49 protein-coding genes and 2 pseudogenes (1 of these 51 running past the window's edge) are annotated in these 57,671 nt (G+C 49.0%); 26 read left to right on the forward strand and 25 right to left on the reverse strand.

What is annotated here, in order from left to right:
* Positions 1-307 (reverse strand): annotated as a pseudogene (locus tag G459_RS26925) (transposase family protein); the annotation flags it as partial.
* 69 nt (positions 308-376) lie between these two features.
* Between G459_RS26925 and G459_RS0105885 the strand changes: the two are divergent.
* Positions 377-697, forward strand: coding sequence for a hypothetical protein (locus G459_RS0105885; RefSeq protein WP_051315089.1), 321 nt, complete (start codon positions 377-379; stop codon positions 695-697).
* Between the two features lie 120 nt (positions 698-817).
* Here G459_RS0105885 and lepB read toward each other — a convergent pair whose 3' ends face one another.
* The gene (gene lepB, locus G459_RS0105890) at positions 818-1,915 is read right to left on the reverse strand and encodes a signal peptidase I (RefSeq protein WP_026966811.1); all 1,098 of its coding nucleotides are present in this window, start codon (positions 1,913-1,915) and stop codon (positions 818-820) included.
* Between the two features lie 300 nt (positions 1,916-2,215).
* On the opposite strand from lepB, the gene G459_RS0105895 reads away from it, so the two are divergent.
* A complete protein-coding gene (locus tag G459_RS0105895; RefSeq protein WP_026966812.1) occupies positions 2,216-2,443 on the forward strand; it encodes a hypothetical protein in 228 nt (75 codons plus the stop codon).
* 12 nt (positions 2,444-2,455) lie between these two features.
* Positions 2,456-2,803: a PKD domain-containing protein gene (locus G459_RS0105900; protein ID WP_026966813.1), complete on the forward strand. Its 348-nt coding sequence runs from the start codon at positions 2,456-2,458 to the stop codon at positions 2,801-2,803.
* A gap of 253 nt (positions 2,804-3,056) precedes the next feature.
* Here G459_RS0105900 and G459_RS0105905 read toward each other — a convergent pair whose 3' ends face one another.
* Both G459_RS0105905 and G459_RS28860 read right to left on the reverse strand, forming a co-directional pair.
* A complete protein-coding gene (locus G459_RS0105905; RefSeq protein WP_026966814.1) occupies positions 3,057-3,428 on the reverse strand; it encodes a DUF2784 domain-containing protein in 372 nt (123 codons plus the stop codon).
* 97 nt (positions 3,429-3,525) lie between these two features.
* Positions 3,526-5,343, reverse strand: a complete 1,818-nt coding sequence (locus G459_RS28860; RefSeq protein ID WP_051315091.1) for a serine hydrolase — start codon at positions 5,341-5,343, stop codon at positions 3,526-3,528.
* 108 nt (positions 5,344-5,451) lie between these two features.
* Between G459_RS28860 and G459_RS0105915 the strand changes: the two genes are divergently transcribed.
* From G459_RS0105915 to G459_RS0105940, 5 genes are all read left to right on the forward strand, one after another.
* Positions 5,452-7,230 (forward strand): purple acid phosphatase family protein, encoded by a 1,779-nt coding sequence (locus tag G459_RS0105915; RefSeq protein WP_026966815.1) that lies wholly within the window; start codon positions 5,452-5,454, stop codon positions 7,228-7,230.
* 596 nt (positions 7,231-7,826) lie between these two features.
* Positions 7,827-8,336 (forward strand): outer membrane beta-barrel protein, encoded by a 510-nt coding sequence (locus G459_RS0105925; protein ID WP_169725006.1) that lies wholly within the window; start codon positions 7,827-7,829, stop codon positions 8,334-8,336.
* A gap of 163 nt (positions 8,337-8,499) precedes the next feature.
* Positions 8,500-9,255: a hypothetical protein gene (locus tag G459_RS0105930; protein ID WP_051315092.1), complete on the forward strand. Its 756-nt coding sequence runs from the start codon at positions 8,500-8,502 to the stop codon at positions 9,253-9,255.
* Between the two features lie 113 nt (positions 9,256-9,368).
* Entirely contained in the window at positions 9,369-9,920 is a 552-nt protein-coding gene (locus tag G459_RS0105935) for a Crp/Fnr family transcriptional regulator (protein ID WP_035455302.1), read from the forward strand.
* A 56-nt stretch (positions 9,921-9,976) separates the two neighbouring features.
* The gene (locus tag G459_RS0105940; protein ID WP_026966819.1) at positions 9,977-10,420 is read left to right on the forward strand and encodes a methyltransferase family protein; all 444 of its coding nucleotides are present in this window, start codon (positions 9,977-9,979) and stop codon (positions 10,418-10,420) included.
* A gap of 116 nt (positions 10,421-10,536) precedes the next feature.
* Here G459_RS0105940 and G459_RS26935 read toward each other — a convergent pair whose 3' ends face one another.
* From G459_RS26935 to G459_RS0105955, 3 genes are all read right to left on the reverse strand, one after another.
* Complete coding sequence (locus G459_RS26935) at positions 10,537-11,745, reverse strand: glucuronyl esterase domain-containing protein (RefSeq protein ID WP_035455346.1); 1,209 nt, start codon at positions 11,743-11,745, stop codon at positions 10,537-10,539.
* Between the two features lie 155 nt (positions 11,746-11,900).
* Positions 11,901-12,998, reverse strand: a complete 1,098-nt coding sequence (locus G459_RS0105950) for a hypothetical protein (protein WP_157373284.1) — start codon at positions 12,996-12,998, stop codon at positions 11,901-11,903.
* A gap of 159 nt (positions 12,999-13,157) precedes the next feature.
* Positions 13,158-14,660, reverse strand: coding sequence for a calcineurin-like phosphoesterase C-terminal domain-containing protein (locus G459_RS0105955; RefSeq protein WP_026966821.1), 1,503 nt, complete (start codon positions 14,658-14,660; stop codon positions 13,158-13,160).
* A gap of 293 nt (positions 14,661-14,953) precedes the next feature.
* Between G459_RS0105955 and G459_RS0105960 the strand changes: the two genes are divergently transcribed.
* Both G459_RS0105960 and G459_RS26940 read left to right on the forward strand, forming a co-directional pair.
* Positions 14,954-16,564, forward strand: a complete 1,611-nt coding sequence (locus tag G459_RS0105960; protein WP_026966822.1) for an amidohydrolase family protein — start codon at positions 14,954-14,956, stop codon at positions 16,562-16,564.
* 150 nt (positions 16,565-16,714) lie between these two features.
* Positions 16,715-17,263: pseudogene (locus G459_RS26940) on the forward strand (DUF2911 domain-containing protein).
* 381 nt (positions 17,264-17,644) lie between these two features.
* Here G459_RS26940 and G459_RS0105970 read toward each other — a convergent pair.
* The 10 genes from G459_RS0105970 to tsaD all read right to left on the reverse strand — a co-directional run bounded on the left by G459_RS0105970 (position 17,645) and on the right by tsaD (position 25,843).
* A complete protein-coding gene (locus tag G459_RS0105970) occupies positions 17,645-18,211 on the reverse strand; it encodes a hypothetical protein (RefSeq protein ID WP_026966823.1) in 567 nt (188 codons plus the stop codon).
* Positions 18,212-18,471: 260 nt separating this feature from the next.
* Positions 18,472-19,893, reverse strand: a complete 1,422-nt coding sequence (locus G459_RS0105975; RefSeq protein WP_026966824.1) for a carbohydrate porin — start codon at positions 19,891-19,893, stop codon at positions 18,472-18,474.
* A 118-nt stretch (positions 19,894-20,011) separates the two neighbouring features.
* Positions 20,012-20,761: a YoaK family protein gene (locus G459_RS0105980; protein WP_026966825.1), complete on the reverse strand. Its 750-nt coding sequence runs from the start codon at positions 20,759-20,761 to the stop codon at positions 20,012-20,014.
* Between the two features lie 140 nt (positions 20,762-20,901).
* Complete coding sequence (locus G459_RS26945) at positions 20,902-21,552, reverse strand: hypothetical protein (protein ID WP_245588133.1); 651 nt, start codon at positions 21,550-21,552, stop codon at positions 20,902-20,904.
* 138 nt (positions 21,553-21,690) lie between these two features.
* On the reverse strand, positions 21,691-21,939 hold the full coding sequence (locus tag G459_RS0105990; protein WP_026966826.1) for a hypothetical protein: 249 nt from the start codon (positions 21,937-21,939) through the stop codon (positions 21,691-21,693).
* 134 nt (positions 21,940-22,073) lie between these two features.
* Positions 22,074-22,874, reverse strand: coding sequence for a tetratricopeptide repeat protein (locus tag G459_RS28865; RefSeq protein WP_084454371.1), 801 nt, complete (start codon positions 22,872-22,874; stop codon positions 22,074-22,076).
* Positions 22,875-23,087: 213 nt separating this feature from the next.
* On the reverse strand, positions 23,088-23,597 hold the full coding sequence (locus G459_RS0106000) for an HNH endonuclease (RefSeq protein ID WP_026966828.1): 510 nt from the start codon (positions 23,595-23,597) through the stop codon (positions 23,088-23,090).
* Between the two features lie 3 nt (positions 23,598-23,600).
* Entirely contained in the window at positions 23,601-24,398 is a 798-nt protein-coding gene (locus tag G459_RS0106005; protein ID WP_157373285.1) for a hypothetical protein, read from the reverse strand.
* On the reverse strand, positions 24,361-24,828 hold the full coding sequence (gene smpB / locus G459_RS0106010; RefSeq protein WP_026966830.1) for an SsrA-binding protein: 468 nt from the start codon (positions 24,826-24,828) through the stop codon (positions 24,361-24,363). The genes G459_RS0106005 and smpB overlap by 38 nt, the downstream gene beginning before the upstream one ends.
* Before the next feature lies 1 nt (position 24,829).
* Positions 24,830-25,843, reverse strand: a complete 1,014-nt coding sequence (gene tsaD / locus G459_RS0106015) for a tRNA (adenosine(37)-N6)-threonylcarbamoyltransferase complex transferase subunit TsaD (RefSeq protein ID WP_026966831.1) — start codon at positions 25,841-25,843, stop codon at positions 24,830-24,832.
* A 29-nt stretch (positions 25,844-25,872) separates the two neighbouring features.
* On the opposite strand from tsaD, the gene G459_RS26955 reads away from it, so the two are divergent.
* The 4 genes from G459_RS26955 to G459_RS0106035 are packed head-to-tail and all read left to right on the forward strand — an operon-like array spanning position 25,873 to position 33,569.
* Positions 25,873-30,444 (forward strand): translocation/assembly module TamB domain-containing protein, encoded by a 4,572-nt coding sequence (locus G459_RS26955; protein ID WP_245588134.1) that lies wholly within the window; start codon positions 25,873-25,875, stop codon positions 30,442-30,444.
* A gap of 41 nt (positions 30,445-30,485) precedes the next feature.
* Positions 30,486-31,784: a cryptochrome/photolyase family protein gene (locus G459_RS0106025; RefSeq protein WP_026966832.1), complete on the forward strand. Its 1,299-nt coding sequence runs from the start codon at positions 30,486-30,488 to the stop codon at positions 31,782-31,784.
* Positions 31,781-32,731, forward strand: coding sequence for a Smr/MutS family protein (locus G459_RS0106030; protein WP_026966833.1), 951 nt, complete (start codon positions 31,781-31,783; stop codon positions 32,729-32,731). The genes G459_RS0106025 and G459_RS0106030 overlap by 4 nt, the downstream gene beginning before the upstream one ends.
* Before the next feature lie 4 nt (positions 32,732-32,735).
* Entirely contained in the window at positions 32,736-33,569 is an 834-nt protein-coding gene (locus G459_RS0106035) for a hypothetical protein (RefSeq protein ID WP_026966834.1), read from the forward strand.
* Position 33,570: 1 nt separating this feature from the next.
* On the opposite strand, the gene G459_RS0106040 is transcribed toward G459_RS0106035, so the two are convergent.
* Positions 33,571-34,716 carry a cystathionine gamma-synthase gene (locus G459_RS0106040; protein ID WP_026966835.1) on the reverse strand — a complete coding sequence of 382 codons (1,146 nt, stop codon included), beginning with the start codon at positions 34,714-34,716 and terminating at the stop codon, positions 33,571-33,573.
* Between the two features lie 309 nt (positions 34,717-35,025).
* Here G459_RS0106040 and G459_RS0106045 point away from each other — a divergent pair, with 309 nt between their 5' ends.
* Complete coding sequence (locus G459_RS0106045; RefSeq protein ID WP_035455305.1) at positions 35,026-35,721, forward strand: VTT domain-containing protein; 696 nt, start codon at positions 35,026-35,028, stop codon at positions 35,719-35,721.
* Here G459_RS0106045 and porU2 read toward each other — a convergent pair.
* Positions 35,718-40,742, reverse strand: a complete 5,025-nt coding sequence (gene porU2, locus G459_RS0106050) for a putative type IX secretion system sortase PorU2 (protein WP_035455306.1) — start codon at positions 40,740-40,742, stop codon at positions 35,718-35,720. The two genes, G459_RS0106045 and porU2, sit on opposite strands and share 4 nt — an antisense overlap.
* Positions 40,739-41,863 carry a putative type IX sorting system protein PorV2 gene (locus G459_RS0106055; protein WP_051315096.1) on the reverse strand — a complete coding sequence of 375 codons (1,125 nt, stop codon included), beginning with the start codon at positions 41,861-41,863 and terminating at the stop codon, positions 40,739-40,741. The genes porU2 and G459_RS0106055 overlap by 4 nt, the downstream gene beginning before the upstream one ends.
* Before the next feature lie 362 nt (positions 41,864-42,225).
* Here G459_RS0106055 and G459_RS0106060 point away from each other — a divergent pair, with 362 nt between their 5' ends.
* From G459_RS0106060 to G459_RS0106090, 7 genes are all read left to right on the forward strand, one after another.
* Positions 42,226-42,555 carry a PadR family transcriptional regulator gene (locus G459_RS0106060; protein WP_026966839.1) on the forward strand — a complete coding sequence of 110 codons (330 nt, stop codon included), beginning with the start codon at positions 42,226-42,228 and terminating at the stop codon, positions 42,553-42,555.
* A gap of 28 nt (positions 42,556-42,583) precedes the next feature.
* Positions 42,584-44,557, forward strand: a complete 1,974-nt coding sequence (locus G459_RS0106065; RefSeq protein ID WP_026966840.1) for a PspC domain-containing protein — start codon at positions 42,584-42,586, stop codon at positions 44,555-44,557.
* Positions 44,558-44,673: 116 nt separating this feature from the next.
* Entirely contained in the window at positions 44,674-46,074 is a 1,401-nt protein-coding gene (locus G459_RS0106070; protein ID WP_026966841.1) for an MBL fold metallo-hydrolase RNA specificity domain-containing protein, read from the forward strand.
* A 103-nt stretch (positions 46,075-46,177) separates the two neighbouring features.
* Entirely contained in the window at positions 46,178-46,642 is a 465-nt protein-coding gene (locus G459_RS0106075; RefSeq protein ID WP_026966842.1) for a hypothetical protein, read from the forward strand.
* Between the two features lie 445 nt (positions 46,643-47,087).
* Positions 47,088-47,339, forward strand: a complete 252-nt coding sequence (locus G459_RS0106080; RefSeq protein WP_035455307.1) for a hypothetical protein — start codon at positions 47,088-47,090, stop codon at positions 47,337-47,339.
* 94 nt (positions 47,340-47,433) lie between these two features.
* Complete coding sequence (locus G459_RS0106085) at positions 47,434-47,784, forward strand: type II toxin-antitoxin system RelE/ParE family toxin (RefSeq protein ID WP_157373286.1); 351 nt, start codon at positions 47,434-47,436, stop codon at positions 47,782-47,784.
* Positions 47,768-48,073 carry a helix-turn-helix domain-containing protein gene (locus G459_RS0106090; protein WP_026966845.1) on the forward strand — a complete coding sequence of 102 codons (306 nt, stop codon included), beginning with the start codon at positions 47,768-47,770 and terminating at the stop codon, positions 48,071-48,073. The genes G459_RS0106085 and G459_RS0106090 overlap by 17 nt, the downstream gene beginning before the upstream one ends.
* An 89-nt stretch (positions 48,074-48,162) precedes the next feature.
* Here G459_RS0106090 and G459_RS0106095 read toward each other — a convergent pair whose 3' ends face one another.
* The 5 genes from G459_RS0106095 to G459_RS28870 form a co-directional block, all read right to left on the reverse strand.
* Positions 48,163-50,703 carry an ATP-dependent Clp protease ATP-binding subunit gene (locus tag G459_RS0106095; RefSeq protein ID WP_026966846.1) on the reverse strand — a complete coding sequence of 847 codons (2,541 nt, stop codon included), beginning with the start codon at positions 50,701-50,703 and terminating at the stop codon, positions 48,163-48,165.
* Between the two features lie 82 nt (positions 50,704-50,785).
* Complete coding sequence (locus tag G459_RS0106100; protein WP_026966847.1) at positions 50,786-51,409, reverse strand: WbqC family protein; 624 nt, start codon at positions 51,407-51,409, stop codon at positions 50,786-50,788.
* Positions 51,410-51,525: 116 nt separating this feature from the next.
* Positions 51,526-52,152: an L-threonylcarbamoyladenylate synthase gene (locus tag G459_RS0106105; RefSeq protein WP_035455308.1), complete on the reverse strand. Its 627-nt coding sequence runs from the start codon at positions 52,150-52,152 to the stop codon at positions 51,526-51,528.
* Complete coding sequence (locus tag G459_RS0106110; protein WP_026966849.1) at positions 52,145-52,573, reverse strand: (deoxy)nucleoside triphosphate pyrophosphohydrolase; 429 nt, start codon at positions 52,571-52,573, stop codon at positions 52,145-52,147. Before G459_RS0106110 ends, G459_RS0106105 begins: the two co-directional genes overlap by 8 nt.
* Before the next feature lie 34 nt (positions 52,574-52,607).
* On the reverse strand, positions 52,608-53,705 hold the full coding sequence (locus tag G459_RS28870) for a peroxiredoxin family protein (RefSeq protein ID WP_169725008.1): 1,098 nt from the start codon (positions 53,703-53,705) through the stop codon (positions 52,608-52,610).
* Between the two features lie 173 nt (positions 53,706-53,878).
* On the opposite strand from G459_RS28870, the gene mltG reads away from it, so the two are divergent.
* From mltG to G459_RS0106135, 4 genes are all read left to right on the forward strand, one after another.
* Positions 53,879-54,922, forward strand: a complete 1,044-nt coding sequence (gene mltG, locus G459_RS0106120) for an endolytic transglycosylase MltG (RefSeq protein WP_026966850.1) — start codon at positions 53,879-53,881, stop codon at positions 54,920-54,922.
* Positions 54,923-55,330: an acyl-CoA thioesterase gene (locus G459_RS0106125; protein WP_026966851.1), complete on the forward strand. Its 408-nt coding sequence runs from the start codon at positions 54,923-54,925 to the stop codon at positions 55,328-55,330. It begins immediately after the preceding gene.
* Positions 55,331-55,345: 15 nt separating this feature from the next.
* On the forward strand, positions 55,346-56,329 hold the full coding sequence (locus G459_RS26965; protein ID WP_035455360.1) for a YihY/virulence factor BrkB family protein: 984 nt from the start codon (positions 55,346-55,348) through the stop codon (positions 56,327-56,329).
* Positions 56,330-56,400: 71 nt separating this feature from the next.
* A protein-coding gene (locus G459_RS0106135) for a DUF885 domain-containing protein (RefSeq protein ID WP_026966852.1) crosses the window boundary here: on the forward strand, positions 56,401-57,671 show its 5' portion. 556 nt of this gene lie beyond the right edge of the window; the window shows 1,271 of its 1,827 coding nt (coding positions 1-1,271); it begins with the start codon at positions 56,401-56,403; its stop codon lies off the right edge, out of view.

Consider the following 57,671-nt stretch of genomic DNA (forward strand, 5'->3'; position numbering starts at 1 on the left):
TGGGCTGAACAGTCTTTACTTTTCCGTCGGAGGCTTTGATTCGAGGGAGCCGACACTTGATGTAAGTCCTATATTGCATCGTGTCCAAATGCCTCCAAGAACGCTCCGGCGCATAATCATAAACCTTGCAGAACTCTCCGGATCCAGCGTCTTCCAATTGATCCAACACACAAACAACCTGTATGTAGATCTCCTCCTTTGTTAAATCCGAATCTACAGATTCAACTATCCAACCGTCTTCCAGATCAAGCAGCTTTGTGAAAAAATTCTCTGTGAACATCTTTTTGCCTAAAGATACCATTTCCATTAAATTCGTGGTAGAACCAGAAAACTCTTCCTAATCGATTGTTTAGGCGCTTTACTGACTGCATTTCTTTTGTTTGCAGTCTTCAGAGCTTACCATGAATTCGTTGGTGTGGCGATTGGGACACTGACTTTGCTGGCGGGAATTGCGGCGGTATTCTGCATTTATTCGGCCTGCTGTTTCTTATTTCTGAAGGGGAATTGGGCACCATTTATCCAGGCCATCAGCATCGCCAACCTGCTTTATTGCATCGTTACCCTGGGACTTGTATTTATCCCCGGTTCCGAAATCAGCCTTGCCGGAAAGATTTACTTTTTGGGGGAAATACTGGTCGTGTGTGGGTTGGTTTATGTCGAACTGGCAGTTGCAAAGGCAATAAAAAAAACAATATGAAAATCCGCGTCGAAGCCAGTAACGGGTTCAAGAGCGTCAAATCAACCTCGAAAGTCCCTATTTACCAAGCAACGTTTTAAAATCAAATCTCGGATTGGGCTGTCTGTTCTGGAAACTACCCTACTCAACAGTTGAAAATATCCGCTCCCAGCGAACTTTGTCCAGCCCTTCTCCCTCCACATTTTTTGAAAACAAAACCATGATCGGTTTGCCGATAATATGGCTCTCAGGTACAAAACCCCAATAGCGAGAGTCGATCGAATTGTCCCTGCTATCTCCCATCATAAAGAAATAGTCTTGCTTGAACGTATAGGTTTCAAGCCTTTCCCCATCAATCTCCAATTGTCCGTTGGCAACATTCACCTGCTCATTCCCCTCGTATTTTTCAATCAATTCACCGTAGAAGTCCAAGGTCATTTCATTGACCTGAATCATCATTCCCTGCTGCGGCACAGTGAGTGGGCCGTAGTTGTGAAGATCCCAAGTATCGTTTTTCAGTGCCGGAAAAAGCGGAAAGCCGACTGGTGAACCGGAACTGGCCTCAACTGAAACTACATCCCGGGCTTTTTGTACTTTATCGATCTGTCCATTGGTCAACAGCATGCTGTACACTGTTTTGTTTTCCCCGACATATTTCGAGGCCCAATAATCCTCTTTGCCTATACCTAAATTTTCAAGCTGGAGAGGCTGAAGTGGGTATTTGGTAGTGACTTCATATTGGAATTTCGTCCCTGATGGATTGACCGTTTCTTTTCCATTAATGGAAATTTTCCTGTCCTTGATTTCCAAGACATCCCCCGAAACGGCGACACAGCGCTTCACAAGTAAAGTCATCAAATCATTAGGCCGATCTGTCGGCTCCAGCAAATCTTTCGGAGCATTGAAAACCACAATTTCACCCCTTTCCACATTTCTAAATCCAGGAAATCGGTAAGATGGGATTTGAACCCAATCCAGATAGGATGGGATTTCGGTTCCCCAAATTTTCTGATGAGTCAAAGGAAGCTGTAATAGAGTTTGTGGAGTCCTGGGACCAAAGTGAACTTTGCTAACCAGGATATAATCTCCAACCAATACCGAGTTTTCCATCGATCCAGTCGGAATGACATAGGCTTCGGCCAATGACCATCGAAAAAAGGTCGCAACTACTACTGCAAATACCAGTGCATTTCGCCACTCAATAAATTTTGATTTTTTAATAGTTGGGTTCGTTTTCATACCGGGGAATTTTAGAAACAATGGAGGAGTCAGGAAGCTTAAAAATAGAATTTAGGGTTAGAATAATAGCTTCTTTTCCATTGAATTAAAGGTATTTAACGTTTTCAACCTCCTCGAAAATCCGGATTTTCTAATTGAAAGGTTTTGTCAAAAAATTTAGAGGCCCAAAAAAACGGCCTTTTAGTAAAAATAGAACTTGGCCCACCAATGTATTTTTTTTGAGAGGGCAATTAAAAAACAAACTTATTCGCTCTGCTCAGGATTTCACACTATAAATTGCGTCAACTTTAAGCTCGACGCATGAAATATTTTCTGCTAGTTTTTTTCTTCGCTTCGCAATTTGCGATCGCTCAATCGCCACTCAGCTACGTCAATTCAAACGGAGACAAACACCTGGCAGGCCCCATTGAACTGGATGATCTCAGAACGGACACAACCTACAGCGGCTGGTTTGAAAGCAATTATGCCCGGTTTCAACTCAAGGGAGGAGATACTTCGGTCTGTATCTCTAACTTGCGTCCAAAATAAAATATCTGGAATATGAGGATTAAATTTTTCGCCGTCTTGTCTTTGATTTTGATTGCAATGACTTCCTGTAAAGACGTTCTTGAGGACATCACTGATTGCGTGGGTGAATCTGCCTTTACCACGATGAAGCACGAGGCTAGCGCGTCAAACGCACGGGAAGTGACATTTACGATAGCGTATATCGGCAGTCATACCGTGAGCTCCGTGGATTGGGATTTTGGCGATGGCTCCACACAAAATGTAAAGGGTCTCACTGTGACCCACACCTACTCCGCACCAGAAACCGCGAATGTATCGGCCAACGTCCACCTGGCAGATGTTTGCTCTTTCGAAATAAAAAAATCAGTCACGATTCCTTAGGCCAAAAAAACGGCAAATGGGGAGGCTGGCCAACACCCATCTTCAATTCCAGCCATTAATAGTTCGGATTGATTCGACTCTACTCACCAACCATGGATGAGCTAGACAATCGTTCATACCTGCCTACCGGACAGGCAGGCCTACGGCATTAATACGAAATAACCCTTTCCGCGCTACAGCTGGCGGCTCGCTGGATTTGTCTGGTGGACAAATTCTAAACGCTCGCCGCTCCCAAAGGGATGGACGATTTATTTCATCGCTTTCTCTTTTTCAGGATGTTGTAATAGATAGCCAGCAAGAATACAATGGCAAAGGCTATGGCTGTAATCACGTCGATTAAAACTGGGTCTGAGTCTATGCCGGCCACCTTATCTACCCAGTATTTAATGAACGAATTGGGCAAATCTGTTTCTCCCAGTTTCGATTTCACCTGCCACTGCCAATCGGTGAGAGGACAATAGCCGATCCCGAACCAGATTCCCAACCCGAGCCAGGATGCAGCAGTCAGCAATACACACCAGAGATGCAGCCGCCTCGTGGCAGGCCAGATCCAGCCCAAAAGATTAAACCCGACGATCAGTAGGTGAAGCGCGGTAAAAAAGTAATCGAGTAGGTTCAGCCACATATCCAATCGTATAAGTCCTTGGAACAAGGATGAGACTATCCACTCAAGTTGCGAGTCTGCGATTAAAGCGTCAATAAAAGCCTAAAGTTGGGTGTCTCTAAACTCCCTTTTTCTCCTGCAGTTCGACGATCATCTTTTCGGCATTGGGATTTTTGGGATCGAGGCTGAGGGACTTTTTATAGTTTTCGATGGCAAGGTCTGTGTCTCCCAATTTCATGCAGGCCTCGGCATAGCTGTCATACACATTGGCACTCTCGGGGTAGAGGAGCATATTGATCTTGAACAGGTCCCTGGACCACTTCAATTTGTCATCTTGCATAAATCGATAGCCCATAGAATTCAGATTTTCTTCTCGGATGGTAGGATCATCGGGATTCTGCTTTTTCACCGCTTGATACTCCCTCAGCGCTGCGTCAAATTCCCCTGCGATCAGCAATTCGATTGGGACTTTTTTCCCGTCCTCCATCCTAGCCATGTCCATTTCGGTGACTCCGGAATCAGGGTTGAGGGCAAGCAATTCACGTTTTCCGCTATTGGGATTCACTTTGAACTGGATATGCTGGGTATTGTCCCTTCGGATATAGAGGCTATCGGATATCTTGACCAATTCAACGGGTTCATCGAGCAGGCCTTTGCTGTACAGGTTGCCGTCTTTTTCAAAAATCTCGACGAACCAGTTCCCGTCGATCTGATACCTGCCCGTATTCTGGCTGGCTTCCTCGGCGGAAAGTGGCTTTCGCTCATATTTCGGCACGAAATCATCCCAGTCATAGGTCAGCGCAACGGAGCGAATCAGTTCGGAGATGAATTCAGGATGGTTGGAATTGGTCAAGACGACTACCCCGTATCCTTTGTCTTTGTGGGCGATCATCTCGCTGGAGAATCCCTCATCCCAACCGCCGTGACCAAAATAGACCTCGTCTTTCATCTTGGTAATGAAAAGACCCAGTCCGGTAAAATCCTCCACAAATGGAGTGAGCATCAGGGAAGTCATGTCCTTTGAAAGGACCGTTTCAGTACCGCTTTTCAAAGTCTGCTGGATATTCACCGCAAACTTGGCGAGGTCCTCTGCCGTGGTCCACAGTCCCGCGGCCGCCATCTCCGGATAGGTGTGTCTTTTACCCTTAGTCATGGTGCCGTCCGGCAAATATCCCGTGGCGGCCATCTTCAATTGTTCGCCTTGCAACGGCTGGTCATAGGTGCTGTGAGCCATCCCCAGAGCTAGGAGAACCGATTCCTTCATCAACTCCGGAAAGGGCTTTCCCGATACGTCGATCATCATCTGCTGCATCACGGTGTATCCTCCACCGGAATATCTAAAGCTTTCCTCCGGCATTTTGTTGACAAAGATTGCCGCTGAATTGGAGGGAGGCGTACCGTTTAATACTTCCACCAAAGTGGGAACGGGCAGGCCGGGGCTGTAACCCAAAAACCCGTGCACGGTGAGCCCCGCCGAGTGGTTGAGCATGTTCTTCAGCGTAACTTTCTTGTCGGCAGTAAACTCACTGTCGGGAAGTTTCCAGGTTGTCAGGTAGTTGTTGACGTCCTCTTCCAAACCAATTTTGCCCTGCTCGACGAGTTTGAGTGCGCCATACGCCGCTACCGGCTTGCTGATGGACCCAGCCTGGAAAAGCGTCTCTCCGGTCACCGGGGTTTTGTCCTCCTTATCCATGATGCCGTAGGTTTTGATCCAGGCAATCTTGCCGTCATAGATCACCGCGATACTTACTCCGGGCACGCCATAATGCGCCATCCGCTCCTCGATGGTCCAGGTAGAATCCCCTTCAATCACCACCTGATTGCTGAGACCGCGTTCTGTCTGGGCGATCTTATCGGAATCTGTTGTGGCAGCGTGATCTTCCTTACAGGATTGGAAAAGAATAAAAACCAAGATCAACGGGAGCAGATTTTTCATGGATTCTTGTGATTTTTTGGGGAGAAGGAAGATAAGAAAATAATGTGGTAGTCCCTTTTTCCAGCAATCGGGTACTTATAAAGACTAGTTACCATTTGATTTGTGTCGATGAATTACCGAAACAGCTACTTCAGGCTTCTCCTGGGCTTTTCCTTTGCCGGACTTACATTTTGCACATCCCCGCAAAAACCGCTTCCTGATCTCAAGTCAACTGTGGACGGGATTGTGACCCGACTTTACGATGAAATCCCGTCAGACAGCCTCAACCTGCTCGATGAGGAGTTTTTCTTGCACTACCTGTCTGCGGACGAAAAACAGGTTCTGAGCTCTCAATATTGGGTGATCGAAGTAAATCAGCCGGTTCGGGTTTCTCTGATGCGGGATGTAAGTCAAGGCACTGTTCCGTTTTGGTTGGAAAAATCAGGCTTTGTGAAAACCGCCCTTCAGGTAAAGAATGAACTCTCAACCTATGAGGTTTGGCAAAAAGAAGAACCTGCGGGCAAAATCTCTCTGGGCATCAATGGCCTCGACAAACACCGTCCGGTTTACTTTATCAGCTTGGCGCCTCTGGATCCGGAAAAGCGGCTGGAAATCAAGCCGATCTTCCCTTCACACCAGCATATCGAGAAGTTTCAGCCCGGAGCCTTTACCTACCACGATTGGGACGGTCTAAAGATCAGCGAGGTACCGGAGCAACTATTTGGTGAATCGATGCTTACCACCATCCGTGGGAGGGCGCGGGAAGCACACTTGGTCAATGCCTTCAGAAACACCGATTTTCCATCATCCGAATCTCCGGACTTGATTACGCTCCATTGGGTTCAGGACCCTAAAAACTCCATCTCCATTAATTGGCGAACTTCTCCCAATTCCTCAGAGTATTGGGTGGATTATTGGAAAAAAGAGACTCAGGACACACTCAAGCTTCGATCCAGCTCTCAGGAGATGGAGGACCGGCTTTTGCAAAATGACCGCTTTACGCTTCGGCATACCGCCCGGCTTGTCGATCTGAGTCCCGGTACGACCTACGAATACCGAATCCGAAGCCAACAACAAACCGGCAAGATCCACTCCTTCCAGACCGAGCCGGAGGCCCTAAAGGACTTTTCATTCATCTGGTTTGGCGACATGCATAACGATGCCAAGACAGGCCAACTTGCAAAAGATGCCACGGCGAGGTTCCCGGAAACCAAATTCTACATTTCCTCAGGGGATCTGGTGAATACCGGACTGCACCGTGATGACTGGGACAAGCTATTGGGATACACAGGCGACAGCTTTGCCAACCGGCCATTTATGCCAGTACCTGGAAACCACGATTCTCAGGATGGGCTGGGAGCATGGATGTATGAGGCGCAGTTCGACCTGCCCCGCAATGGTCCCGGTGATGGATACGCGGAACGATCCTATTTCTTCATCTATGGGGAAGCCCTGTTTCTGATGCTGGACGGTACGCTCTCCGTTCCCGATCAGGCGGCTTGGCTGGAAAAAACCCTGAGTGAAAACCCCGCCAAATGGAAGTTCTTGACCGTTCACTTCCCCGCCTACAATTCCGTGGAGCCCTATCCTGAAATCCAGGATTCTTGGATTCCCGTTCTCGAAAAACACGGGGTAGACCTCTATTTCAGCGGTCATTTCCACTATTACATGCGCTCCAAGCCTCTGAAGGAGTTCAAACCGGGATCAGATTCCAACCTGATCTTGGTTCACTCGGCTTCCGCCCACGGCAAGGGATTCGAAAGTGAAAAGCAAGACGGTTCGATTACCGTTTTGTCGTATCCTAACGACTACCTCTATCAAAACATTGAGATCAAAGGGAATACACTTACGCTGAGTTCCTACCTGGCCAACGGGGAATTGTTGGATCAGTTTTCGATCAAAAAATAAAGCAAATACCGCTCTTAGGCTCAGCAAAGTGGAGATAAGAGGAAGTTCAGAATTCCTTCCGCCTTCGCATCTCAAAATCCAAAACCCCGTTCCATTCCAGTGCTTTGGAGGAACGGGGTTAATTTGTTAAAATCCGGTCAGACGAGCCCAAAAAGCCCTGGAGCGTAGTCTTCTTTACTGGCTATGTCAGTTCTATTGAAATCAATCCCAAAAACACGGCCCACCAACGTAGGTACTTTCTCGCGGGCGAAGTATAAAGGCAACTGCATTCCTAAAATGATAGCCAACGGGCCTTTTGATCATACTATAGTGTGGAAGGGATTACTTTTTAATTCATTGTACACAGCAGCCAAAATGTTGCTGCTGTTTTAAATTATCAAATTGTCCTGGTATAACTGGATGTCGGTCGAGTCGCTCTCATATGTTGGGGCTTAGACTTTTTGGAACTGGGTGTAGTTAAAGTTCAGTTTGGGTGGCTGGACATAAGTCTTCTCCGGTGTATTACTGCTGCATTGGGAAAGAGCATAAAGATGATTTTGTTTAAAAATATCTTTAACTTAAAAGTTTAAACAACTTTTATCTAAACACTTATGACCATGAAAAAAATTGTTACGATTGTGGTATTAGCGCTAATGGCGACCGCCACTTATGCACAAAAAGGAAGCGCCTATATAGGAGGCGCGGTGGCTTTTGGAGGTGATCAATGGAAAGTAGGACCGGAAATTGGCACTTGGTTAAAAGACGACATTCAACTGGGGGCCGTCTTGTCCTTTGGTGGAAGTGATATGGAAGGCACCAAGACAACCGATATAGCCCCACATTTATACATTAGAAAGTGGTGGCCGGTAGGTGAGAAATTTTCTCTGTATGCAGGGCTTAATGCACGGTACGTAAGCAGTAAATACGAGACCGGCGGCACCAGTACCACAACGGATTACTTTGACGCTTTCTTAGACGCGGGATTTGCATATGCTGTCGCCGAGCGATGGGGTATTGTTGGTAGAGTAGGCTCGCTGGGATATATTCAAGAGGATTTTAAACTCGACTTCAATATGTCTCCTCAGTCTCTATTCAACGTCGGTATCTACTACACTTTCAAACAATAAAATATTCAATTACTGAAAAATAGCGCCTTTGTGTATCTGCTTGCCACATCAGTATAACTTTGCAAATTAAAATGCACCGATCTTAGACAAAGGGAGATCGGTGCGATCCCGCCGACGAGTGATTAGATGCCGATAGATTATATTTAGAAATACCTACCCATCAATGTATTTGAAGAATGTCTTGAATAGAAATATTGACCATTTACCTGTGAACGACGATTTCTGGTTTCCCGGCAGATGGATCGGCGGCATCTCAATGGTACTCGCCCCGATCCTTTTTCTAGTCGGAATGCTGCTTAGGATCCAGTTTCATTTCTTCTTTCCCCAGCAGCTTGAAGCCTTTCGAGACCACCCCACACTGATGGTGGCTTCTTACAATTTCTTCATCTTCGGCAATATTCTATTGTTTCCCGCCATTATCACCCTAGCTAGGATGATCGGGAAAAAGAAAAGTCAATTAGCCTTGTGGGGCGGGATGTTTGTCATGCTGGGGCTTTTTGCCCGGACCTTTCAGGGCGGCATCAACCATCTTGCTTTCCAGCTGGTGAATGTCCAGGGACTGGAATCTGCTACAAAGACGATTGCCGACTCATACGGAGCTTTTAACCTGATGGCGACTCTCAACGGTACCATCCTGTTTGGATGGCTGATCTTGGCGCTCGGGGCTTATCTCTCCGGCACGCTTGGCCTGATTCGATCTATTTGTCTTGGGCTGATGGCAGGACTGATGATGGGTGTGCTCAAAGGCACCACCTTGTTTTCTGTACTCGCGGCGGCCGGGTTGTGTGCTGCCCTTGTCCCTCTTGGTGTTAAGGTGCTAACCGATGGCCCCATGCCGGGTTGGAAAGTCACTCTGGGTTGGATGCTCGGAATTTGCCTGTTGATTGCACTGCTCTATTTCCTTGGGCAGGCAGGATAATCAGTTGGCTCTCTCCTTTCAGGAGGATTCTGTTTAAAAGAACATCTAAAGCTGGCCTTACCTCGTCTGTGTAACGATATATTCACAGCATCGAAACACTTTTCCCAACCAACATGGACAGTCTTCTTTCTCTCATGGCGTCTCTGGAGCTTCACGGTACGAAAAAAACGTATAAACCCGGAGAGAACTTTGTCAAAAAAGACCAGATCCCGCAGAAGATTGCTATCGTGAAAAAGGGGCTGTTCCGGTACTACTACCTGACTGGCGAGGGGAAAGAATTTACCAAGGTATTTATGCCGGAGGGATCGATCTTGAGTGCCTATTCGGCGATGGTCAGTGGGACGCGGTCCCATTTTTTTATCGAAGCAATAGAAGAAGCCACGACGGTGGAGATCACCTTTGACACCTGGAAGAAGCTCCGGGCACAGGATCCCAAATGGGACAGGTTGCTGATCGCATTCCTGGAGAAAGGATATGCGGTGAAAGAGAAACGTGAAAGGGAATTCCTGTTTTTGGATGCAGAAGCCCGTTACAGGCAGTTTTTGATTGACTATCCAGAGCTGGAAGCTCGCGTGACGCAACGGATCATCGCTTCCTATCTGGGCGTCACCCCCATTGCCTTGAGTAGAATCAGGAGAAAGATGGGGCTCATTAACCTATGTTAATGCAATAGGTCTGGTGGCGGGCTAATTTTCGTGCCTGATGTAAAATACAAAAAGGCATGAAAAAATTGATCCCGCCCGTGCTCCTGGTTCTCTCGGCAGTGACGATGGTTGCTCTACATTTCACTTTCCCCATCAAGTCTCTGATTTTCTTTCCTTTCAACCTGTTAGGACTCATTCCCATCCTGTTGGGTCTGAGCTTCGCCAAGAAAGCGAGCACGCAGTTCTCAAAGGTGGATACAGAGATCCACACCTTCAAGGATCCCAGACAATTGGTGACCCAAGGGCTGTTCCGGTACAGCAGAAATCCGATCTACGTGGGTTTCCTGTTGGTTTTGCTGGGGTTGACGATCCTGTTGGGCTCGGCGTCGCCGTTTTTGCCGGTCATGGTATTTTTTGGTGTGACTCAGTTTTGGTACATCCCCTTTGAAGAAAGGAAGATGAAAAAGCAATTCGGGCAGGCGTATGATGACTATAAGAAGGCTGTAAGAAGATGGCTTTGAGCGCATCTCGCAATGCTCACCTGCCACCGGAACGAGTGTGCCCCTTAGCCCGGCTCCCAAAAAACTAATTCAGCAAAAATCAGGATTACTACCGTCGGTAGCATAGGTTTCCGGCTTTACTTCAACTTAAACTGCATGTCCGCAAAATCCAGAACCTTTTCCCAGTCGTAGGCGGTCAGATCGTGCTCGCCTTCACGTAGGTGGTAGCCTACGTTTCGCTGGTGGATCGTCTGGACCTCCATCTTGAAGTCCTCCGGAAACTCCAACGGAACGCCATAGATCTCCGAATATACCCGACTTCCGATCTTGAGAGACAAAAACTCTCCTTTGGGATCAGCCCAAGTGTCGTCTTTGGAGCTCCCCACATACACCGCACGAGGCGCAATACTCGCTATAAGCTGATGCTGATCGAGGGGAAGCTGCTCTTCTCTGTCATTGTAGTTTTTGAAATTTTCACTAAACCAGTATGGAAAACCGGTATTGATCCGGTGTACCGTCTCTCCAATCATCCGCTTGGACAGGGCAGCTCCCCCACAGCCAGATTCATTGGAAACGGTAATCGCCCAGCGTGTGTCATTTGCTCCAGTCCATAGGGCAGCTTTGCCTCCACGGCTATGGCCGATCACCACGGCTCTGGATGCATCGACTTCGGGATCTTTCTCCAGGTAATCCATCACACGCATCGCTCCCCAAGCCCAGGCTGACAAGCCCTTCATTCCATTCGGCATCGACTTTTGCTCCGGGTAGAGTTCGTCCAAGATGCCTTCGGTGTATCGATCTGGATCATCAGGGGACACGAACTCCACGTCAAAGATCGCCGCGGCATACCCACGGTTCACAATTTGCTCTACCGGAAAAAAGCGGTTTTCGGTATCTGCTGTCAACTTCTCCACATCTCTGTGACTAATCAGGACAAACACCGGCATGGGTGCAGTGGCGTTCTTTGGCAGGTACAGCTTCAGATGCATGGTCTGTGTCTTGCCATTTCTGGAGACATCTATCGCCACTTGCTTCAGAGTGGAATACTCCGAGTGGGGATGATTCGGTTGAATTTGCACTCCGAAGCCAATCTTGTCAAAATCTTTGGGAAGTTGGCCATAGACTTGATCCGCGAACTTGGCCACAAGCTCAGGCCTTCTTTTGTTTTCCCAATCGCCAGGTGTGCGGACCAGGCTTCCGTCGTAGCCAACCAAGACATCCGGCAATATCAAATCCGGTACCTTGCTTTCATCATAATGTATCGGGCGCTGCGCCATCATTGGTTGCTGCGCACCTAAAAAACCAAGAAACGTCATCGCTGCCACGCACCTTTGAATTGCATTCATGGGTAGGTATCTTTTTTTGAATAGCAGTCCTCCTTCGCCGTCAATCCCGATGGATAAAAAAGTCTCCACTAGCAGCGAAAAAGAACTCCACTTTTAAAGTACTTAATTTTCCGGAATATGGGCCTCTTCGTTCGTGGATAGTCCAACTATATACGCTATCGCGGAGATTGCAACAGCGCTTCAATCCTCCCCCAGTCTCCCTCCAAAGCTTCATCGATCCAGCCGTTCCAGGTTTCCTGGCCTTCGGGGTCGAGGCCGTGGTCCACTCCCTTTTCGTACAGTTCCTGCAAGCGGTTCATTTCACGATAGGCGTCCAAATACGCTTCGTTGATCTGGGCTTGGTAGAAGTCCAGGCTCAGACCGGCATTTTCCAATCGGTAGATCAATCGATCCGCCACGATCCTGACGATGTCAAAATGCCGCTGTTCGTGATTCAGTCCATAGTCATTGGGCGTTCTGACCCAAGACTGCATGGGTAGCATGTAGACGTTGAGCTCCAGCGTCTGCACAACCGAACCCGAGTCCATCAGCGAAATCCCCTCCAGAGAGAAGCTGGTAAAGATGGTCGCGTTGTTGCGGCTACCCGGGCTGGGACGAGCCTTGAAGTCACTCCAAACCAAGGGGCGGTCTGGGTCATAGAACACCTTCTCTCCGGTAGAAATCTTGTCTTGCTCGATGATGTCCAAGCGGAAAGTCTTCGCCAAAGCCCGCGTATTCAGCGCCTGGCTTTTTATCCAAGAGTCAAAATAAACCAGGGAATTGGAAAACAACTTGTTGAGCACGGTCTCCACTCGATCCATCCTAAAACCCGATCGCTGGTATTGGATCGAACCCGCATAGTCCAGCAAATGAACCGGATCGAAGCTGCCGATCACATAGAATCCAAGCCCCAATTGAACGTCCCCTTCGTACAGTCCAGTCTCCGGATTCAATCTTTCTATCAGTTCCAACTCCAGAATCCGAACTTGGATTTCTTTCTCCGCCGAATCAATGGGAAGGATGCTCTCGCTGAAAAACCGACTTGCCGAGGGCACCATCCCGCCTTGGACAGTCACCGGAAGCTTATATCCCGCGCGCTCATACACTTCTCCGATGTCAGACTTCCTAATCCTGTGATCTAACACCTCGATAAATCGATAGTCTGTCACCAGGATCTGATTTTCGACAGGACTTAGATTCAACACGACTTTTTGTGCTGAAACCTCAAAAGCCAGAAGGATGGCGCAAAAACAGAAAGCTAACAGGGTCCTCACCAGAGGAATATAGGGCAAATTTACCTAAGAGAAAACAGGGGCAGTCACCAGTGATCAGTCGCAGTTTGCAGTTCAAAACATCAGTCATCGCGCATCGGACAGCAATCAATCTTCCGTCTCCGGTCTTCCTTATTCCGTCCCAAATCTCCCTTCCCCGCTTTAGATCCTTTTCGAATACACGTTCCCAAACCGGTCCTTTGCCTCCACGACGAGATTGTCGGTCGACTCCGGTTTGAAGAAGAACATGTGATCATTCAGCTGTGGCTCCACCCAACTTCTGCGGGAAGGCAGCGTAGGCCCTGAGTGCAGTTCCACGCTCCAGGGATCCAAAGCCACCTTCTTCTCCGGCGATCCTTTTTTGACCCCATTTTCGTACCAGCTGATCTCCCAGGCCGGATCGTAGTTCCAGCAGTTGAGGGACATTTGATCCGGGAAATCTTTGTGGTAGCCGGTCTTGTACACCCGGAATTGCTCGTTGATATCCAATCCCGTGCCTTTGTACTGCCATTTCAACTCCGAGCCCCTGGCTTCGTAGACCGCATAGCCGTTTGGCGTGCCGTCGTAGCAGATCGGCCCGGACCACCAGGCACCGCAGACAGTCCCGTGGCAATGTTCATACACGTGCCCGCTGATCATGTTGTCGTTGAAATGGGTGTGTCCAGACAGCAGGTGCGCATTGTAGCCTTCCAGCATCCGGTACAGATGCTCCCGGTTGCTGACCGTTCCGCCCAGTGTGTCGCGATCTGGATAGCGGGTCACTGCTCCTGTGTAGGACGGGATGTGCAGGGAAACGACGACGGTCTTGCCTTTTTCTACCAAAGCCAAATCCTGCTCCAGCCAGGCCATCTGCTCCTCAGGAATGTGGCCGATGTACTTTGTCCCCTCGCCAATCCTCCCCAAGTAAAACACGTCATCCAAGACCACATAGTGAACTTCTCCCCTATTCCAGGAATAGTACGTCGGGCCGAAATGCCCCTTAAAAGTCCCCGTCGTGGTGGAGTCAGACCGACCGCCAAAGTCCAGATCATGGTTGCCCATCACCTGAAAGAACGGCGTATTGTACATCTGCACGGACTGATTGTATTCTCTGAAAAGCTCCAGCTTATCGTACACCAAGTCCCCGCAACCGATCCCAAAGAGGTTTGGATCGTTGAGCGCGGCGATGGTCTTTTGGACGTCAGGAGCGGCCACGGTGAGCAGTTGACCCGCGTCGTACTCGTCTTGGATCTGTGTATCCGAAAGCAGGAGGAAATGATGGTTTTCATCCGAGTTGGCAGCTTTTTTCAAATCAAAAGTAAAACTCTGTTCTGCCTTAGAAGGGTCTAATTTCTTAAAAAAGGCGGCGGACCCGTTCGCTTGTCTTGCGATTTCAAAGCCAGCTGGCAAAGACACAAAAACCAAATCCCGATCGTTGCCGGAGATGAAATCAAACTCCCCGTTGGAATCGGTTTGGGCTACGATGCGGCCGTCAGAGACGGCTACTCCTGCCAGTCCTTTGCCTGCGGAACTCACTTTGCCTTTGATTCGGATCGGACTAAAGAATGTAGGGGCGCGATGAAGCGGCAGTTCTCTTTGGATCTCTGCCAGCACGGCGTCGCCCATTCCCAGCCAGGCGACCGAGGTCAGCCCGAGGCTTTTGATAAACTCTCTTCTCTTGAACATAGGTTGGTTATTGGTTATTGGTTACTAAAAGTCTCGCTTCGATGAGCATAGTCGGTAGACTTTGCTGCCCAAAGTTGTAAAGTCACCGGAAATCAAAAAGGCATTTCATCAAACTTCTCAATTTCTTAACCCAGGGCTAAAAGGAAAATTGATCTTCGGCTTTTGATATTAAGGAGATTTATTTAGAAATTATAATCCGCTTACAGCCTGAAGTTCAAGCGAAAGCGTTTGGCCTGTTACTTTTTTACACAGGCGTTTTTCAAAAGTTTCCTCACCGATTTTTAACCAAACCCATGAAAAGAAGATTTTCAGATCTGCACTGCCACAATCACATGCGGGCACATTTTCACATGCAGGAAAAGGCAAAAAAATTCAAGCGAAAGGGTGAATTCAGCCCTTGGACCGTCATCGCCTCCAACTCCAAGAACAAGGAAAAAGGAAAGATGGGCGCCAGCTACAGCCAGATTGACTTGGTCAAATGCTGGAATGGCAACCTCCGCCTCACCTTCAACTCCCTCTACCCACTAGAGCGGGAGTTTGTAAAAGGGATGGACCCCAAGATCAAGGAAGACAAATGGTACAATTTCGCCGCGAGAGGTATCTTGGGTCATTCCGGACTGAAAAGAGACCTCCTACAGACGGCATTTATGCGGATTCCGGACAAGGTCATCGATTTTTTCCAATCTGAAGAGTACGACTATTGGGAGGCACTGAACAAGGAGAAGGATTTTGTACTGCTCGACTCCGGCAAGCGCATCGCCCAAAATGAAATCCACGTGCCTTCGGCGCTTTTCGGAGATGAAAAAGAAGCTGCGAAACGGGCCAAGGAAGACCCCAATTCCTATGTCGCGGAGAATGCTTCCTATCGGGTGCCAAAGGACCGGGCCGAACTCCTCCGATCACTGGCCGACGACTCTGAGATCACCATGATCCTCACCATCGAGGGCGCTCACGCCTTGGGACGGGAGAGTTGCAAGAGCGTTCAGGACGCCTCCGACCGGATCAAATTCATCAAAGAGATGTGGGAGGCACCGGTATTTTTCATCACGTTCTCCCACCATTTCGACAACCAGTTCTGCGGCCATGCCCACTCGATTCCGGATATGGGGAAGATCCTGATGAAGCAGGGACAGCACACGAATACGGGTTTTCGGCGAAACGGACACCGGATTGTCCGCGAATTTCTCGGACTGAACCTCCGGGGAGCGCGTGACCCAGGCCTTGGCTATCGGATCCTGATCGACGTGAAGCACATGGCTGCCAAGTCACGGGTGGAATACTATCAACTGGTCAATGAGTGCTTGGAAAAGGGAGACCGGGTTCCGGTCATCGCTTCGCACTGTGGCTATTCCGGTATCGAATCGCTGGCAGAGCATATTCGCTGCGAAAAAGAGGAGAAAGACGACTACTGCGACAAAAAAAGCGGGAAGTTCAACGCTTGGAATATCAACATGTGCGACGAAGACATCGAAATGATCGTTAAGACGCGGGGAATGTTTGGGATTTCCTTTGACCAGCGCATCCTCGGCATTACCAAAAAAGACCTCAAAGATCCTGAAAGCAAGCGCAACGGAATCCTGCTGATCTGGGAAAATATCGAAGCCATCGTCCTCAGCGCCTACGAAAACCCGAGGCTAAACGAAGCTCAAAAACCCGAAATCTGGAAGTCCCTAACACTCGGTACCGACTTCGAAGGTCTGATCGATCCGGTCAATGCCTACCCCACGGCCTTGGAATATGGGAAGTTTGCAGAAGACCTGGTAGAAGTGATCGACCAAGCCCGCAAAAATCCAGCTGCAAAGCATCTCGTCCACATCAATTCCCGCGAAGACGCCGAAAAGCTGGTCGACGATTTCTGCTACAACAACGCCGAAGCTTTTGTGATCGAAAACTATCCGGTATAAGCGATTTGAAAAACTTGTCCGCAGTGAAGGATTGGGAAATTAGGGTTGTCAGGTGGCAAAGTACTTCATAGCTTGTACTTTCAGAGAACGTAAATCGTATCTCAAAGAAATCAGCACACAATCGCGTAGGAAAAAACAAACAATAAGAATATGAAAAAGAAAATTATCATCGGAGTGGTGGCTTTCGTTGTCCTGCTCGGAATCGCCTTCGTTTACCTCAATTACCGCAATCGCAGCCTCAGTCCTTCAGGCACCGCTGAGTTAACAGCCAACGGGCTGACGGTGTCTATCCCGTATAGCAGACCCTCGGTACGCGGGCGCTTGATATTTGGTACCGCAGAGGAGAAGGCTTTACAACCCTTTGGCATGTACTGGCGTCTGGGTGCAAATGAGTCAACCGAAATCACCGTAAATAAAGACTTCTTATTCAATGGGCAGCCTGTCACTGCTGGCACCTATCGAATGTATGCCATTCCCAATGCCGGGGAATTTGAGATTGTCCTGAATTCTGAACTTGGGCAGTAGGGTGCTTTCGAGCCTAACACTAGTCTGGATGTCTTGCGCACCAAGGTGCCGGTTGAAACTACCAATTCTCCAGTTGAGCAGTACACCATCTCCATGGTCGAGGCAGATGGCGGCATCAATGTGGTTTTCGAATGGTCAGATGTGAGATTTAATGTTCCGATAATCGCACAATAATGTTTTCAAAAAAGGTCTACTAGTCAAAAACAGCTGGTAGAACCTCCTTCTAAACTTCTAATATTAAGATACATAAAGACACCTTATTGAAACCAGTTTCAATAAGGTGTCTTTGTTTAATGAAAACTTAAAAAAATATTTCTGGATAGCTTCAAAACGAGCCGTTGGCAGGCTTTAGCTCCGGGCTAAATGGATGAACAGGTAGGGAAGACTGTTTGTTTGCCCATTCTTAATATGAGTTCAACAGTATTGTTCGCTCGCCCCTCTATGTCAGGAGATGGGAACCTTCGAGGGGTCACAAAACAACTGACTGACGCGAACCCCTTATCACAGGATAAGTAAGACTTGCGCCAGTCAGGTTTTAAGCTGTATCAAGTATCTTTAAAGTATTCCGCAATCCGGAGCTTCATATAGATCAGCTACAGCCAATTGACATGCAGGATCGGCTGAGAAGCTGGCGGATACATCCACACCTACTCCTGTTGGAGGTAAGCCAAACACATTAACTATTTGAGGAGAGGTGCCAATTGGGAAAGAGGTAACTGCGCCATCTATTGAAACGTCAAGTGTTCCGGCCGCTGGGGCGTTTTCATAAGTGATACGAAGCTGTAAATCGTAGGTCGGATTAGGATCGGTACACGTTGCATTAAGAAGTTCAAAGTCGGTAATACTACAAGGATCTCCGCAGTTATTGGCACCAGGATTAGCGTCTGGATTTGTGTCATCACAATCAACTTCGCCGCAGGCATTGTCTCGATCGAAATAGCCGTCGTTGTCCTTATCAACGGCATCTCCATGTCCCTGATGGTCCGGCACAGATTCAAAGTCAACCAAAATAATTTTGCCTTTGTGGCAGATCTTTACCTTATCATCTTTATCGCAGCTTGATAAAAAAAGAACAGAACAAAACGCAAGGAGGGAAAGCGGTGCTAGAAATAGAGTTTTCATTGTTTTGATGGTTTACGGTTGAAGATTAAACTATAGAAAAGGCAAAAAGTACCCATCAACTGAGGACGAAGAATCCTTGTATCGATTCTGCCTGAGCGATACTCTAAGATACTGGATTCACACACCATTTCAAACTCACAGAAACCTGATATTGAGTTAGTTGTGTAAAATTATCCATTGTACTGAAGCGTCATAAATTAAAAATCCACCATAGTCCCTCGTAGTGCGTATTTTCGCTTCAGTTTAGATTTTTTACAACACTAAAAAATCCACCATTCCGCCTTCACTCCCATGTAGTAGCCCCATCGTTCGGCTCCGACGAATTGAAGGTAAGGGCTGTAGAGTTGTTCGCTGGCGTTGTCGTTATAACGTGCCGCACTGAAGACAAACCGAAGATGCGGACGCGCCCAGACACTCCGCTCTCCGGAGACAGAGAGCGTGGGAGCCAGGGAAAATTTACCCATCGCATACATGGGTTGCTCGCCGTCGCGCCGTTGGGAGTAATTCAGCTCTGACAGCAGGTGAAAATTATCGCTGATGTACCAAGTACCACGGGTCCCGAGGGTGAGGTCTTCCTTCTTGTTGAACACTTCTTTCCCGAAGAAGGTCCCCGCCATATCGTCGGATGCGGCGGCACCCTTGCTGCGATTGTAGATCACATAGCCGTTGAGGGAAAACCGCTCAGACAGATTCAGCAGGATGTGATCCACCAGCGACCAACTGTAGGCTTTGCTGAAACTCTGATCCACCAAATCCGGCGCACCAAACGTCAGCCAAGTACGCGACACTCCGCCGTCCCCGCCATTGGCGATACCGCGCCCATACCGGATGCTGACATCATTGAACGAACCCATCGGCAACTTTGGCAGGATGGTGTTGAGCCGTGCTCCCAGCACATAGCCGTGGTCTCCGGGATAGGCCAAGTCGGGAAGTGTATCCGTGACATCCGGATTTCCCATTCGGTGATACTCTGCCAAGAAGGTGAGCTTAGAGCTCTCTGAGAGCACCTTGTCCTGCTCCAGCACCAGCACGGTACGCTGACGGAGTGCCAAGGCGGGGGTTCCTGTTTTGATGTTCAGATAAAAGTAAGGAGGCACTGTGGAGGAGGTGTCCGTGGAGCTGACGAAGATGGCGGCAAACCGGGTGCTTTTCAACTCCACTCCAAAGCCCTGACCGGAATGGTCGTTGAAGTAAAAATGATCCGCGATGTGGACATCAGCGCCCCGATAGAGCCGACTGCCTACCCACAGATTCACGCGATCCCGCTTGCCGACGCCGGTCACCTCCACATAGAGTTCAGGGATGGCTAGCGTAAGGCCACCCGTGCTGGTCGTGGTGCTGTTGCCAAAGAGCGACAGGCTGTTGGACCAGACTGCAAAGCGGGTGTTGACGGTCACATTCATACTGTCGCCTTTGATCAGAGGAGAAAAGTCGATCCCAGTGGCCAGCTCCAGATAGTCCTGCTCCTCCATCCTGCCGCCGATACTGCCCATGTTGTTGAGGTTGAGCCGTCGGCCAATCGAACCTTCGTTGACAAAGGACCAGTCGGCTCCAATCCTGCCGTAGGTGCCAATGTAAAAATTCTTGTAGGTCGCATGCTGATAGGCGATTTGGGCTTGCGAATGGGAATTCAGGAGTTGAAAAGCCAGTAAAAACAGGCAGATACTTAAAAGTCGTGTCATCTTGGGCTGGGGTATCACTAAATGTAGTTGATATGGCAACAACTCTCAATAGCAACCTCCTGTGGCTCAACCGAAAACTTCAAGAAAGCATCGAATTAATCTGGGAAACTCTGATTGCCTAATTTTCAAAAGCAGCTTTGCCCTGTTTGTACCGTCTATGGCTTTTAATAAGCCGAAATCTCAGGTCATCATAAAAAAGACTTAAGACCAAAATCGCTGCTCCGATCAACAGGGTGTCCAGGCCGAGCCCGAGTCTGGAAAAGCAATATCCACCAAGCAGGCCGCCCAAAAAGAAAAACGAGATTATAAAAACCCTAAGCCGGATGGTGGACCTGATTTTGGCTTGGTCGGGATGGTTTTTTGGGAAAAACAGCTGGGAAATCTCGATGCCCAAATCCGTGAACAGACCCGTCAGGTGTGTCGTTCGTACCACGGCGTTCGAAATCTTGGTAACAAAGGAGTTTTGAAGTCCCATCGCAAAAAGCAGTGCGCAAACGATGAGGTAGGAGTTTTCTGTCGGGAAGAGGTTACCTAAAACCGGAACTAGTATCAAGATCAAGCTTTCGATGCCTGTCGGCAGCACAAAAACATTCAATCTTTTGCTTTCCCGAAACTTCTCAATCAAAAAACTTGAAGTAAAAGAACCCAGCAAAAAGCAAAAGATATAGAGCAGGTAGACTGCGCCTTTCCAAACCTCAAACTCTGCTACATCCTTGACAAAAAAAGCAAAGTGTCCGGTCACGTTGGTGGTCAATTCTCTAAACGACAGAAAACCGGTAACATTCACGATTCCAGCCACAAAAGACAGGACTGTTGCGATACGGAGATTATGCTTGTGTGTCCTGCTTTTACCCTGATGCCTGAACATTGTCCCACGATTAATTCAACAGCCTTCACTTCTGAAGAAAGTTCTCCCCCGCCTCGAGGCAGCGACAAGCCTTCGTCCGTTAGCTAAACACAATTAAATCAAAATCCAGACATCAGCCCCGGGCTAGCATAAACATTTTGTCAGGGCTTCGCTGCTTCTATTGTTTGTCCTCCCGAGTCTTTCTGTAAAAAGTCTTCATATCTGGTAAGATACTCTAGGGCTAAGAGCAACAGTATCGAACTTGCGTTGTATACCTTCTGCATAATGATCGCCCAATCCAGGTAACCAAAACCAAATAGGAAAAAGAAACAGTAAAAAGTCAGAAGGCACATAATACAGCAGACTTTAAGTAGATGAAGTTTGGTCTTTAGGACAAATACAGTCACAGTAAATAAACCAAGCAACGTCAGGACGATCGATATCACTCCCACGTCATGCAAGGGAGTGGCGATCAAGAAGATCAATAGTATGTTGGCGGCGCCTATAAATTTCAAAACATTCGCCCATTGTCTTGAAGTGATCTTTTTTGACATATTGATAAAAAAAATCCCATAGCCCGCCGAGTGGAATGCCATCCCAATCACTGCCCAAATCCGGCCGGGGTTTTCTGAGCCATTTATGGCTTTTGCTTCAAACAAATTGCTCAGGAAGTTTTTTGACCAGTCAAACCCGATAGAATTATTGTCAAACAATGAGCCCCCTGGATAGGCCAACGCTGCTACTACAATTAATATCAGGGACGTAACCATGCATATCAAAACCGCATACTTCTTAATTAGCTGTATAATCATCTGGCTAAAAATCAGTTAGATATCGCTGTTGCAGAGTCGTATTCGCCGGCCGCTTCTATTACAATTGACTGAATCTTTGAAAGGATTGTTTAAAGTCCTAAACATCGGATTTCGTCCAAAGACTAACCGATCCGGAATTTATTTCAAATTCCGTTCCTTCAACAGCTGCTCCAATGCTTTGTCTTTTTTGGAACCATTAAACAATTTATAAGCGATAAACAGAGGAATCAGGGTAAGAAATCCCCAGCTGTTCTTCACGGCACTGTAAATGACGACGCCAATCATTACTCCAATCAAGACCGCATTGAGTAGGGCCGTAGACTTCATCTTCTTTGCTTCGTCTAACAGCTCTTGGTCTGTTAATTCTGACAATTCCTTTTCTTTCATTTTATTGGTTTTGATGTGTTTGCGATAAATACTACGAGTAATGCACTTTCCTTTCCCGAGGCGGATTTTGATAAAAGTCGAGAACCTTGAATTCGGCTTTTTCCAACCATAAGCTAGCCTTCTTGGGGTATTTTTTAACTTTTCATTTTTAAAGATCTGTCCTTTGAAGCCTTGTAATCTCTGTTTGTCGGATCTAATTCTAAAGCCTTATCAAAATTTTCGATCGCTTTGATGTGATTGCCTTGGAGTTGGTAGGCAAATCCTTTGTTATGATATGCATCTGCATATTCTGAGTCTATCTCAATTGCGTTTGAAAACGCATCTATTGCGTGTTGAAGTTGGTCCTGTTGCCCATATAAAATGCCAAGGTTATGGTAAATGAGTTTGTTATCTAACTCCGAGTTATTGGTCAGATCAACTTCAATCGCTTTTCGATAGTCCGATATAGCATCTTCAAAATCACCAAGTTTCTCGTAGGATAGTGCTCTGTTATAAATTGCAATCTTGTTTTTGGGCTCAAGCTCAATTGCTTTAGAATAGCTGTCCAGGCTGCCTCGAACGTCTCCAAGAAGATCTAAGCAATCACCCTTTCTTAAATGGGCTTCAGCAATTTTATCATCAACCTTTATAATTTCTTCAAATTTTGAAAGAGCTCCTTGTATGTCTCCTTGTTCAAACAGTTGAACCCCTTGTTGACCAAGCTTTTCAACTTTGCCCTGACCACTACACGCAGAGAAAACTGCAGCAATAAAGGTGATCATCAGAGTCACTTTTTTCATTTTGTGTTTTTCGTATTCAAAATCATCGCAACATCTGTATTCACTAAACTTCCCCATCCCCCTATTTCGTCTCTCCATTATTTGTCCGAGAGTTCGTGACTTGCCCCAAGACCAAATTAATAATTTCGTCGAAACTCCCCAGTGAACGCCGTACATTTTTGTTAGAGTTGGACAGGATGTCGGAATATTCTGACTTGAAACGAGCGTGAGATTTACTCTTGAAAAACGAACGAGGGTAAAATTTTCATTTTTTTACTCTCTTTTTATTATCGAAGGTAATTTTTACACTCGTCCTAGAACACCTGAAATCCCAATTTTTCAATCCGCCACGGCGGACAAGTTCTTAAAATTTTCCAATCCCCGAATCCCTCAGCCAATCACCCGACTTGGCAAAAATGGCAGCCATTCCTCGGCCTGACGCTCGGCGTATTCCGCCAAAAAGTAAGAAAGCGAAGGCTTGAAGGGTTCGGATCGGAGGATCAGTCCCGCTTGTTCGGGAGTCTTATCACCTTTGTTCACGTTGCAGCGGTTGCAGGCGGTGATCAGATTCGTCCAGTTGGTCTTGCCACCTTTGGACTTGGGCACGATGTGGTCGATGGTCAGATGTCTTTTGCTCCCGCAATACTGGCACTCGCCCTTATCCCGCCTAAACAGATTGGCCCGATTGAGTAAAACGCCTCGAAAAGGGATGGACTTATAATGCGCCAAGCGGATCACCGCGGGGTATTCAAAGCTACGGCTGACCGTCCGGATGAAGAGCAGGTCGTAGGTGGTGAGGACGTTGGCTTTTTCCAACAGACAGAGCACAATAGCCTTGTGCACCGGCACCACGGCCACCGGAGAATGATCTAAGTTCAGCACCAAAACACGCTTTTCCATAGTTTATGTAACGATAGCCCGGGTGTCCATGCTTACCTGATCCCCGGTATTGTTTCTCAAAAAATCCTCCCACTCATCCAGATCGGAGACCTTCATGCGGTGATCCAGGCAGAGGATCTCCTCCGAACCTAAAAACAAACCGAAGTGGGACTTTTGTTTTTCCAAGTCCCTGAAAATAAACAAATCGCCCGGAAGTGCGGCCTCGGGCTCCACACTTTTGCCGGGAATTTTTCCCGAAATCCAAGAATAACCCGCTATCGCAAAGATCAGCGCAAAGCCATGCTCCTCGTCCAAACCGAAGATGCTTCTCCCTCCCGCCTGGAACGGCGCATTGAGGAAGCGAAGTCCGATCTCGACCAATTCCTCCCGCTCGGCTTTGACCACGTGGGGGCGGGAAGTTCCCGTAAAGCCGACATGATCCTGCCAGTTGAAGAGTTCGAGTTCGGAGAAGTGGAGACGGCTGCCGGGAAGGAGATACAGGCTGGCTCCGAGGTATTCGATTGCGGCGATCGGGCTGGTCACGACCTGAAAGTCGCGGTTGAGGAACTTGTGGTATTCGTCACCGGTGATCTCTTTGATCAGTGTGGCCCAGACCCAGCCTCCCATGCCGGTGTCTTCATGGAAAATCCGAAACCATTGGCGGTCGGAGGTCAGTCCGTTGATCTGATAGCACTCCCCAAAAAGCAGCTGCGTGACCAGCGCGGAGTCAAAGGTGGGTTGGCGGTACACGGGCAGGATCGTCTGTCGACAGATCCCAAAAGCATCAATCAAAGGCCATTCGCTGGAGCTCTCTTTTTGCATCTTTTTCCTTCAGGTCCTGACGTTTATCGTGTGTCTTCTTGCCGCGGGCCAGTGCAATTTCGATCTTCGCCAGACCGCGGTCGTTGATAAATATACGAACCGGAATGATTGCCAGACCTTTTTCGGCCGACTTAGTTTCGAGCTTTTCTAATTCTTTTTTCTTCAAAAGCAGCTTGCGATCCCGCACCGCCACGTGGTTGTAGCTGGCCGCCATGCTGTAGGGCGAGATATGCATCTGACGGATGTACAGCTCCCCTTCCATAAAGATGCAAAACGCCTCCGTCAGCGAAACCTTGCTCTCGCGGATCGACTTGATCTCCGTGCCAGTCAGCAGCAGCCCACACACATAGGTGTCGATGAACTCAAACTCAAAGCTTGCTTTCTTATTCTTGATGTTGACGATCTTTTCGAAGCGGTTGGGCTTGGACATATCAGAGTTTCATTTTGGCCAGGGGAGTGACGTCGAGTCCGACAAATTCACCCTTGAGGTATTTGTAATGTGCCGCCATGGCGATCATGGCAGCGTTGTCAGTGCAGTATTCGAATTTTGGCACGTAGAGGTTCCAGCCTTTTCTACGGGCCAGTTCGGCCAGGGTATTCCGCAAACCTGAGTTGGCGGAGACTCCACCGGCAATGGCAATCTCTGTCACACCGTACTGCTTCACAGCTTCCTTCAGCTTGATCAGCAGCATCTCGACGAGCGTGTATTGGATGCTGGCGCAAAGGTCCCGCAGATTTTCTGTGATGAAATCGGGATTCGTCTGGAGTTGATCCCGGAGAAAGTAAAGAACGGCAGTCTTGATACCGGAGAAAGAATAATTCAAACCGGGCATGCGTGTCACCGGAAATTTGAAAGCTTTCGGGTTCCCCTCCTTCGCATACTTATCGACCAAAGGGCCACCGGGATACGGCAAGCCGAGCAGCTTGGCAGTCTTGTCAAAAGCCTCTCCTACCGCATCATCCTGCGTCTCGCCGATCACTTCCATCTCCAGGTGGCTTTTCACCAAGACCAACTGCGTATGTCCCCCGCTTACCGTAAGACAGATGAAGGGAAAAGCCGGCCGTGGATCCTCGATGAAGTGCGCCAAGATATGCGCCTGCATGTGGTTCACATCGATCAGCGGGATCTCCAGCGAGCGGGCAAAGGCTTTGGCAAAACTCACTCCGACAAGCAGCGATCCCATCAGTCCCGGACCCCGTGTAAAGGCCACCGCCGAGAGTTGATCTTTGGAAACCCCAGAACTCAAAATCGCCTCCTGGACTACAGGAATGAGGTTTTCTTGATGAGCGCGGGAGGCCAATTCGGGAACCACGCCCCCATATTTTTCGTGGACGGATTGTGTGGCCACAATATTATTGAGTACTTTGCCATTAACTATAATGGAGGCAGAAGTCTCGTCGCACGAGGATTCGATTGCTAGTATAGAAATATCTTTGGTACCCATTGGAAAAGAACTCGAAAGTTACGGATTTTTTGTACAAAGCTTTCCGGGTGATCCTTTGGACGGTGTTCGGGTCTCTCCTTTTTTTGATCTTGATCGTCTTGGGACTGCAAATCACCCCGGTGCAAAACTGGATGCTCGACAAATTCACCGGATACCTTAACGAAAATTCCCGCTTCAAGACCGACATCGGAAACATTAAGCTGACATGGTGGGACTCGATGGAGCTCCACAACGTATCGGTACACGATCACAGAGACAGTCTGATGCTGGGAGCCGACCTGCTCTACGCGGATTTTTCACTGTTGGCGCTGATTCCACCCGCAGATCCCACGATCGATGCGGTGAGGCTTGAGCAAGCTGAGGTCAATATCCTCACCCACGAGGGCGACTCCTCGATGAACATCAACATCTGGATCAAAGAGCTGAATGCGCTTTTCAGCACGACCGATACCAGCACGACCAAGACCAAATTCTACATCACCGACATTGATCTCCGGCAGGCCGCCTTTTCACTGCACAACTACAACGCCGAACCGATCGAAACAGGTTTCGATTTCAACCGGATTTCGCTGCATGAGATATCGGGAACTGCGGGCGACTTCCGGGTCGAAGGGTCCGAAATCGGCATGAATATCCAGATGCTCGCTGGTGTGGACACCAAGACCGATTTGAAAATCCAGGAGCTAAAAACAGTGTTCTCCTACTCCCCGGACTTCATCGAGCTTGACCGCCTCAATCTCAAAACCAACAAAAGTCACATCAAAAACTACATCCGTCTGGATCGGATTGGGCCGGAGGGATTCGCGGACTTCCTGCATCAGGTGAAGCTGACAGCACGGATGGACGAAACCAAGATTGACCTGCTGGACCTTCGTCGCTTCGCCCCTGCACTTCCTGAGTTTGAAGACGAGATCTACCTCAGCGGTGAGGTAAGCGGTCCGATCTCGGATTTGAAGTCCGATGAGTTCTTGATTCGGCTTGGGGAAAAGACCGCTCTTTTCGGATCATTTGAGCTGGATGGACTGCCAGATATCGAAACCACCTATCTCAACCTTTCCCTGAAAAACTCCGTCGTCTCTGCCCGGGACCTGGCTCCTTACCTGACGCCTGAGATCGAAAAGCAGATCAACAAGTTCAATCTCATCCGCATGGATGCTGATTTTGCAGGATTGGTGAGCCGCTTCACCACCACGGGAAAGTTCAAAACCAGCATCGGAAATCTGGAAGGCCGAGTCAACTTTGACATGGTCAACGACGTCCCCTCGGTCGTATCTAGGGTACGGCTGGAGAATCTCGACATGGGGATTTTGGGAGAAAACAGGGAACTGCTCCAGAAACTCAGTCTGGACGGCCGGGTGAATTTCAAAGGCAGCTCTGTAAAAAATGCCGTCGTAGACCTCGATGCCAAGATCTCCAAACTGGGCATAAATAATTACACCTACACCAACATCACGACCGATGCTGCCTACGGTCTGAACCTTTTCAAAGGAAACCTGGCGATCGATGACCCCAATGTGAAATTGCAGGCGAGAGGCTACCTCAACCTGGAAGAGTCTGTGGACTCTGTCCGAATGGTCGTGCAGGTGGACTCGCTTTTCCTGGACAAGATCAACCTGGCGGAGCCGCCGACTTTCCTGGCGGGCAAGCTGGACATCGACACCAAGGGCATCAATCTGGACGATATCCAGGGAATTGCCCGGTTTAGCGACATCAAGGTTGGCTATCAGGATCGCTTCTTGGATGTCGGAGATTTCTTTTTCCAGTCGCTCTTTGCAGGAGGTACCCGCACGCTGTCGATCAATTCCGACTACGTGGTCGCTGCTGCCTCGGGGCAGTTTGAACTCGAGCAAATGCTCGCCGACCTGAATATGCTGGGCAGTCAATATCTGTCCATCATTCTCAATGAAGTGCAACCCATCGCCGATCTCGAGAGGAACTTCTCAGAGACTTATAATTTGGATTTAAATGTCCGGCTGCAGAATCTGAACCCGATTATCCAATTGTTTCAGCCTGACCTTTCGATCTCCAAAAACACCATCCTGGAAGGGGCATTTTATCAAACACCGGAGAATACGGTATTCAACTTTTTCACGAGTATCGACACGCTTTCCTACCAAGGCAACTCCGTCTTTGGGACCAACATTGACTTCAACACCTCCAAGATCATCAATAGCGAGGACATCTTGGCTTCGTTCTATGTCTATTCCAAAGAGCAAAAACTCGGAAACAGTCTCGGCTTCAAAAACCTCGGTTTGGAGGCGATTTGGGATCAGAAGAATCTCGATCTACAGCTCAGCCTGGATCAGGACTCGACCCAAAGCCGGGCCAGAATCGATGCCGAGACCACCTTTTCTTCTTCGGGCACCAAGGTTCATTTCAAACCTTCGCTCCTCCGCGTGCTGAGCAAGGACTGGAATTTTGATCCCGAAAACCAGATCCTGATTTCCCAGGGAGAGATCACCTTTGACAAGGTGAGCATCCTCCACGACAAGCAACTCCTGGGAGTGGACGGGAAGATCAGTCGAAACCCGGAGGAAGTTCTTGACCTGACGTTCCATGACGTGGGCATTGATTTCCTCAACACCATCACGGCACAGGAGTTTTTGGGTACGGCCAATGGTGCTTTTCAGCTGAAAAATCTCTTTGAAAAACCTCTCATCGAAGGCAATCTCTTCATCGACGACACGGAAATCAACCAATTCCCGATCGGAAACATCGCGGCCTCAGCCAATCTCAAGGACAATGAACTGATCGTCAAGCTGGACAACGAAGTCAACGGGGTGAACAAGATCGACGTCGACGGTACAATCGAACTGGCATATCGAACCCTCGATCTGGAGGCCAAAATGACTGAGGCCAATCTGGTGATCTTCGAGCCATTTCTCTCCAAATACGTCAGCAATATGGACGGGACAATCAGCGGAAACCTGCAGGCCCGAGGCACAATGGATGCCCCGGAGGTGCTGGGAAGCGGACGGATCGACGACGGAAAAATCCACATCAACTATCTCAACACCAACTATCGGGTAGACGGCAGCATCCTCTTTCAGCCGACACAGATCAGCTTTCGGGACTTGATCTTTCGGGATGTCAATGGCAACCGGGCGACCTTTGCCGGGGGAATCAACCACAGGGGATTTCAAAACATCTACCTGGATATCAACTCCACGCTGAGCAACTTCCAGGTGATGAACACCACGTCGAAGGACAATGAAATCTTCTACGGAACGGCCTTTGCCACAGGCAATCTGTCCATCAAGGGCAGCACCAAAAATCTGGATCTCAACGCCCGGGTCACCACTCAGCCCAACACGCGCATCGCCATCCCCCTGACCAGCAGTAACACGCAGTACCAAGAGGCATTCATCCAGATCATCAACGTCCAGGACACCGTCAGGATCAAGGAGCTTGCCGAGGAAATCAACCGCCTCGACATCGAAAATGTGCGGATGAATTTCATCCTCGACATCACTCCTGATGCATTTGCAGAGATCATCATCGATCCAAAGACGGAAGAAAGCCTGGAAGCCAGAGGACGGGGCGTGCTCACGCTCGGCATCGACACGCAGGGCAATTTCAGCCTCACCGGCAATTATGAGATCACCCAGGGGCAGTATAATTTCTCCCTGTACAATGTGGTGAAAAGGAAGTTTGTCATTGATCCGGGAGGAAGAATCACCTGGTTTGGAGATCCCTATCAGGGCGTGATGAACCTCAAGGCCGCATATGAAGAGAACATCTCGCTCCAGCCGCTGCTAGCCTCCACCTCTGCCTCGGAAAACAGCCAGATGCGCCGGAGATACCCGCTCAAAGTGCTGATGGACTTGCAGGGTGAATTACTTTCGCCGGATATTAAGTTCAGCTTTGACTTCTCTGAATTCCCCTCAAGCGGAGATGTGCAGACGACTATATCCGCCTTCCAAAGCCGGGTTGCGGCAGACGAACAGGAGATGAACCGGCAGGTTTTCTCGGTGATCATGACCCGAAACTTCTCGCCGGAAGGACAGTTTTCCGGGGTTTCGACGATCTCCTCAAGTCTGGGAAACCTGCTTTCCTCGCAGCTGAACAGCTTCCTGGCGCAGGTGGACAAGAATCTGGAGATCAATATCGACTTGGCTTCCCTGGATGAAAACACCCTGGAAAACTTCCAGTTGAGCGTTGCTTATACATTCTTGGACGGTCGACTTCGCGTATCCAGAGACGGCGGATTCACTGACAATCAGGGAAATACAAGCGCGGCCTCGATCATCGGAGACTGGCAGGCGGAATACATGCTGACCGAAGACGGCGTCTATCGCCTGCGGATCTTCAACCGCAATAACTACAACACGTTTACCTCTCTTTCGCTCACGCAAAACGTCCTGACCTACGGCGCTTCCGTGACTCAAAACGTCTCTTTCAACTCATTTTCGGAGCTATTCAAAAAGATTACCGGCAAGAAAGACAAAGCCATCAATATCTCAGATACGGATGATTTCCTGAGGGAAGAGTATCAGCGGAACGAAAACTGGAAACCGCTGGATCTCCAAAACCTGCCCCCGAGAAAGTCTCCTCCTCTGCCGGATCCTGACGATTTCATCCGCCCCAAGGAAAATCGTTAAACAAACTCCGGGCGAAAGAACTTTATACTCTTAAAGATCTCATGGAAAAAATCACCTTGTTTTGGTTTCGGAGAGACCTGAGACTGGAAGACAATTCTGGACTTTACTATGCCCTGCAGCAAGAGAAAAATGTCCTTCCGCTGTTCATCTTTGACAGAAATATCCTGGACAGACTCGAGGAGAAAAGCGATCCCAGAGTGACGTTTATCCATTCCCAACTCGCTGAAATAAAGTCTCAACTGGAACAAAAAGGCAGTTCGTTGTTGGTCAGATACGGAACACCGGAGGAGGTTTTCTCCGCCCTTTCGGCGGCATATGACCTGCAGGCCGTCTACACCAACCGGGACTACGAGCCCTATGCAAAAGACCGTGACGGGAAGATAGAAGCCATCTTGAAGGAAAAGGAAACGGTTTTCCTGAGCTTCAAAGATCAGCTCATCTTTGAGCCGGGAGAAATCCTGAACGGCTCCGGCGAGTTCTATAAAGTCTTCACTCCGTTTTCCCGTGTCTGGCTGGAAAAATTCCGCCAAACAGCTATCCTGGAACTCGAGTCCCCCAACTGGAAAAACCTTCTTGCGTCTAAGGCTTTACCATTCATCTCCCTGGAAGAGATGGGCTTTAAGCCATCATCCGTGCAAATCCCTCCCAAGTTCACCGACGAAGATCTGATCAGCCATTACGATCAAACTCGGGATTTTCCCGCGAAAAAAGGAACCAGCCGACTGGGAATTCACTTGCGCTTTGGGACCATCTCTATCCGGAAACTGGCCAATGTCGCGGCCGAACGCAATGAAACCTTTCTGAAGGAGTTGATCTGGCGGGAGTTTTACGCGATGATCCTGGCCTTTCACCCGCAGGTAGTCGATCAGGCCTTCAAGCCTGCCTACGACCAAATCGTTTGGAGGAATGACCCCGCCGAGTTTCAAGCCTGGTGCGAGGGCAAGACCGGTTTCCCGATCGTGGATGCAGGAATGCGGGAACTCAACGAGACCGGCTACATTCACAATCGGGTGAGGATGATCACGGCATCCTTTCTCACCAAATTCCTGCTCGTCGACTGGAGATGGGGCGAGGCATATTTTGCGGCGAAGTTGCTGGACTTTGAGCTGGCATCAAACAATGGCGGCTGGCAATGGGCAGCAGGCACCGGCACGGACGCCCAGCCGTACTTCCGAATCTTCAATCCAGAGACTCAAACAGCGAAATTTGACCCAAATCTGGAGTACATCAAAAAATGGATTCCTGAATTCGGAACAAATATGTACCCAAAACCCATTGTTGATTATACATTTGCAAGGGCAAGAGCACTGAGCACCTACAAAAAAGCGCTGGAACAATGAACATTGGAGACAAAGTAAGATTACTGCACGGAAGAGAAGAGGGAATCGTGAGAAAAGTGTCCTCCGGTGGCCGGATCGAAGTGGAGATCGAAGACGGTTTTATCATACCGGCGATGAAGTCTGAGGTGGTCATTATCGCGGAGGCTGAGAAGAGCTATTTCGGAGAAAATGCCAATGTGGCCAAAGAACCTGAGGTTGCCCTTCCGATCTCGGCTCCAAAAGATCAAGGCCTCTATCTGGCTTTCCTGCCCATCAACGACCAAAGCCTGAGCCTCTACCTGATCAACGACACGCATCAGGCCTATCTGGTTCACGCCTCCGAAGTCCACGGCAGCAATCAACGTACGCTTTTCGCAGGTACTTTATCCTCCGGAGAGAGCAGAAAGTTTGACGACCGGCTGATGAAAGAAATGGATGAATGGCCTTCTTTTCTCCTCCGCTTTATCCCAATTCAAACCAATCTCGAAAAAGCCATCTTGCCCTTTGAGCGACTGCTCAAGATGAAGGCCACGCAGTTTTTCAAGCATCTCAGCAAAGCGCCGAGACTGGGAAAGAACGTGTACCTATTTGCCATGGAGCAGACCACCAAGGCACTGGACATCCGAAGCCTGAATACGGAATTGCAGGAAATCAGCCCAAAGCCGGCGCCGATCAAGATCACCAAACCTGCCCGCTCTATCGACCTCCACATCGAGCAGCTGCACCCCGCGCCGGACACGCTGAGCAACTCCGAAAAGATGAGAATCCAGCTGGAAACCTTCGAAACCAACCTCAATCAAGCCATCGCTTCGGGTATGGACGAGATCACCTTCATCCATGGTCTCGGCAACGGAATCCTCAAAAAAGAAATTCATAAGCGTCTGAGCCAAATCCAAAATATTAAGTACTTTCAGGACACTCAGAAGGATCAATGGGGCTATGGCGCCACCTTGGTACGAATTTCCTAACCCCATGCAAGCGAAGACTTCTCCGGTTTACCAGATTTTTGAGCAGCAGCACCAAGACGCCAAATCCATTTTTTTGGTGCTCGGAAAGCAAATAAAATCCAAGAAAGCAATCGAACTACGGGCAAAGCTCGAGTTTTTGGAGGTGTTCACCGATCTGATGGGCAAGGTTCATTTCGAGGATCCAGATCAGGGTTCCGATCTCTTTTTGCCATTCAAAGCGCTCAAAAAAGCGCTGCGCAAAACCCATCATCTCAAGCTGGTCGAGCGAAACCTAAGGGCGAGAGAAGAAGAAGTCGAGCATGGCTACGGTAGCTTTGCGGAATATCTGCTCGAGCAAAAGAAGGAAATAAAAAAGGAAGCCTTCGATCTGGTAGTCGGCAGTTCGCTGAAAAGCTGGGATGACTTCCAGCAAAAGGCCCAACAGTCCAGCCGGGGGATTAAGCCATTGGTGATCAATACCGCCATTAACCAGCTCGTGCAGGAAGAACTTGAATTTCTCCACCACGACCTCAAGGCGCCGCTACAAAGCCAGGGTTTTCGGGATCTCTTCGAAAGCCTCCGCAGGATCATCATGTTGGAAAACCTGCTGATCCAGCTGGGGTTCAACCCGATCTTTGTCACCGCGATCCACGAGGAGATTGGCCAGCTCAAAGAGAATCTAAAACCCTGGTACTCCAATCACCTCGCCTTTCAGGCGCTTTCGGGATTTTTGGCAGAAAAGGACCACATCTCCAAAAAGTACATGGAATGGATCAAAGAGCTGAAAGAGGAGAAAAAAAGCCTGTCTTCCGAGATCGAAAAACAGGCCTTTGACTTGCTCAAAAAGGTCTTGGTCTAAATCAGATTTTCGACAGGGCCTTTGCCAGGTCATTCTTCAGATCTTCCGCATCCTCTACTCCCACACTCAGTCTGATCAGCGAATCGACGAGACCTACTTTTTCCCGCTCCTCCCGAGGAATTGACGCGTGAGTCATCGAGGCCGGATGGCCACAGAGCGACTCCACGCCGCCGAGTGACTCTGCAAGCGCAAACAAGTGAAAGCTTTCCATTACTTTCTTGGCATCCTGAAGGCTGTTACCAATCAGGGTAAAGGAAATCATCCCGCCAAAATCCCGCATTTGATCCTTGGCCACCTGGTGATTGGGATGATCCTCAAAACCAGGCCAATAGACCTTGTCCACCTTGGGGTGGGTGCGCAGGTAGGCTGCGATGGTCTTCCCGTTTTGGCAATGCCGCTCCATGCGCAGGTGCAGCGTCTTGATTCCTCTCAGCACCAAAAAGCAATCCTGAGGTCCGGGAGTTGCTCCGCAGGCATTCTGTAGGAAAGCAAGCTTGGAGTGAAGCTCGTCGTCCTTGACAACCAGCGCGCCCATCACCACATCGGAGTGGCCGCCGAGGTACTTGGTGACGGAGTGCATGACGATGTCAGCACCCAGATCGAGCGGATTCTGGAGGTACGGCGAAGCAAAGGTATTATCGACTGCGAGGAGCAGGCCGTGTTTTTTGGAAAAAGCTGCCATCGCCTTCAAGTCGATGATATTCATCATCGGATTGGTTGGTGTCTCCACCCAAACCATCTTGGTATTGGCGTTGACATAGGACTCCAGAGCCGCCGGATCTGCCATGGATACAAAGTGGAACTTGATGCCATACCGCTCAAAGACTTTGGTGAAAAGTCGGTACGTTCCCCCGTATAGATCGCTGGTAGAGATGATCTCATCGCCGGGATTGAAGAGCTTAATGACGGCGTCAATCGCTCCCAATCCAGAAGAGAAGCAAAGGCCATGCTTCCCATTCTCCAAGGCCGCCAGGCTGTTTTGGAGAGCTGTGCGGGTTGGATTGTGAGTTCGGCTGTATTCATACCCGAGGTGGTCTCCGGGGGATTTTTGGACGTAGGTAGAGGTCTGGAAAATCGGAGTCATGATCGCACCGGTGGACGGATCGGGACTTACTCCGGCATGGATGGCTTTTGTACCAAATTTCATATTGTTATAGTTATTTATTAGTGGCTATATGGAATCCCGCATGATGGATAACCATCCCGGTGGGTGTCGTCCATGCCATGCTCGATTTCATCTGTTTATAATTTATTTTTTATGGTCACATGGAATCTCGCGAGGTTGATAATCCTCCCAGTGGGTGACGTTCGCGACATGCTCAACTTCATAAAGTAACAGCGTTTAGTTTCTTTGGGCAGGACTTTGCGGTGAATCGGATCGGATAAGGGGTAAATCCGAGTAGGAATGCTAAACTTGCCGAGGCTAAGCAAAATCCCGGACGATAGCCTTCCAAAGATGACAAAAAAGGCCAGTATTTTCAAGACATTCGGAGAGTACTTCAAGGCACATCCGGCCGCTTTGATCGCTTGGCTTTGGGTGACCATCATGCCGGGAATCGGCAGTCTTATCCTGCTCAGCGAGTACGATTGGCTCTACGATATCAACTTGACAAACAAAATACAGCATACACTCTTCACCCTTGCGCTCGCTTGCCTCATGGGACTGGCCTTGCTGCCGACCACCCTCACTTCGATTGCTATGGGCTATTTTTTTGGCTGGTGGGGACTTCCAGATTTATTGATCGCCTATGTACTTGCCAACTTCCTTGGCTACTATCTGGGCAGCAAGCTGAACATCGACTTTCTTCCCATCTTGCAGAAAAGAAATCCAGAACTAAAGGATCAGCTGGACAAACGCGCCGGAAACATCGGAGAGTTGATCTTTTTCATCCGCATCAGCCCCTTGATACCGTTCGCCATCTCCAATTTTCTGTTTGCAACGTTGGATATCGACCTTACCAAAGTCATCCGGTATGGAATTCCCGGAATGCTGCCCCGCACGCTGATCGCCTTTGGCACCGGTTTGCTGGCAAACTCCTTCCTAGACGCAAAAAAGTCAATGAACGATCCTGTCCAATGGGTCGTGCTGGTGATCCTGTTGACAGTCAGTTTTTGGGGCTTGGCGAGATATTGGAAAATTGCAAAATCCTAGCGGAGCAGGTACATCTTGCCATAGCCTTTGGTGAATCCCTTGTCTCCAGCGGTCGGCCGATGCTCCATGAACTGGCCATTTTTCCGCACCAAAACCCGGTAGATGTACACGCCGTTTGCCAGCTGATCTCCAAATTCATCCCGCCCATTCCAAGCATAGTCAGTGATGTTATTGCCGATTCGGATCGGTCCGAGTTCATTTTGGAGTATTTCGCGCACAACTTTCCCTGTCACGGTCATGATCTGAATCTTGATCTCGTCCGGGATCCCGGCTCCGGTCAGCGTGAATACAAACCGAACGGAGGTGCTGAACGGATTCGGGTAAGGATAGAAGTTGGTGATCTGGGACTCGTTGACCACTTCGAAGGTGATCTCATACGGCTGCGGCGAATCCTCGTTGGTAATTCTCAGGGTGTACAAGCCATCTTCCAAAGGACCGGGAATGAAGGAAACCCGGAAGCTCTCGTTTTCAGAGGCCGGCGTCCAAGTCAGATTTGGATTGGAGAAGTTGACGCGGTCAAACTGGCAACCTTCGCAGTTTTTCTTCACAAACAGTTCCATCCCGAGTGTATCGGTCTTGTAGAGCAGCGTCTGGTCATTTTTGAGCAAAGCCGTGACCATCACATTCGGAGATACGAGGTCACCGTCCATGATGTAGACCCCGTCAAAGTTGACGTCCAGCAGCGAAGTGGAATTGTCTCCCTCCACGTCGAAGGCGACACCAAGATCGATGAGATTATTCTGGTAGGTTTGTTCCCGCTGGATCCTCGGATTGGCAAAAACCTCCAACTCGGTCTGCCCCGCCCTGCCAATGCTGTTGAACTCGACCGAGAATTCCGCCTGCTCTCCGGCCTTCACGGCAGGGAGTTTGATCATAAAATTTTCCACCTTTTTGGTGGTCAGGTTGGTCATCTTCCAGTCCACCTGAATCGAGTCCAGGAAATTGTAGACCGACGCATTCTTGAAGATAAAGTCAATCTTGCCGCTCTGTCCTTCCTGCAATCTGACCGGTTGACTTGGATTCTTCTCCAATAGCACGCCTTCCGGCACACCTTCAAAGTTCACCTGCCACCTGTCAAGTTGAGCCGGTTTCGTAGAACTCGGATCATTCATCTCATATCGCAGCCTCAGGTACGGGTAGCTTGCGGGACTGATCGCTGAGAGGTCGATCTCCGCCTCCGACACATTCCCGATCACTACCTGCTCTTCACCGTTTTCTTTCACACCGAGGATATCAAAGCGGGTATAATCGTCCTCGTTGATCCAGTTTCGGGCATTTACATTTTGGAAAAACCGCTCCCATGCCGAGGCCGGGCCGATTTTTGGCGTCAGTATGACTCCATCGGTGAAATAGCCCTCCACCTCTGACTCAAAGCTGAGCGTCTGCTGATTCGCCGGTACTTCAAAATTCGGGTTGCCGATGATCTCAATTGCATCGCCCGCCCGCATTCCTTTGCGACCATAGAGGATGTAAGGATCGCCGGTCTTCAAGGCTCTGAGCGTCGCTTCATTTGCTCCGAATTCCTTCAGATTCTGATAAGCCCGATCCGGCCAAGCGTCAAATGTCACGCTTCCCACCGTGAAGATGATCACGTAGTCGCCGGGCTTCACACCACTTACATAGTCTTGCAGCATCGTGTTGCCCGGCGTGGTAATCCAGGCATTTTGAATGCTCTGGATCATCTGCGGCACACGCCCACAGGCTCTCGAATCGAGGATATCAAATCCGGGAACCGGCACTGCGAGATAAGGCAAAAGAGTCTTTTGGTCGATCGCCACCAAGCCGATGGAGCCATTTGGACACAGGCGGCTGTTGGCATTGTTGACGTTATCAATAATCTGTGGGATCTGATCGTAGTAGAATTGGGTATTGCGAAAGTTTAGCGAATCTACTCCAGCGCCGACGGTAAAGACTTCAAAGCCGGTTTTCTGCTGGATGTATTGCCAGGACGTACGGGAGTCGTCGAGTTCGAGATTCTCGAGTCCGCTTTGATCCAGTTGGTCATTTTCCCGCTGGGTCCAGCCATTTCCGGAATTGGGCAGGTAAGAAAAGCTTGAGTTGGTCCAGGCGTCGGTCTCCCCGACTTTTGGTTCTTCATATCTTGATCTCCAATAGTAAGTCGTCGAGTCATTGCCGGCGGTGAGACTGACCGGCCACTCCACCAAGCCGGCCGTCGTGGCTCGGGTTTCTTTTCTGAAGGCGGAATTGAAGTTGACCGTCGTGTCCATCTGGATGATCAGCGTCCTACTTTCGGTCAACTTGCCCGGTGCCTGGGTGATCAGCTTGATGTCTCTCTGACTGACGATTCCAAAGTTCCAGGGAAATAAATTGATCGTGCCGCTCAGAGGAACGAAGGCCGTATAGGTGATGGTATTGTTTGCAAAAGTCAGTTCAGGCACGAGCTTTTCCGTGTTGATTGAGATCGTAAACTGATTGTCCCCGGCCGCATCCACGAGAAAATTTGGGACAGAAAATACGAGCGTGTCTGCTTTTGAGATGGATGGAATCCGTACCGGATCAAAACTGACGATGGTTCCGTTCGGCAGTTTTCGGTCTATCTTGAAATCCAAAGAATCCGGATTGGTGATCCCCAGATTTCTCACCACAAAGCTCAGCTTCAGGCTGTCGGATATCGCCGAAAGCGGAGAGCCGTCAAAAGTCCCCAAACTTGCTTCCTCTACTTTCAAAGAGTAGTCCGGCTTGTCCGCAGGAAAAATCCGGACGCCGGGATCTCCGAGCATGACCATCTGCTCCATGTGGGAATAGTTCAAAGGGCTGGTCCCATACAAGTCTACAAATTCCCCCTCGGACCGCATCTTCACTTCACCGATTGTCTTATAGATCATCGAGCTGTCTGCAAACGACCATTTGTAAAACAAATCAGAATAGCGCTTGAGGTAGACGTCTACCCCGATCGAGGTATTGGCCATGACTGTGACCGCCCCTTTCTCAGGAGTGATCACCCAGTCTTCCCCTTGGGTGTAGAGAGTGGTAAAAGCGCTACCATAGTCGCAACCGTTGAACAGCATGATGGGGTATTTGCCTTTGTTTGCGTAGCCCAAAGTAGGATCCGAGACAAAGCCAATCTCAATGTCGATGATTGTGGGCGAGCCATGCCCAAAGAATGTCAGCATGCTCCGACCCTCATTGAGGTCGCCGGAAATATCGATCACCTCAATCACCGAATTGGATCGCTTCCGGTAGGTCGTCACATTGCCCCCGAGATAAGGCCCCTCGGCCACTGCTTTCATTCCGTTCAAAAACGCGTAGAATCGCTCCAACTCAAACTCTGACACACCGCCGCTCAGGTGTATCAATTCCTTTTGCCAAGGTTCGGTTGCTCCAACTTGGTCCTTTTCGATGGCTTTGTCAAGATAGCCGGCAAGCTGCTCGGAGGTCTTTGCCGGGATCCTTCCGATCGCGATGGCGGGGTTGTTTGGCTTTGCAGGATCCAGATTCAGCGTGTAGACGTTGTCCGAAAAAGGATATCCGCCTACCGGAACCAAATCCTGAAAAGAGAACGCCTGCGGAGCTTTCCGGTAATAAACCGTCTGATTGTTGAGCCTTCCCTGGGAATAAACCGCGAGGGATCGGGCCGCCAGCAAGATATGGGTCGGCTTGTGAACAGGATAGTAGGACTTTAGAAATTGGTACAGCGCCACAGGCGACCGTTCCCCATAGGAAAACTGATCGTAAAGTTCCTCCATCCTCAGCGTCAGTGTGTCATAGCCACCCCCTGCCGCTGAGGCGCGGTGCTCTGCGTACTTCTTCAGCGGATTGGCATACTTGGAGCTGGGCTTTTCCAGTTCCCGATGGCCCACCAGGATGTAGTTAGCCCGCTGGGCCAGGTAGTTGCGGAATCTGACCTTCTGCATCGCGCCAACCTGGATCAGGCTTTGGTCCGGTTGAATCCAGATTTTACTGGCTTGCGAGGGCACGGAAGCCGTGAAGTTGATCGTAGTTCCCGCTTTGGACACCAGTACTTTTTGGGCGTTGTAGAGATCTGACACGTCGACAGCGACGTAATTTTGCTGGGCTGGACTGATCACAGCCCGTTGGTTTCCTGCCGGAAAATTCATCAGTCGACCGGCAAAGTCTCCCCCCTGAATCGGCTTGCGGAAGGTGATCTTTGCATAAGCAACCGAAAGGTTATCAACTGACTGGGCTCCTTGAGGCACGACTTTCACCACCAGCGTCCCATTGGAATTGAAATCCGTCATCTGCAAATCCAGCGAAAGCTGCGGGTAGTCGTAGCCGCTAAAACTTGCCTGAGTCAGCGGTCGCTGAGTTCCTGTCGCGGGCCCGGCGCTGATCACCGCCAAATGCGGGTGGGCAGACCGACCGACCAATCCGATCTCAAGCGTGGCTGATCCCGAGTTGAGAACGCCACCCAGATTGGAAAAAGTGATGTCCCGGGCTGCCCCTTTGGTAATCTGAGTGCCCATCCAGCCCTGACCTTGGTCGTAGGCCGACAGCCGAAAGCCCAGGGCGTAGTCCACTCCGAGCGAATATTGGTCTGAAAACACCTGCAGCTGCTCGGTTTCGAAACTAGTAACTTGAGGCAAATTGGCCGCTGGGGCGGGCCGTTGGCTCATCCGCTTGCCCGGTGTACCGGGAGTCACGGTCAGAAAGAACGCGGTCGAATCAGAGTGGGTGTTGTAGTAGGGATTAGGGACCGTGGCAAACTTCGTGTAGAGCATCTTGTCCAGCTCCGCATCATTTCGGATGCCATATAGATCGATGTAATCCTGCGGGTCAATTTTTCCGTCATTCTCACCTTCCACGTGAATGGCAACTTCTTTTCCTCTGTGAAAAACCCGGATCATACGGGGATCGGTGTTGGCTGTATTGATGCCGGAGGCTTGTAGCGTCGCAGCTGAGACCCGGTGAATCCCATCCTGCGCGGTCGGAATCTTGTAGTAAGTGAGGGAATAGTCATACCAAACCGGGATCTGGGCCGAGGCAGAGGACATCAGGAAAGCCAGAAGCAAAAAGCTCAGCAGGTTCTTTTTCAGGCTCATTTTTCCCAGGAATTAAATTTTCTAAAATCCGCCGCCAGCTTCTCGAGGCTGACTTTCACGCTAAAAATATGAGAATAAGGACTCTCTGACACGTCGCCCAGATCAGAGAGCGCATAGTCCAACTGAAAGCGCTCGTTGAGGATCACCCCCAGTCCGGCGGCGGGCATGAAGTTCAGCGATTTTTGGCCCTGGAAATCCTTGATGTACTGGAAATTGCTGACGCCACCACGGAGATACACTAGGTTTTTGAATCCCAGCTCCAATCCAAACTTCGGATCAATGCTAAAAGCCGAAGTTGAAATCAGCGTATTCCTCGCGCCGTCAAAGGTCGTCTCCAAATCCACGGCAGTCAACAGCCCAAACTTTTCGCCGATCTTCCAGTCATAGGCGATGCTGGCAATGGCCTTTGGCAAGGTGATTTCGACGGTGTTTAGCGGGATCTCATTGTTAGTCTGGGAATAGATATCCCGCACCAGCTCGGCGTCATGCGTCCAGGCGTTATAGGTAGTGGTGATATCACGGACCATGAGTCCAATGGTCATCTTTTTCTGAATGTACATCCCTCCCACGTCCAGCCCAAAACCCCAAGCCTGGGCAAACTTCCCGACGTTTCGGTGGATGACCTTGGCATTCGCCCCGAGTTTGATCTTGTCCGAGATATCCCGTGCAAAGCTGAGTAACAAGGCGTAATCCGCCGCATTGAAAAACTGGACATTGTTGTAATTGATCGCGCCGTTGGCGTCGTAGAGGAAGCGCGTGTCAGGAATATCATCCACGCCAAACCTGATAAGGGAGGCTGCGATCTGATTTTGATTGCCGAGCGGAGTGCTGAAGCCCACGTAGTCATATTGGGCTATCCCGGCGAAATATTCCGCATGCATGAGAGAAAACTCGTACTCGTGCTGGATTCCGGTGAGTGCTGCTGGATTCCAATAAGCGGCTGTCACATCGCGGACGGCTGCAACCTGCGCTCCGCCCATACCGAGTGCCCGGGCACCGACTCCGATGCTCAAAAATTCATTGGAATACTTGGGTGCAAGACTCTGTGAAAAGGTCGGATTCGCCCAAAAAATCAGGAGGCAGCAGCTAGTAAGGAAAAATAAAAACTTGGTAACGTTCATTTTCACAACCACAAAATAATCCAATTTTAAAAATACCCGACTACCTTTTTCATTTAATCCCTCAGCTTTCTTTTAAATGTACATGATCGGACACTTTTATGTCACGAAGGTGGACATATTCACGGTGTCTTCAGATTCTCAACTAAGGTGGTAAAAAAAAATGCAGCTTTTGCCTGTTTTGGAAAAAGGGCATTCAAATAATCCCAGGGCAGTTTTTACCGTACTTGGGAATCCAGAGCGGCTAGTTTTAACAAGGAATTAGGTTATACAAGGTAGCTTGGAAAAGATTGGTATCATTTTTCTCCAAAACAATCCAAGTGACACAAAGAAATCACTCCACTCGGATACCTAATCACCTTAACATGAACGTCGCCAACACACAGATTCAGATGCGCAAAGGACTCCTGGAGTTTTGCGTGCTGCACATCATCTCCCGGGGCGAGGTCTATACTTCGGATCTGATCGATGAGCTCACCCAAGCTCAGATGATCGTCGTCGAAGGCACCCTCTATCCCCTGCTCAATCGGCTGAAATCTGCCGAACTCGCCACTTATCGTTGGGTAGAATCCGAAGCCGGCCCCCCTCGGAAATATTACTCGATCACCGAGGAGGGAAAAAACTTCCTTCTTACACTGTCAGATACTTGGGCTTCCCTGGTCAATTCTACGCAAGAAATCACCTCAAAGAATTGACCCAAAGCGACCCTAAAACAGACTCACCATGAAAAAGACGATAAGCATCAACATCAGCGGCATCCTCTTCCACATCGAAGAAGACGGCTACGACATCCTCAGAAAGTACCTGGACGCGATCAACAGGCATTTTTCGAGTTACAAAGAAAACCATGAGATCATCTCCGACATCGAAAACCGAATCGCGGAGATCTTCCTGAGCAATCTGAAAAACAACAAGCAGGTCATCTCTGCAGACAACGTGGACAAACTCATCGAAAAGATGGGAACCATCGCCGACTTCACCGCAGTCGAAGAAGACAAAGACGACGCAATACTGGAAGAGTCCGAACCAAAACAGGAGGATTTCTACAAATACGTCGCACCTCCGGGTGCTGAAACCGGCGGATACAAAAAGCTAAAACGGCTGGAAAACAAAAAGATCCTCGGTGGAGTCTGCGCCGGCATCGCCAACTATTTCTCAGTCGATCCGCTTTGGACACGATTGATTGCCATCCTGCTGCTCTTCAGCGGAAATCTGAACATGCACCATTTTGGGTTTTTGGACATCTTTCCCTTCGATAATTTCCGCTTCAATCTGAGCTTTGGCTTCTTCGCCATCGTGGCCTACATCGTGCTGTGGATCATCCTGCCGGTATCCTATGAGATGATGGAAGACACCAAGATCAAGAAACTGTTCAGAAATCCGGATGACAAGGTTTTGGGTGGAGTTTCCAGCGGATTGGGAGCCTATTTTGGTGTGGAAGTAGTCTACGTCAGATTGGCGTTTGTGCTGTTGGCGTTCGCAGGTGGCTCAGGGATCCTGATTTACCTGATCCTGTGGATTATCACTCCGGTCGCAAGCTCCATCACCGAGCGGATCAAGATGAAGGGCGGGGAAATCACCCTGGACAGCATCGACTCGACGATCAAAGAAAGCATCAATCCTATTCCGCAAGCTCCCGAATCCCCGACCAGAAAGATCCTGATGGCACCTTTTCGGATCTTGGGAAAAGTGATTGACGCAATCGGATCAGCACTCGGTCCATTGGGTAAATTCATCGCCAACGTCATCCGTGTAATCTTCGGACTGATCATCTTCTTCATCGGACTTTCTCTGACAATCACTCCTCTGATCGCTCTGGCGGCATACTTCGGGGTGACCGATGCGGACTACCGGGTATTGATGGACAACTTCCCGGTGGAGCTGTTCACGGACATGGTGCCTGTTTGGCTAGTGGTCTCCAGCATCGGTTTGGTGATCATTCCGGGGATTATTATTCTACTTCTCGGCCTGAGTGTCCTGGCGCAAAAGAATCTGATCGGGAGCCGATTCGGGCTGGTAGCTTTGGGACTTTGGCTGCTGTGCGTGGGCATCTCTATCTTCCAGATTCCGAAGATCGTCGCCCAGTTCAAAGAAGAAAACTGGCACAAAACGGAAGCTGCTCTCCCCGTCACTCCAGGCACGCTGATTCTCACCCTGAACAACCTGGAGGACGAGCCGACATTCAACCATGTCAATTTGAGGATTGAAGGAACAGCTGATACGACCGTGACCCTCAAAGAGGACTATTTCTCCAGAGGAAGAACCAAAGCAGAAGCTCTGGCCAACGCTCAGAAGTTCAAGTATTCCTACGCCGTGACGGATTCGGTTGTGACCTTCAACGAAGGGTTTGACATCAGCAGCGTGGATCAATTCCGCGATCAAAAAGTCAATCTGACGCTTCAGGTACCTTATGACCGTCCGTTTATCATGGAGAGATCACTCTTGGATATCCTGAGAAACACCATCTACGCCAACGGATACCGATCAAATGACGTGAGCTCCGGCGCAGTTTGGGTGTTCAATCCAGGCGGGTTGATCTGCCTGACGTGTGCTGAGAAACGGGGTGATGCAGAAGATTGGGATGAATGGAGAGAGGAAGATGAAAATGAAAAAGCCGTGCTGGACTCGCTGCAGCGGGTGAAGCTCGACAGCGCTTCCCGTGCGAAATTTGATTCAGCATATTTCATGAAAGACTGACAGAATTTTGGTCAGCTGGCGACTGACTACCGTCGGCAGCTGGCGAAGACTCGGATAAAATAGGCACCCAAACGGTGCCTCTTTTTTTGTACCTTAATTTTTAAACCCAGACTAACATGAATGTTACAGCGAAGTTTCTAGGAGGCGCGGGGGCAGTCACCGGCTCCAAATACCTGATTGAACTTGGGGATTTTGAATTTTTGGTGGATTGTGGCCTTTTCCAAGGGCCAAAAGAATGGAGAGAAAGAAACTGGGACGACTTCCCCACGGCATTGGCGCAACTGGAGGCTGTCGTACTGACCCATGCCCATCTGGACCATATCGGCTACCTGCCCAAGTTGGTCAAGCAGGGCTATAGCGGACCGATCTATTGCACAGAAGCAACTGCCGAGCTAGCAAAGATCCTGCTACTGGATTCGGGTAAACTTCAGGAAGAGGAAGCAGAATTTGCCCGCAAGAAAGGCTACTCCCGCCACGAAATTCCCCAGCCTCTGTACACGATGGAAGATGCGGAGGCGGTTTTTCCGCTGCTCGTGCCCCAAGCTTTCGACAAGCCTGTTTCGATCCATCCCGGCGTGGATCTGACCTATTTTCATGCCGGCCATATTCTTGGAGCGGCCATCGTGAAGATCGTCTTCAAAGGTGACTCCCAGACCAAGAAACTTATTTTCTCCGGCGATATTGGAAGGTTCAACGACCCTCTTCTTTTCCCTCCCACGCTCATCCCAAAAGCCGACATACTCTGGATCGAATCGACCTATGGCGACCGAAACTCGCCGCCGGGCAAACCCGAGGACGAACTGGCACTGGCGATCCGGGAGACGTTTGACCGGGGAGGATTGGTGGTCATTCCCGCATTTGCGGTGGGCAGGACGCAGCTGCTGCTCTATCATCTCTATATGCTGATGGAGAAGGGGAAAATCCCTAAAACGCGGGTCTATCTAGACAGCCCGATGGCCATAGAAGCCACCAAATTGTACTTGGACTTCCACATGGATCACAGGCTGTCGGCAATGCTGGAAGACGGGCAAGAGCATGCCTTCAATCATCCTCAGCTTCACTATGTTCAGAAGCAGGAGCAGTCGATGGCCCTCAATGAATTTCACGGACGGGCGATCATCATCTCAGCCAGCGGCATGGCGACCGGTGGCCGGGTGTTGCATCACCTTTTTCACCGTGTCCCAGACGAGAGAAACGGGGTGATAATCGTCGGCTATCAGGCTGAGGGCACCCGCGGCAGAAGATTGCTGGACGGCGAACCCACACTAAAAATCTACGGAACCGAGGTTCCGGTCAAGGCAAAGATTTACCATATCGAAGGACTCTCTGCCCATGCGGATCAGAGCGAATTGATGGCCTGGGCCGAGGGATTTACCGACAACCCCAAGCGGGTGTTTGTGGTGCATGGTGAGAAGGAAAGTGCAGAGGCCTTGGCATTCAAATTAAAAGACGAATTGGGTTGGAATACAGTGATCCCGCAATATTTGGAATCATTTGTGCTCTTTGAGGGAATCTAAACCTAAGCTACCTATGAAATCGAGCATATCATCGGCGACACACAAGGCGATGATTAACAAACTTGCGAGATTCCATGTGGCCTTTAAATAACAAATTATATACATGAAAAAGCTCGTATTAATTCTTTTGTTCCTCTCCTCCGCCGTCCTGCTTCAACACTGCAAACCCTACCAACCCGAAGGCCAGGGCATCACCGGCACTGTCACCTGGGTCGAAGGCAACCAGATGCCGACGATCAGCGACACTGCAGACACCACTTCCAAATCTGCAGCGCAACCGATCAAACGGACTGTACGCGTCTATCCCCTGATCAAGTTTGAGGATCTGAAGGTCGAAAACGGTCTGTACACCGCGGTAGCGGAAGAGCCGCTTACGGAAGTAGAAACTGACGAAAAGGGCAAGTATTCGATCCAACTCAGCCCCGGCCGATATTCTGTTTTTGTCGTGGAAGAAGGCGGCTTGTTTGCCAGTATCTTCGATGGTGAAGGAAATGTGCAGCCGGTGACCGTGAAGGAAAACGAATGGACCTTGCTGGATATTGAGGTGAATTATAAGGCGACTTATTGAAAGAATTGTCAGCCAGAAATATCATAGGGGGACTTTTTAGAAAAGTAAAAAGCTGTTACTTCGCAAAGGAATAACTAAGAAGATGTCAAACCGCTGGGGCATATCCAAGCATGTAGAAGATCTTGTGCGGGAACGGGACTTAAATTGCGTGTATTGTGGAATTTCATTTATCAGTACAATTCCAACCTACAAAACAAGACCAACCTGGGAACACATAGTCAATGACGTGAGGTTGAGAGGAGAAGACAATGTTGCTCTTTGCTGCGGTTCGTGTAATGCCAGTAAAGGGTCAAAACTTTTAATGGACTGGTTGAAAAGTAACTATTGCTCCACCAAAGGAATCACTGAGAAAAGTGTTGCAATGCCAGTAAAGAGTCACTTAGCCGAAAAATAGACTTTCTATCTCCTCTCCGAATTGCCTTTATCATTATCAAAAAACATCACCATGTTCATCGAATTAGAAGTAAAACTGGGCATCCTTGTTCACGGATACACCAATGAAAACAAAGAGATCGAAGAGGTCTTCAACGAGCCTGAGTTCATGAAGAAGATTGTCGCGATAGACCGTATCCAGTCCATCAGCGAAAAGTATATTCTGGTCAAATCCTCTCACGACCGAATCATGTATTGGGAATACAAGGGCACGATGGCCGAACTAAAGCAAAGGATGCTGGACGCCGGGATAAAGATTGCATAGGCATTCGCACGCGAAGTGCTATACAACTACCGATCCCCCGATTTTCTCCCTTCCACAATTTGCAAAATGTTGCCTGATTAGGTAACTTTGATTCGTGGCTGGCAATTTCATAAGGAACATATTCTACTACAAAGCGTTCTATCTTGACTTCTTTGCCAAACTTAGGCCAGAGGTTAAGAAAAAATTCAACTGGACCTTGCAGCTGATTGCGACCATAGATCGGGTTCCTGAAAAATACTTCAAACATATCGCTGGCACGACTGGGCTTTATGAAATCAGGGTTGAAGTAGGCTCAGACATTTTCAGAGTCTTTAGTTTCTTCGATAAAGGTCACCTAGTGATCCTGGTGAACGGGTTTCAAAAGAAAACACAAAAGACTCCTAAAAACGAAATCGAGTTAGCAGAACGACTTAAAAAACAATACTTTGATGAACAAGGCAAATAACGATCTTACATCTTTTGCTGACCATTTGGACGATCAATACGGCAAACGTGGGACAGCTATACGTGAACAATACGAAGAAGAATTTGAATCATTCAGACTCGGTACGATGTTACAAGAGCTTCGCAAAAAACAAGGTTTGACTCAGGAACAACTTGCAGTCAAATGCGGCACAACCAAAACCTACATTTCACGCATAGAGAATAACGCGAGTGATATCAGATTGTCAACTCTCATGAGAATTATTCACGAAGGGTTAGGAGGGCACCTCAAGTTTTCAGTTGATTTTTAGGGCCATCTCTGAAAATCGGAATTAGCAAAAATAAAAAAAGCCCCAGAATCATAGACTCCGGGGCTTTTGCATTACTATTATTGTTTTATTTAATTATCTGCTGCCTTTTCCTTTTTGGTCACGGAAATCGTCAGTTCGGTACCTTCGCCACTATAGTCGGCGATGATCACGTCTCCTTCGGAAAGGTCGCCCTTCAGGATTTCCTCGGCGATGGCATCTTCCAGGTATTTCTGAATCGCACGGTTGAGAGGACGTGCACCATACTGCTGGTCGTAGCCTTTTTCCGCAAGGAAATCTTTGGCCTTCTCCGTCAGCTCGATCTTGTATCCCAAATCTGTAATTCTTCGGAACAGCTTACCCAAGCTAATGTCGATGATCTTGAAGATATGCTCTTTGCTCAGCGAATTGAATACCACCACGTCATCAAGACGGTTGAGGAATTCCGGGCTGAAAGCTTTCTTCAAAGCAGACTGAATGGTCGACTTCATTACATCGTCGATTCCTTCGGTTTTTGCTTTGTTGGCAAAGCCTATTCCGGCTCCAAAATCTTTCAGATCACGTACGCCAATATTGGACGTCATGATGATGATCGTGTTTCGGAAATCGACTCTTCTACCCAGTCCGTCAGTCAGAATGCCGTCGTCCAACACCTGCAAGAGGATATTGAACACATCCGGGTGGGCCTTTTCGATCTCGTCAAGGAGTACAACTGAATACGGCTTTCTTCTGACTTTCTCTGTCAGCTGTCCGCCTTCTTCATAACCCACATAGCCTGGAGGCGCTCCTACCAAACGGGATACGGAGAATTTCTCCATGTATTCCGACATATCGATCCGGATCAGCGAATCGTCTTTGTCGAAGAGGTAAGTAGCTAACATCTTGGCCAACTCAGTCTTACCGACGCCGGTGGGGCCTAGGAAGATGAATGAACCGATGGGCTTCTTAGGATCTTTCAAGCCCACTCGTGTGCGCTGGATAGCCTTTGTCAGCTTCTTGATAGCTTCCTCCTGTCCGATGACTTTGTCACCCAACTCAACATTCATGTTAAGCAGTTTGGCTCCTTCGTTTTGGGCGATACGCTTAGCAGGAATCCCTGTCATCATCGCGATTACTTCTGCAACGTTGTCTTCTTCCACGGTGAATCGCTTGGACTTGCTTTCATCTTCCCAGCGATTTTTCGCAGCTTCCAGTTGCTCGAGGAGTTTTTTCTCCTTGTCCCGCAGCTGTGCCGCTTCCTCGTATTTCTGTGATTTGACTACACGGTTTTTCTCCGCCTTGATGTTCTCTACCTCAGCCTCCAGTCTGAGGATGTCCTCAGGCACGTGGATGTTATTGATATGGACTCTGGCACCGGCCTCATCCAGGATATCAATGGCTTTATCAGGAAGGAAACGGTCCGAGATGTATCTGTCGGACAACTTCACACAGGCCTCAATCGCTTCTGGGGTGTAGATCACATTGTGGTGATCCTCATATTTGTCTTTGATGTTGTTTAAGATTTGGATGGTCTCTTCCGGAGAAGTGGCATCCACCATCACCATCTGGAATCGACGGGCCAAGGCACCATCTTTCTCGATGTACTGACGGTATTCATCCAGCGTGGTGGCCCCGATGCATTGGATTTCTCCACGGGCCAGGGCCGGTTTGAACATATTCGAAGCGTCCAAAGAGCCGGAAGCTCCACCTGCTCCTACGATCGTGTGCAACTCATCAATGAAAAGGATCACGTTTGGAGATTTCTCCAGCTCGTTCATCACGGCTTTCATACGCTCTTCAAACTGTCCTCTATATTTCGTCCCCGCAACCAAAGAAGCCAAGTCCAAAGTTACCACACGCTTGTTGAAGAGCACGCGGGACACTTTCTTCTGAACAATTCTCAGGGCAAGGCCTTCTGCAATTGCAGTCTTACCCACACCGGGCTCGCCTATTAGGATCGGGTTGTTTTTCTTTCTTCGGGAAAGAATCTGTGCTACACGCTCAATCTCTTTCTCACGTCCGATGATCGGATCAAGTTTGTCATCTTCCGCCATCTTGGTCAGATCGCGTCCGAAGTTATCCAAGACCGGTGTCCGTGACTTTTCTGCGCCAGGCTTGGCTTGACCACCAGCACCGCTGCCGGACGAACCAAACAATTTCGACCCGTCGTCATCACCGTCTTCAGCTTCCGCTTTTGCACGCGGGGCCGGACCGGCGTCGGATTGCATCTCAAGCATTTCCTTGACAGATTCGTAGTTCACCTCAAACTTATTCAAGATCTGCGTTGCAATATTATCCTCATCTCTGAGAATTGACAGGAGCAAATGTTCTGTACCTATCAGTTGGCTTTTGAAGATTTTAGCCTCCAAATAAGTGATCTTCAAGACCTTCTCCGACTGACGGGTCAGCGGAATGTTGGCCATATTTTTCACATTGTGATTTGCAGTACCTTTCACGGCACGCTCGATGGCATTGCGTAACTCATCCAGAGGAACGCCCATTTTTTTGAGTATCGAGACAGCTACACCTTCTCCTTCGCGTATCATCCCAAGCAGGAGGTGCTCTGTGCCAATGTAGTCATGTCCCAAGCGAAGCGCTTCTTCGCGGCTGAGAGAGATCACCTCTTTGACTCTATTCGAAAATTTCGCTTCCATTTAAAATCCTTTCTGATTGTATAATAAACCTGTACGTATGTTACCGAATTTGTTTTATAAACACAATCCTTTTACGGTTTGTTCATTGTTTTTTTATCGATTCCCTCAGGATTTTTCCAGCCTCGGGTCCGGTGCAAAACAGCAAATCCAGAATGCTCAGGTTTGGCTCAAAGTTTACGCCAAAGAGTTGGGGGTAGGAAATGGGCTGGTAGAAATCTCTCTCCGAAAAAGGCCTTCCCGGCTCTATTTGAGCTCTTATGTCCTGCACATCTGGAGAAATTTCCTTTTCTGGGAATACGGCGATCTTGACAGGCAGCCGTAGAAGTTTAAGACAGATTGTCAGAAGTTTTTGGTTTAAATCCCACAGTCTTACTTCTTCCGACTCGATGACATCTTTGATGTACGGAAAAAAGAATTCAAAAAACGGCGCTTTCCCATAGGCACTTTGAAGTCCCCGAAGATGGATCGCCTGCCATTTTTGTTCATAATCTATCCTGATTTGGTCCATTGGCAGTTTCGGTCGCCTTCCTATGATCGGCACGCTGAGTGTCTCCACTTTATTTGCGAGACGAATCCGGGTGCGGTTGAGGTAGGATTGCCGCTGGTAAAGGTCCTTTGGAAAGATCAGCAACTCCTCCGCATTGGCGATCGCCGCAAAGAACTCAATGCTCGGAAGGTAATGGAGGTCGATTGCTATTCTGTTCAAGGGAAAAAATCGTTATTGGTTACCGGTTATTGGTTAATCGTATATCAGTAGACTGTGCGTGTGTCAGCCTAGCGGAGCGAAAGTCTTCGATCTCCCTTTTCCCGTCAGGGTAAATTTCAAAGCAAATCCTCCAGATTTCCCAATCCCTGCCTGATCACTTCCACTTCGTCTCCGGTGCAGTTGAGGATGGTGGAAGCCACATTTTGGCCGTATCCGCCATCGATCACGAGGTCCACCAAGTTTTGGTATTTCTCAAAGATCAGCTCAGGATCGGTGGAGTATTCGATGACCTCGTCCTCGTCACGGATGGAAGTGGAGAGGATCGGCTGCCCGAGTTCCTCCACGATGGCTCTCGGCACGCCATGATTTGGGACACGGATTCCCACCGTCTTTTTATTACTGTGCAAGATCTTGGGGACCTGCGTACTCGCTTCGAGGATAAATGTAAACGGTCCGGGAAAGGCCTTTTTCATCATCTTAAACACAGGCTTGTCAATCATCCGCGTGTATTGGGCGATGTTGCTCAGATCGGCACAGATGAAGGAAAAGTTGTGCTTTCTGGGATTGATGCCCTTGATCTTGCAGATGCGCTCAATGGCGCGCTGGTTGGTGATGTCGCAGCCCATGCCGTAGACCGTATCTGTAGGATAGATGATCACGCCACCGCTGCGAAGCACGTCCACCACCTGCTGCACCCGTCTCGGATCGGGATTCTCTTCGTAAAGTCTAATAAATTCAGCCATTCCCCTCAGCTTTATTTGATTCCACAAGCTTAACCCAATTATCGTACAAATAATGCACAATCGGGATATCTGCAGCGGCCCAATCCAGGGAAAGTAGCTCGTTTCTATCCACCCAAACCACCCGGGAATGCTCCAAAAGGCATATTTGTCCGTTCTTCCAAGTCGTCAAAAACGGGATCAAATGAATGATTTTGCCGGGGTATTGAAAGTCAACAGGCGGCAATCCGGCAAAGATCTCCACATCAATGGCAAGCTCTTCCCGGATTTCCCGAATGAGGCAGGACTTCGGATCTTCACCTTCTTCTAACTTTCCCCCGGGAAATTCCCATTTTCCTGGCAAATCCATCGAATCAGAACGCTGTGCTGCCAAAACCTTTCCCTGATGAATGATTAGGGCGCAGGTGACGGGGATGATTTTCATGGGCAAAGGTTCGATACTGGCCCAAAGTTAGGCTTCATTCCGATTTTTTCTTCCAATTCAGAATCCCCTCGTCAGTGTACCCTTGGGTCACTTCCTCGATTTTTCCGTTTTCGTCTATGAGGTAAAAAGTGGGGAAACCGTTGACTCCATAGCTTTTGCCCACTTCCTTAGCTTCCAAAAGGACGGTAAATGGGATTTCGACATTTGACATATATTTCCCCATTCTTTCTTTCGAATCCACGGGATTGACATATAACGGGACGATGTTTTCGGCAAACTCATAGTCTGGTTTGGCAAACTGCTCCAGGGCGATCTTGCACCAGCCGCAGTTGATAATCGAAAAATCGATAAGGACTTTCTTGCCACGGAAATCAGAGAGCTTGACCGCCTTGCCATTCGCGTCCTCCAGTTCAAAATCCGGTGCAGGAGCACCCACTTTGAGCAAAGGCGACTCAGTAGAGCCCTCCACTTTGGTCAGGTATCCTTTGGGAAATTCCACGACAAAAGGTTCTGCTTTCTCTCCCAATTTCCAATCCTCAAAAGTGCTTTCGATCAACTGGTTTCTCCGCCCGTCGTGATAAAGCCGCCTCGAATAAAACTCAGGCAACAGATTCGCAGGATTGATCCACAGGTGGTTTTCCAAGTAAACTTTTTTGTCCATAATCACCGTGTCCATCTCTATCCAGAGAAACTGAAGCAGTTGTTGTCCTTTTACGCTGGTATCGCCCAGGTACTTCCAAGGCTCGTTTTCCAGCAAAACGAGTGGGTTAAATGATCGGTAGCTGTTGCTTTTCAGCCGCCCGGATTCGTTCTCCTCCAGCGTCAGAATTGTGCTCTTCAGATGGTCTACATTGTACTGGACTCCCTCCACATACCAAAACTCATGGCCCTCTTTTTCCCCTCTAAAATCATATCCAAGTACCGCCTCTGGATTTTTCCGAAAATCCACCGAATAGAGCGCCGTGTCAAACTCCCCCATATTTGGTGTTTCGAAGATTAGCGTCTGTCGAAACTCTACTCGGGCGGCCTTGTACAGTTTTTCCTTCGCCGCCAAAAAAAGCTCATCAGGATTTTGTGGTTTGGAACAGCTCATCAGAAAAACAGCCATTCCCAGAGTGTAAAAAACTTTCATAGGTAGTATGATTTGTGCGGTAGGTAATTCTACGAAAACAAAATCCTTAAACCAATAAAATCGTTTTCTAGTTTTCGTGGAAGCGCTTTCTTCCTTCATCCTTTAACAGGGAAGCTTTCCAAAAAACATTTTTCCCGAAACCAATTCGCCAACCTTTGCTATTTTTGTCCCCTATGCAAAGCGAAAAGCGTAAAAACCTCCTGCTCGTCATCCTGATTGCCACATCGGTACTGACGATTTCCCTTACGTTCTATTTCTATCAGGTCTTTTTCAGCCCCAATACCATGGTGGAGTCGGACCAAACCTACATGCTCAAAATCCCCACCAATGCAGTGTACAAGCAGGTGGCTAACCAGCTGTATGACGATAAGGTGATCAATGATGCGGTGAGTTTTGGCTTTGTCGCCAAAGTGCTCGGCTATCAGGAAGACGTCAAGCCGGGTCTTTACAAGGTCGATCCAAAGATGAGCAACCTGGATCTGGTGCGGATGCTTCGATCCGGCCGACAGGTTCCTGTCAAGGTGACTTTTAACAATGTCCGGACGAAGGAAGATCTTGCAGAAAAGATCACTGCCAATCTCGAAGTGACTCAAGAGCAGTTTTTGGAGATGATCCAAGACTCGGTTTACATCCGAAAGTTTGACTTCGAAGAAGAAACCGTCATGAGCATGTTCATCCCAAATACCTACGAGTTTTGGTGGAATACCAGTCCTGATGCGCTTTTTGACCGGATGTACAAAGAATATGAAGCCTTCTGGACCGAAGAACGGAAGCAAAAAGCGCAGGCACTTGGCTTGACACAAAAGGAAGTCAGCACCCTCGCATCGATCGTGCAGGCCGAAAGTCAAAAATCGGACGAGCGCCCAAAGATCTCGGGAGTTTACCTGAACCGGATGAAACTGGGCATGCCCCTGCAGGCCGATCCGACCTTGGTGTACGCGACGGGAGACTTTACCCTGAAGCGCATCCTGAATGTGCACAAGGCGATCGAAAGTCCCTACAACACCTACAAATACGCTGGCCTCCCTCCCGGCCCGATCAACCTGCCGGACATCAACTCGCTCAACGCGGTATTGAATACCGAAAAGCACGATTACCTGTACTTCTGCGCCAAGGAGGACTTTTCTGGCTACCATGCCTTCGCGAGCAACTACGACGATCACATGAACAATGCGCGGCGTTATCAGAAAGCCCTGAACGCTGCAAATATCTTCTAAATGTTCCAGGCTGAAACCCAGATCCGCGTTCGCTATGCCGAAACAGACCAAATGGGCTATGTGTACTATGGCAACTATGCCATGTATTTTGAGGTGGCACGGGTAGAGGCAATGCGCTCGGCAGGCTTCTCTTATCGGGAAATGGAAGAAAACGGCGTCATGATGCCGGTCTTGGAAAGTCATTTCCGATACCTCAAGCCAGGGAAATACGACGAGCTTCTCACCATCAAAACCGTCATCCCGGTGTCGCCCGGTGTACGGATCCGCTTTGAATACGAGGTCACCAACGAACTAGGAGAACTCATCACCGAGGGCTGGACGACACTGACTTTTCTCAAAAAAGATACCCATCAGCCTACCCGACCGCCGAAGAATTTGTTAGATTTATTGAAACCCTATTTTGGGTAAAACATTGAGACAGTGATCAAAAAGGAAATTTTCAAATGGCGCTTACGCTTGCAGCTCAAGGCAAGGCATTTGAAAAAAATACATCTCGGTCACCCAGACAAGAATCTCTACGATGTCGTCCGGATCTTCATCCAGCAACTCAAAAAAGACGATATCGGCGAGCGGGCTGGCTCCATGGCCTTTAGCTACACGATTGCGCTGTTTCCATTACTGCTTTTTTTGCTCAATCTGATCCCCTATCTCCAGGACTTCATCCCGATGGTCACCACGCACAACATCCTGGATTTTGTGAAAAACGTCATCCCGCTCGAGATGTATGAAAACATCGAAACCACCCTGATGGATATCGTCTCCAAACCTCGGCAGAGCTTGCTCTCATTCGGTTTTTTCTTCGCATTGTACGCCTCTACCCAAGGAGTCATGTCGATGATGACCTCATTCAATTCTGTCTACAAAACCAGAGAAAACCGCGGATTTCTCAAATCAAGGATCATTGCCGTCTGCATCGTATTCGCGTTGGTACTGACTGTCTTCGCAGCCAGCTCGGTCATGATCGTCGGGAGTCTGCTGATCAATGCCTTGGACGAGATGCACCTGTTCAACAGTAATTTCATGATTTTCCTGTTCAACACCTTCAAGTTTCTGATCCTGCTTTTTGTGTTTTACATCACCTCCGCATTCATCTTTCGCTTTGCGCCGGCGGTTCACGACAAGTGGCATTTCTTTTCGATAGGTGCTCAGATGGCTGGTTTGTTGATCACATTTTCTTTTTACGGCTTCATCTTTTACCTCGACAATTTTGCTTCTTACAACAAACTTTACGGGTCAATCGGGACGCTCATTGCGTTGATGTTTTGGCTTTGGATCACCTCTCTCATCGTACTGGTCTGCTTCGAAGTCAATGTCAGTCTCGATCTGGCCGAGGACAAACAGCGGCAGCGTGACAGCAACCGAAAAGCGGTGACCCACTCCTTTGAGTCAGAACCCGGACACAGCTGAATCTAAAAGAGGGATTGATGTAGAATTTATTTCCTTATTTTTAAACTCTTCACATCCTAAAGCCACCAAGCATGAACCGTCTTTTGTCACAAATAGGTCTCTTTCTGACCTTTCTAGTATTCTTTGGCTGCAGTGAACCTGCACCGACCGTCATACCAGACTCCGAAATAAACACCTGGTTTGATACCCAATACGAGCAACTCTTGCAGATGAGTCCCTTGCAACTGACCGTGCAGGGACGAAAGGATCACTACAGTGAGATCGATGACTTGAGCGAAGAAGCCGAGGATAAAAAACTCGGATGGATGGAAGCCAGCGTCGCGGAGATGAAAGAAAAATTCCCTGTCGAGCAACTGAGCCCCGAAGCCAGGGTCTCCTACGATCTTTGGGAATATCAGTATGAGATGGAAAAAGGCGACATCGCGTTTCGCCGGATGAACTATGTGTTCAACCAGATGGGCGGCATCCACACCCAGCTTCCGAATATGCTGATCAACCTTCACAAGGTCGACGAGCCGGCGGACATGACTGCCCTGATTGCCCGATATAAGGAAGTAGGAAGAGCGATTGACCAGCTCCTTGAGCGTGCAAAACTGCAAACCGAAGGCGGTGTAAGGCCACCAAAATTTGCGTATGAATACGTCATCCAGCAGTCCACAGCCCTGATTACGGGCGAGCCTTTTACTAATTCTGCGGAAAAAGCACCGCTCTGGTCCGACGCACTTGCGAAGATCGAAGGCCTGGAAAAAGCCGGAAAGATCACGGCCGAAGAAGCTGAAGAATTCCGATCCAAAGCCAAGGAAACATTGGTTAACGGATTCAAACCTGCCTATGAAAGCCTGATTGCCTGGCTGGAAACCGAACTTCCTAATCTGGAGGAAAAACCAACCGGCGTCAGCCGTCATGAAAAAGGTGCAGCCCTTTACGCCCACCGACTGAAATCTTCGACGACGACCAATCTGAGCGCAGAGGAGATCCACCAGATCGGACTGGATGAAGTGAAACGAATCCAGGAAGAGATGCTTGCGATCAAAGAAAAAGTTGGGTTTGATGGAGATCTGCCGGCATTCTTCAAGTTTATCAACAGCGACCCGCAGTTCTTTTTCCCAAATACTGACGAAGGAAGACAAGCATACCTCGATGAGTCCACAGCATTTTTGGATACAATCAAGGGGAAATTACCGGAGTTCTTTGGCATTTTGCCAAAGGCGGACTTGGTGGTAAAAAGAGTGGAAGCATTCCGGGAGCAACCGGGCGCTCCGCAACATTACAACCAGGGTACGCCTGACGGCTCCCGTCCTGGCACCTACTATGTACACCTTTCGGACATGAACGCGATGCC

Source organism: Algoriphagus terrigena DSM 22685, assembly GCF_000429445.1.
GTDB classification, from domain to species: domain Bacteria; phylum Bacteroidota; class Bacteroidia; order Cytophagales; family Cyclobacteriaceae; genus Algoriphagus; species Algoriphagus terrigena.

What these genes read in the sequence shown, in the direction of transcription:
- lepB (WP_026966811.1), bottom strand. Translation starts at nt 1,915, where the DNA reads ATGAAAACGAACCCAACTATTAAAAAATCAAAATTTATTGAGTGGCGA.
- G459_RS0105895 (WP_026966812.1), top strand. Translation starts at nt 2,216, where the DNA reads ATGAAATATTTTCTGCTAGTTTTTTTCTTCGCTTCGCAATTTGCGATC.
- G459_RS0105900 (WP_026966813.1), top strand. Translation starts at nt 2,456, where the DNA reads ATGAGGATTAAATTTTTCGCCGTCTTGTCTTTGATTTTGATTGCAATG.
- G459_RS0105905 (WP_026966814.1), bottom strand. Translation starts at nt 3,428, where the DNA reads ATGTGGCTGAACCTACTCGATTACTTTTTTACCGCGCTTCACCTACTG.
- G459_RS28860 (WP_051315091.1), bottom strand. Translation starts at nt 5,343, where the DNA reads ATGAAAAATCTGCTCCCGTTGATCTTGGTTTTTATTCTTTTCCAATCC.
- G459_RS0105915 (WP_026966815.1), top strand. Translation starts at nt 5,452, where the DNA reads ATGAATTACCGAAACAGCTACTTCAGGCTTCTCCTGGGCTTTTCCTTT.
- G459_RS0105925 (WP_169725006.1), top strand. Translation starts at nt 7,827, where the DNA reads ATGAAAAAAATTGTTACGATTGTGGTATTAGCGCTAATGGCGACCGCC.
- G459_RS0105930 (WP_051315092.1), top strand. Translation starts at nt 8,500, where the DNA reads ATGTATTTGAAGAATGTCTTGAATAGAAATATTGACCATTTACCTGTG.
- G459_RS0105935 (WP_035455302.1), top strand. Translation starts at nt 9,369, where the DNA reads ATGGACAGTCTTCTTTCTCTCATGGCGTCTCTGGAGCTTCACGGTACG.
- G459_RS0105940 (WP_026966819.1), top strand. Translation starts at nt 9,977, where the DNA reads ATGAAAAAATTGATCCCGCCCGTGCTCCTGGTTCTCTCGGCAGTGACG.
- G459_RS26935 (WP_035455346.1), bottom strand. Translation starts at nt 11,745, where the DNA reads ATGAATGCAATTCAAAGGTGCGTGGCAGCGATGACGTTTCTTGGTTTT.
- G459_RS0105955 (WP_026966821.1), bottom strand. Translation starts at nt 14,660, where the DNA reads ATGTTCAAGAGAAGAGAGTTTATCAAAAGCCTCGGGCTGACCTCGGTC.
- G459_RS0105960 (WP_026966822.1), top strand. Translation starts at nt 14,954, where the DNA reads ATGAAAAGAAGATTTTCAGATCTGCACTGCCACAATCACATGCGGGCA.
- G459_RS0105970 (WP_026966823.1), bottom strand. Translation starts at nt 18,211, where the DNA reads ATGAAAACTCTATTTCTAGCACCGCTTTCCCTCCTTGCGTTTTGTTCT.
- G459_RS0105975 (WP_026966824.1), bottom strand. Translation starts at nt 19,893, where the DNA reads ATGACACGACTTTTAAGTATCTGCCTGTTTTTACTGGCTTTTCAACTC.
- G459_RS0105980 (WP_026966825.1), bottom strand. Translation starts at nt 20,761, where the DNA reads ATGTTCAGGCATCAGGGTAAAAGCAGGACACACAAGCATAATCTCCGT.
- G459_RS26945 (WP_245588133.1), bottom strand. Translation starts at nt 21,552, where the DNA reads ATGATTATACAGCTAATTAAGAAGTATGCGGTTTTGATATGCATGGTT.
- G459_RS0105990 (WP_026966826.1), bottom strand. Translation starts at nt 21,939, where the DNA reads ATGAAAGAAAAGGAATTGTCAGAATTAACAGACCAAGAGCTGTTAGAC.
- G459_RS28865 (WP_084454371.1), bottom strand. Translation starts at nt 22,874, where the DNA reads ATGTACGGCGTTCACTGGGGAGTTTCGACGAAATTATTAATTTGGTCT.
- G459_RS0106000 (WP_026966828.1), bottom strand. Translation starts at nt 23,597, where the DNA reads ATGGAAAAGCGTGTTTTGGTGCTGAACTTAGATCATTCTCCGGTGGCC.
- G459_RS0106005 (WP_157373285.1), bottom strand. Translation starts at nt 24,398, where the DNA reads ATGCAAAAAGAGAGCTCCAGCGAATGGCCTTTGATTGATGCTTTTGGG.
- smpB (WP_026966830.1), bottom strand. Translation starts at nt 24,828, where the DNA reads ATGTCCAAGCCCAACCGCTTCGAAAAGATCGTCAACATCAAGAATAAG.
- tsaD (WP_026966831.1), bottom strand. Translation starts at nt 25,843, where the DNA reads ATGGGTACCAAAGATATTTCTATACTAGCAATCGAATCCTCGTGCGAC.
- G459_RS0106025 (WP_026966832.1), top strand. Translation starts at nt 30,486, where the DNA reads ATGGAAAAAATCACCTTGTTTTGGTTTCGGAGAGACCTGAGACTGGAA.
- G459_RS0106030 (WP_026966833.1), top strand. Translation starts at nt 31,781, where the DNA reads ATGAACATTGGAGACAAAGTAAGATTACTGCACGGAAGAGAAGAGGGA.
- G459_RS0106035 (WP_026966834.1), top strand. Translation starts at nt 32,736, where the DNA reads ATGCAAGCGAAGACTTCTCCGGTTTACCAGATTTTTGAGCAGCAGCAC.
- G459_RS0106040 (WP_026966835.1), bottom strand. Translation starts at nt 34,716, where the DNA reads ATGAAATTTGGTACAAAAGCCATCCATGCCGGAGTAAGTCCCGATCCG.
- G459_RS0106045 (WP_035455305.1), top strand. Translation starts at nt 35,026, where the DNA reads ATGACAAAAAAGGCCAGTATTTTCAAGACATTCGGAGAGTACTTCAAG.
- porU2 (WP_035455306.1), bottom strand. Translation starts at nt 40,742, where the DNA reads ATGAGCCTGAAAAAGAACCTGCTGAGCTTTTTGCTTCTGGCTTTCCTG.
- G459_RS0106055 (WP_051315096.1), bottom strand. Translation starts at nt 41,863, where the DNA reads ATGAACGTTACCAAGTTTTTATTTTTCCTTACTAGCTGCTGCCTCCTG.
- G459_RS0106060 (WP_026966839.1), top strand. Translation starts at nt 42,226, where the DNA reads ATGAACGTCGCCAACACACAGATTCAGATGCGCAAAGGACTCCTGGAG.
- G459_RS0106065 (WP_026966840.1), top strand. Translation starts at nt 42,584, where the DNA reads ATGAAAAAGACGATAAGCATCAACATCAGCGGCATCCTCTTCCACATC.
- G459_RS0106070 (WP_026966841.1), top strand. Translation starts at nt 44,674, where the DNA reads ATGAATGTTACAGCGAAGTTTCTAGGAGGCGCGGGGGCAGTCACCGGC.
- G459_RS0106075 (WP_026966842.1), top strand. Translation starts at nt 46,178, where the DNA reads ATGAAAAAGCTCGTATTAATTCTTTTGTTCCTCTCCTCCGCCGTCCTG.
- G459_RS0106080 (WP_035455307.1), top strand. Translation starts at nt 47,088, where the DNA reads ATGTTCATCGAATTAGAAGTAAAACTGGGCATCCTTGTTCACGGATAC.
- G459_RS0106090 (WP_026966845.1), top strand. Translation starts at nt 47,768, where the DNA reads ATGAACAAGGCAAATAACGATCTTACATCTTTTGCTGACCATTTGGAC.
- G459_RS0106095 (WP_026966846.1), bottom strand. Translation starts at nt 50,703, where the DNA reads ATGGAAGCGAAATTTTCGAATAGAGTCAAAGAGGTGATCTCTCTCAGC.
- G459_RS0106105 (WP_035455308.1), bottom strand. Translation starts at nt 52,152, where the DNA reads ATGGCTGAATTTATTAGACTTTACGAAGAGAATCCCGATCCGAGACGG.
- G459_RS0106110 (WP_026966849.1), bottom strand. Translation starts at nt 52,573, where the DNA reads ATGAAAATCATCCCCGTCACCTGCGCCCTAATCATTCATCAGGGAAAG.
- G459_RS28870 (WP_169725008.1), bottom strand. Translation starts at nt 53,705, where the DNA reads ATGAAAGTTTTTTACACTCTGGGAATGGCTGTTTTTCTGATGAGCTGT.
- mltG (WP_026966850.1), top strand. Translation starts at nt 53,879, where the DNA reads ATGCAAAGCGAAAAGCGTAAAAACCTCCTGCTCGTCATCCTGATTGCC.
- G459_RS0106125 (WP_026966851.1), top strand. Translation starts at nt 54,923, where the DNA reads ATGTTCCAGGCTGAAACCCAGATCCGCGTTCGCTATGCCGAAACAGAC.